Genomic DNA, 56,561 nt, shown 5'->3' with positions numbered 1-56,561 from the left:
AGCATCTGGCGGGTGTTGCAGGCTTTCTTCCTGGCCACGTTCCTTGGCGTGCCCGTGGGGCTGATGATGGGCTGGAAGAAGACCTTCAAGGACTACACCTTCCCGCTGCTGGAGACGTTGCGCCCCATCCCCATGCTGGCGTGGGTGCCGCTGTCCATCCTGATGTGGCCGGGGCGCGAGGCGTCCATCATCTTCCTGACCTTCCTGGGGTCGTTCTTCGCCACGGTGCTGAACACCCTGCTGGGCGTGGAATCCATCGACGAGGTGTACTTCCGCGCGGCCCACTCGTTGGGCGCGAAGCCCCGCCACGTGTTCCTCAAGGTCATCCTGCCGGGGGCGCTGCCGTTCATCTTCACGGGGCTTCAGATCAGCATGGGCTTTGCCTGGTTCTCGCTGGTGGCCGGAGAGATGCTGGCCGGGGAATACGGCCTAGGCTACCTGATCTGGAATTCGTTCATCATGGTGCAATACCCGGTCATCGTCATCGCCATGGTGACGCTGGGGGTCATCGGCTGGCTGAGCAGCGCGCTGATCCGCATGGTGGGCGACCGGCTGATGCAGTGGAAGGTCAGGGAGGAAATCCGATGAACACGGCAGAAGCGCTTCCCATGCCCGCGCCGCGCGGGCAGATCAGCATCCGCAATGTCTCCAAGGTGTACGACCCGGACGGGGCCAGGGTGCTGGCGGTGGACAACTGCTCCATGGAAATCGCGGCGGGCGAGTTTTGCGTGGTGGTGGGCCCCTCGGGCTGCGGCAAGACCACGCTGCTCAACGCCATCGCCGGGTTTCACGGCATCACCTCCGGCGAAATACTGCTGGACGGCAAGCTGCTGTGCGCTCCCGGCAAGACGCCCCCGCCCGGCTCCGACCGCATCGTGGTCTTCCAGAACGGGGCGCTGTTCCCCTGGTACAACGTGCTGGAAAACGTGACCTTCGGTCCGGTGGTGCAGGGCGTCATGCCCGAGCGCGAGGCGCGCGACAAGGCCCGCGAACTGCTGTCCCAGATGGGCTTGCAGGGCATAGAGGGCAACTACCCCAGCGAGATATCGTCGGGCATGCGCCGCCGGGTGGAAATAGCCCGGGCCATGATGACCGACCCCAGCGTGCTGCTGCTGGACGAGCCCTTCCGGGCCATGGACGCCCTGACCAAGACGGTGGTCCACCAGTTCCTGCTCGACGTGTACGACCGCAGCAACAAGACCATCTTCTTCATCACCCACGACCTGGAAGAGGCCATCTTCCTCGGCACCAAGGTGTACATCATGACCACGCGCCCGGCCCGCATCAAGACCGTGCTGGACGTGGACATCCCGAGGCCGCGCGACTTCCGCGTGCTGTCCTCGTCGAAGTACATCAAGCTGAAGAAGGAATGCATCGAGGCCGTGCACGAGGAAGCCCTGAAGGCGTTCAAGGCGGGCGAACGGGAAATGGCCTAGGAACTGCTAACGCCATGGTCTTTTTGCTCTCTGCCTGACCGACCCGAAGGGCGCAAAGCGTGCCCGTTGGGCGAGCTTGCGAGCCTTACGGGCATCGAGAGCAGAGCTGTCAGAATGGCTTTTTATTCCGGTCGAATACCATAAGAGCGCGCTGCGGTCCTCTACCGTAAGGCTCGCAAGCTCGCCTAACGGTAGAGGCATACTCCCTCCATAAAAAGTCATTCTTCCTTGGCAGAAAACAAAAATCCTCATGGCGTTAACAGCCCCTGGAACGCCTCGTACACCACGGACACCAGCGGAGACACATCATGACCACAGCCGTACTCGCGCAAGGGTTCAACTGGACCCGCTGCCGCAGGAAGATCGCCAACATATCCACGGCGCGCGGCATCGCCGCCATCGTCGTGTTCACCCTCGTCTGGGAACTGTGCACCTGGCTGCACGTGCCCATCATCGGCAACGTGCCCGCGCCCTCGTCGGTGCTGGCGGCGCTGGGCAAGCAACTGGTCAGCCAGGAATACTGGCTGTCGTGGCGCGACAGCTGCCTGCGCATCCTGTCCGGCTTCGTGCTGGCCCAGGTGCTGGGCATTCCGCTGGGGCTGCTGATGGGCATGAACCGCACCGCGCGCGAACTCATCTACCCGGTGTTCGAGATCATGCGCCCCATCCCGCCGCTGGCCTGGGTGCCCGCGTCGGTCATCTTCTGGCCCACGTCGGAAATGTCCATGATGTTCGTGGTGTTCCTGGGCGGGTTCTTCACCGTGGTGCTGAACATCGTGGGCGGCGCGCGCAGCATCGACATCCGGTACATCCGCGCGGCCCATTCGCTGGGCTCGTCGCGCTCGGACATCTTCTGGCGGGTGATGCTGCCCGCCACCCTGCCCAGCATCGTGGTGGGCATGACCGTGGGCATGGGCATCACCTGGGCGGTGGTGGTGGCGGCAGAGATGATCGCCAGCCGTTCCGGCCTGGGCTTTCTGACGTGGCGCGCCTACGTGGCGGGCGAGTACCCGCTGATCGTCATCGGCATGATGAGCATCGGCATCGCGGGCTACATGTCGTCCGCGCTGATCCGCTTCATCGGCAGCAGGCTGACGCCTTGGCTGCGGGTATTCTAGGAGGGGCCGAATGAATACCGTGACGCAACTCGCGCCCGGCATGGGCGCCGGTGAAATGGTGGTGGAGAGCGTGGCCAAGGGCTTCGGCGTGGGGCCGCTGCGCAAGCAGGTGCTGCGCAGTTGTTCCTTCGTGCTCGAAAAGGGCAGGCTCACCGTGCTCATCGGGCCTTCCGGCTGCGGCAAGAGCACCCTGGTCAACGCGCTGGCGGGTTACGAAACGCCCGATTCCGGCAAGGTGCTTATCGACGGCCAGCCCGTGACCGGGCCGGGGCCGGACAGGCTGGTGGTGTTTCAGGAAACCGCGCTGTTCCCGTGGATGACCACCTTCGAGAACGTCAGCTACGGCCCCCGCGTGCAGCGCAAGCTGCCGGAACGGGAATACGCCGAAGAAACCATGAAGCTGCTGGAACTGGTGGGCCTGAAGGAGTTCAAGGACAAGTATCCGGCCCAGCTTTCCGGCGGCATGCAGCGCCGCGCCGAACTGGTGCGGGCCATGATCAACCGGCCCAAGGTCATGCTGATGGACGAGCCCTTCCGGGGGCTGGACGCCATGACCCGCGCCCTGATGCAGGAATACTACGTCCGGCTGTTCGAGGAACACCGGGGCACCAACCTGTTCGTGACCTCGGAACTGGAAGAGGCCATCTTCCTGGCCGACAACCTGCTCATCCTCACCAACCGGCCCGCCTGCGTGAAGAAGGTGATCGAGGTGAACCTGCCCCGGCCGCGCACCTTCGACATGATGACCTCGGCCGAGTACCAGCGCTGCAAGTTCGAGGCGCTGGAACTGCTGCACGAGGAGGCCATGAAGTCGTTCGCCTCGGGCGCGGTGAACGCGGCCGACTTCCTTGAAGCCTGTTCCCAGATGGGGCAGGATCAGGCGCAGCCCACCTGCCTGGGACTGGACGACATGGCCCCTCCGGATGTACCAGCTGAACCGCGGGCCGACGGAGCGGTGTCCGGCCGGTAGTGGGCCGGTAGCCGGGCAGACGTATCCGGCCGCATCTGGCAATACGGGGCGGTATCGGGCAGTATGGGGGCGGTCCCTGGCCATTGCGGCGGGCCGCCCCGGCCTGTTTCGGGCGTTCGTGGCGAACCGCCCATATGGCCCGACGCCTGCCCCGACGCCTGCCCGCACGGGGGCTGGCGGCTTCAGCATCTTCAACCGGCGCACGCCCTGCGCCACGTGCGCTCCATGACCGAAGGACTGCTCATCGCCATGCTGGGCTGGTGGCTCGGCGGCTTCATCAACAACATCGTCGGCTTCGGCGCGGCGCTGGTGGCCCTGCCCGTGGTGGCCCTGGGCAACGACATGGCCGTGGCGGTGCCCAGTTCCGGGCTCATCGTGCTGGCCCTCAACGTGCAGATGGCCTGGAGCTACCGGCGCCACCTGAACGGTGACGCGGGCGTGTGGCCGCTTGCGGCGGGGGGGCTGCCGGGAGCATTGGCTGGCGTGCTGATGCTGCGCCACATTCCCGATGCCGGGCTGCGCCTGGGCCTCGGTGGGCTGCTCATGGCCTACGCCCTGTGGGGGCTGCTGTGTTCGCGGCCCAGTCGCCGGGCGCTCCATGGCGTATGGGCGGCCGTGGCCGGCTTCTTTTCCACCAGCCTGGGCACGGCCTACGGCATCAACGGGCCGTCGCTGGCCATCTACCTTTCCTTCCGGGGGGGCACCCCGCAGGAAACCAAGGCCGCGCTGGGCGTGTTCTTCATCGTCAGCGGGACCATCATCGTGGCGGCGCAGACCCTGGCCGGGGTGCAGTCGGCGGAAACGCTGCTGCAGTTCGCCGCCTCGCTGCCGTCGGTCATCCTGGGCGGATGGGCGGGCATCGCCCTGTCCAGGCGTCTGCCCGACGGCAACCTGCACGGCGCGCTGTTCGTGATGCTGCTGGTCATGGGCGCCAACCTCGTCCGGCAGGGGCTGGGGTTCTGAGGCGGCGCACTGTGCGCTGCCGTGCCCGGTCCCGGGTGTGAGATCCAAAAATTTTTTCCTGCGATGAAAGGAGTTATGAAAATCTAATTGCCCAGGCACGAGGGCAGGCGGATAACGGAAGTGGAACTCTCATTCTCCCCCGTGAAAAAGAGGAGAGCCCATGTCGCTGCCGCCCGCCCGCTCTCTCGTCAAGGGGACATGCGCCCCCGCCGCGCCTGACGTTTTCCGTTGCCTGCCGCTTCTGCTCCTACTTTCCATGCTGTTCGCCTGCGCCAGGGTGGGGCCCGACTTCAGCACGCCGGACACCGCCATGCCCGCCGGATGGCAGGACGCCGCCGCGCCGGGCGTCTCCGCCGGCCGCGAGGTGAGCGAGGAATGGTGGCGCACCTTCGGAGACCCCGCCCTGGATAGCTTGGTGGCCGAAGCCCGTGGCGGCAACCTGTCGCTCCAGGCGGCCGCCCTGCGGGTGCTGGAAGCCCGCGCCCGCCTAGGTGTTGCCGTGGGCAACCTGTACCCGCAGCGCCAGCAGGCCACCGGCGGCCTGACCTGGACCCATCCCAGCGACCGCGCGCCCACGGCCCCCCAGCCGGGCACGGGCAGGAACAACCCCGACTACGTGCAGACCAGCGTGGGGCTGGACGCCGCGTGGGAACTGGACTTCTGGGGCAAGTACCGGCGCGGGGTGGAGGCGGCCGACGCCGACCTGCGCGCCGCCGCGGCCGACTACGAGGCGGCCATGGTGGCCGTGACGGCCGAGGTGGCCCGCGCCTACGTCCTGTACCGCACGTTGCAGCAGCAACTGGCCATCGCGGACAACAACGTGGCCATCCAGCGCGAAAGCCTGCGCATCGCCACGGCCCGCTTCAACTACGGGGCCACCAGCGAGCGCGACATGCGCCAGGCCCTTTCGCTGCTGCGCGATACCGAAGCCTACATCCCCAGCCTGGCCCACTCGCTGCGCGAGGCCCGCAACGCCCTGTGCGTGCTGCTGGGCAAGCTGCCGCAGGACATCTCCGGCCAACTGGGGCTGGCTCCCATTCCCATGGCCCCGCCCGGCGTGGCGCTGGGCATTCCCGCCGACCTGCTGCGCCGCCGCCCCGACGTGCGGAAGGCCGAATACGCGGCTGCCGGGCAGTGCGCCCGGCTGGGCGTGGCCAAGGCCGATTTCTATCCGGCCATCTCGCTGGGCGGCTTCGTGGGGTTCAGCGCCAGCAACGTGGGGGCCTTCAGCACGGGCGACACCTTCTCGCACGGGTTCACGGCCTACGGCGGTCCCGGCCTTACCCTGCCGCTGTTCAACTACGGGCGCATCGTGAACAACGTGCGGGCCCAGGACGCCCGGTTCCAGCAGGCCCTGACGGCCTACCGCGAAACGGTGCTGGCCGCCCTGCGCGAAACAGAGGACGGCATCGACCGCTACCTCAACGCGCAGGGCAGGGCGGCCCTGCTGGCCGAAAGCGCCGCCGACGCCGCCCGGTCGCTGGAACTGGCCATGGTCCAGTATCAGGAAGGCTCCACCGACTTCACCACGGTGCTCACCGCCGCGCGCGACCTTTCCACCCGTCAGGACGCCCTGGCCCAGGCCGGGGGCGAGATCAGCCAGAGCCTGGTGGCCGTGTTCAAGGCGCTGGGCGGCGGCTGGCGCACCCTGCCCGAGGGCGGGCCCATCCCGCTGGAAACGCTGCGCGAGATGCGCGCACGCACCGACTGGGGAGCGCTGCCCGGCGAGCAGGGCGACGTGCCCGCGGGGGGCGATGTGCGCCCCCCCGATATCTAGAAGCCCACGGAACACACCCCGTTCGCATGGAGATTCCGATGACGCGCCATCCCCTCGTTTTTCAGGTTCTCCGCCCGGCGTTTCCGGCCCTGCTTTCCGTCCTCGCCATCATTTCCCTTGCCGGGTGCGATTCGCGCAACGCCTTCGTGCCGCCCCCGCCGCCCAAGGTGACGGTGGCGACGCCCACGGTGGGGCCGGTGATCGAGTACATGGAGTTCACCGGCACCATCGCCCCGGTGGAGTCGGTGGACATCACCGCCCGGGTCACCGGCGTACTGCGCACCGCGCAGTTCCGCGACGGGGCCATGGTCCGCAAGGGCGACCCGCTGTTCCTCATCGAGCCGGAACCGTTCCAGGCGGCCCTGCAACGGGCCGAGGCGGAACTGGAAGTGCAACGCGCCGCGCTGGACCGGGCCGAGACGGAACTGGCCCGCAGCCGCAAGCTGCTGTCCGAGAAGGCCGGGTCCGAGGCGGACGTGGTGCGCTGGCAGCAGCAGCGGGACAGTTCCAAGGCGGGCATCAGCCGGGCCGGCGCCCAGATCGAAACGGCCCGCATCGACCTTGGCTACACGCGCATCGCCGCCCCCTTCGACGGCCAGATGACCCGCCGCCTGGTGGACCCCGGCAACGTGGTGGGCCCCGGCGCGGTGACCCGGCTGGCCACCATCGTGCGCCGCGACCAGGTGCACGTGTACTTCAACATCAACGAACGCGACCTGCTGCGGCTGATGGGCCACACGTCCCAGGACAACAAGGCCGGCAAGGCCGGGGCGCCGCCGGAACTGCCCCTGGAACTGGCCCTGGCCGACGAGGAAACCTTTCCCCATGCGGGCAAGCTGGAATACGCCGACCCCACGGTGGACCCGTCCACCGGCACGCTGCTGCTGCGCGGCATCTTCCCCAACACCGGCGGGCGGCTGGTGCCCGGCCTGTACGCGCGCATCCGCGTGGCCATGGGCAGGCGCGACGCGGCGCTGCTGGTGCCGGAACGCGCCTTGGGGCAGGACCAGTCCGGCTCGTACGTCATGGTCGTCAACGCGCAGAACGTGGCCGAACAGCGCCCGCTGAAGCTGGGCGCGTTGCAGGACGGCTACCGGGTGGTGGAAAAGGGGCTGGAGGCGGGAGACCGCGTGGTGGTCAACGGCATGCAGCGCGCCCGGCCCGGCAGCACCGTGGACCCGGTGACGGCCGACGCGGCGGCCCCCGGCGCGGGTCAAGGCGGCAAGGGGGGCGGCAAGGGAGACGGCAAGGGAGACGGCAAACCCGCCGCCAGGCCCGCCGGATAGCGGCACCACACTCCCACCTGCGAGGCCCCCATGTTCGCCAAGTTCTTCATCGACCGGCCCATCCTTTCCAACATCATCGGCATCGTGCTGATCCTCATCGGCGTCGTGTCGCTGCTCATGCTGCCCATCTCGCAGTACCCGGACATCACCCCACCCACGGTGGAGGTGAAGGCCATCTACCCCGGCTCCAACTCGCTGGTGCTGGCCGACGTGGTGGGCGCGCCCATCGAGCAAGAGGTCAACGGCGTGGAGGACATGCTGTACATGTCGTCCAAGAGCGCCAACGACGGCACGTATTCCCTCACCATCACCTTCGCCCTGGGCACCGACATCGACATGGCCACGGTGCTGGTCCAGAACCGCGTCAACGTGGCCATGGCCCGCCTGCCCGACGAGGTGAAGCGCCAGGGCGTGACGGTGAAGAAGAAGTCCACCGCCATCCTCCAGGTGGTGACGCTGACCTCGCCCGACGGCAGCCACGACGACCTGTACCTGAGCAACTTCGCCTCTCTGCGGGTGCGCGACGAGGTGGCGCGCATCCCCGGCGTGGGCGAGGCCGTGGTGTTCGGCGCGGCCAGCTATTCCATGCGCGTGTGGCTGGACGCCCCGCGCCTGAAAAGCCTGGGCTTGACCACCAGGGACGTGGTCAACGCCATCAGCGAGCAGAACGTGCAGGTGGCCGCCGGGCAGATCGGCGCGCAGCCCGCGCCGGACACCCAGAACTTCCAGTTCACGGTGCAGACGCAGGGGCGGCTTTCCGAGGTTGCGGAGTTCGAGGACATCATCATCCGCACGGCCACGGGCGGCCCCACCGGCCGCACCGTCCGGGTGCGCGACGTGGCCCGCGTGGAACTGGGCGGCCAGACCTACGACCTGTACGCCGAAAAGAGCGGCAAGCCCGCCTCGCTGGTGATCATCTACCAGCTGCCCGGCGCCAACGCGCTGGACGTGGCCGGAAAGGTCACCGCCGCCATGGAGCGCCTGGGCAAGGAATTCCCGCCCGGCGTGGCCTGGGACATCCCCTACGACACCACCCGCTTCGTCGAGGCGGCCATCGAGCAGGTGTACCACACCCTGTTCGAGGCGGCCGTGCTGGTGCTGGCGGTGATCCTGGTCTTCCTGCAGGACTGGCGGGCCACGCTGGTGCCCGCCACGGTGGTGCCCATCACCATCCTGGGCGGGTTCATGGCCATGATGGCCCTGGGCTTCTCGGTGAACCTGGTGACCTTGTTCGGCATCATCCTGGCCATCGGCATCGTGGTGGACGACGCCATCATCGTGGTGGAAGGGGCGGCCCATCACATGGAGCACGGCGATTCGGCGCGCGACGCCACCGTGAAGGCCATGATGCAGCTGTTCGGCCCCATCATCGGCATCACCCTGGTGCTGTCGTGCGTGTTCCTGCCCGCGTCGTTCATGTCGGGCATCACCGGGCAGCTGTACCGCCAGTTCGCGCTGGTCATCGCCTCCACCGCGCTGGTCAGCGCGCTGCTGGCCGCCACCATGACCCCCGCCCAGTGCGCCCTGTTCCTGAAGCCCATCGTGCCGGGGCGCAACGCCTTCTACCGGGGCTTCAACAAGGCGTACGACGCGGTGGAACGGTTCTTCGTCGCGCTGCTGAAGACCATGGTGCGCCACGCCGGGATCACCATGCTGGTCTTCGTGGGGCTGATCTCGGCCACCTTCTGGTTCTTCTCGTCGCTGCCCACGGGCTTTCTGCCCGACGAGGACCAGGGCTACGCGCTGGTGGCGGTGCAGTTGCCGGGCGCGGCGTCGCAGTCGCGCACCCGCGAGGTGACCGCCAGGCTCGACGCCATCCTTGCCGAAACGCCGGGCGTGGCCAACTGGATCACCTTCGGCGGTATGTCCATCCTGAACAGCGCCAACACCCCCAACTCGGCCACGGTCTTCGTCATGTACAAGGACTGGGCCGAACGGGGCGACCTGACGCAGGACAAGCTGGTGGCCGAGCTGCGCCGCAAGACCGCCGCCATCCAGGAAGGCATGGTGCTGGTGGTCACCCCGCCGCCCATCCAGGGGCTGGGCAACGCGGGCGGCTTCGAGATGATGGTGCAGGACCGCGCCGCCACCGGGGCGCAGGCGCTGGAAAACGCGGCCTACGAGATGATGGGGGCGGGCCGGGGCCAGTCGGGCCTTTCCGGGGTGGCCACCACCTACACCGCCCGCACTCCGCAGCTGTACGTGGACGTGGACCGCACCAAGGTCAAGGACCACGGGGTGCAGCTGAGCGACGTGTTCAGCACCATGCAGGCATACCTGGGGTCGTCGTACGTCAACGACTTCAACAAGTTCGGCAAGGCGTACCAGGTGCGCGTGCAGGCCGACAGCCGCTACCGGCTGGAGGCCGGGGACATCGGGCGGCTGGAGGTGCGCAACGCCGACGGCCACATGGTGCCCCTGGGCGCCATGACCGGCGTGCGCGACGTGGTGGGGCCCGACGTGGTGACCCGCTACAACCTGTACCCGGCCGCCTCGCTGATCGGGTCCGCCGCGCCGGGCTTCAGTTCCGGCCAGGCGCTGTCCCTGATGGAGGACATGGCCAGGCGCACCCTGCCGTCCACCATGGGCTTCGAGTGGACCACCATGGCCTACCAGGAAAAGGCCACCGGCAACGAGGCCTTCGCGGTGTTCGGCCTGGCGGTGCTGCTGGTGTTCCTGGTGCTGGCCGCCCAGTACGAAAGCTGGTCGGCCCCGGCGGCCATCATCCTGGTGGTGCCGCTGGCGCTGCTGGGCACGTGCATCGCCGTGTCCGCGCGGGGCATGGACAACAACGTCTACACCCAGATCGGCATCGTGCTGCTCATCGCGCTGGCCAGCAAGAACGCCATCCTCATCGTGGAGTTCGCGCGCGAGTTGCGCATGCACAAGGGCATGTCCATCCCCGAGGCCGCCGTGGAGGGCGCGCGCGCCCGGCTGCGGCCCATCCTGATGACCTCGTTCGCGTTCATCCTGGGCGTGGTGCCGCTGCTCACCGCCTCGGGCGCGGGCTCGGCCAGCCAGCGGGCGCTGGGCACGGCGGTGTTCGGGGGCATGCTGGCCTCCACCTTCCTCGCCGTCATGTTCGTGCCGGTCTTCTTCACCGTCATCCAACGCCTGAGCGAGCGCGGCACGCCGCCGAGCGCCAAGGCGCAACCCGACAACGCCCACCAGAGGTAGCCATGACCATCACTTCCCGCATCACGTCGTGCATCGTACTGGCCTTGCTGCTCGCGGTCACCGGCTGCGCGGCGCACAAACTGGAGGCGCAGCCTTCCGGTTTCCTCAAGGACTACGGCAAGCTGAAGCAGGGGCGCGACGATCAGGCCGGGCTGATCTGGATCAAGTCCGGCGTCAACGCCAAGGACTACGACGCCGTGGTCATCGACCGGCCCAGGGCGTGGATAAAGCCCGACGCGCCGTTCAAGGGCGTGGATGCCAAGGAACTGGACGAAGTGCTGACCTTCTTCGGCGACGCCCTGGTGCGCGAGGCGGGCAAGAGCTACCGGGTGGTGGCGGAACCCGGCCCGCGCGTGCTGGTGCTGCGCACCGCCCTGACCGACCTTGTGCCCGGCAAGCCGGTCAGCGGCACGCTGACGTCCGTGATTCCCATCGGCATCGCCGTGTCCGGCGCCAGCCGCGCCGTGGGCGGCGAGCATATCGGCGTGGGCGAGGCGGCGGTGGAGATGGAAATGCTGGATGGCGGCGCCGGCACCCAGCTTGCCGCGGCGGTGGACCGCCGCAGCGGCACCAAGGCCCCCCTGCGCGGCTCCATGCAGGACGTCAAGGACGCCTGCGAGTACTGGGCCAGGCTGCTGGGCAAGCGGCTGGCGGAATTCAAGGCGGGCAACCTGCGTCCGTAGGCCCCGTGCGGGGGAGGGGGTTGACCCTTCCCCCGCACGGGCGCATGACTGTAACAGGTTGCCATATGCCACACCCCGCCACACTCACCGTCACCAGTTCCGGCACGCCGGAGGGCGCCAGCCTGCGCCTTGCCGTGGGCGGGGCCTGGAACCTGGCCGCCCCGCCGCAGGCCGCCGCCCGCACGGCGGCGCTGGCCCGGCTGCGCGAGCCGGGCGTCGCGTCCGTGGTGCTGGCGGCAGAAGACCTGGGCGACTGGGACAGCAGCCTGGCCATTTTCGTGGCCGGGGTCATCCGCACCTGCCGCGAACGAGGCCTTTCCGTGGACACCAGCGGCCTGCCCGCCGGGCTGACCCGGCTGGTGGACCTGTCCTTCGCCGTGCCCGAGCGCGCCGGGGCCGCCCGCGGCGACGCCCGGCCGGGCCTGCTGGAGCGCATCGGCGGGGCGGTGCTGGCCCTGCCCAGGCCCGTGGGATCGGCCCTGGACTTCATCGGCGAGGTGGCCTCCGCCCTGTCCCGGCTGGCACGCGGCCGGGCGGACATGCGGCGGCGCGACCTCTTGCAGTTCATGTCCGAAAGCGGCTCCGCCGCGCTGCCCATCGTCTCGCTGATCAGTCTGCTGGTGGGGCTCATCCTGGCCTTCGTGGGGGCGGTGCAACTGCGGGTGTTCGGCGCGCAGATCTACGTGGCCAGTCTGGTGGCCATCGCCATGGTGCGGGTGATGGGGGCCATCATGACCGGCATCACCATGGCCGGGCGCACCGGGGCGTCCTATGCGGCCATCCTGGGCACCATGCAGGTCAACGAAGAGGTGGACGCCCTGGCCACCATGGGCCTGCGCCCGGTGGAACAGCTGGTGCTGCCGCGCCTGCTGGCCCTGGTGGTGATGCTGCCGCTGCTGACCATCTACGCGGACGTCATGGGCATGCTGGGCGGGTTCATCGTGGGGGTGTTCATGCTGGGCCTGAGCCCCATGGAATACCTGAACGCCACGCGCGAGGCCATGACCATGGCCAACGTGTGGATAGGCATCACCCACGGGACGGTGTTCGGCGTGGTGGTGGCGCTGTGCGGCTGCTACCACGGCATGCGCTGCGGCCGCAGCGCCTCGGCCGTGGGGGCGGCCACCACGGCGGCGGTGGTCAGCGGCATCGTGTCCATCATCGTGTGCACCGCGTTCATCACCGTGGCCTGCGAGGTGCTGGGCATATGAGCCGGACCACGCAATTTTCGGACACCCGGCCCCCCGCGCCGCACATCCGGGTGCGCGACCTGACCGTGGCCTACGGCCCGTTCGTGCTCATGCGCGGGCTGAACTTCGACATCGGGCGCGGCGACATCTTCATCATCATGGGCGGCAGCGGCTGCGGCAAGTCCACCCTGCTCAAGGTGCTGGTGGGGCTGAAGCAGCCCGCCGCCGGTACCGTGCACTACGGCGCCACCGATTTCTGGGGCGGCTCTCCGGCCGTCCGCGACGGGGTGATGCGCCGCGCGGGCATCCTGTACCAGAGCGGCGCGCTGTGGAGCTCCATGACCCTGGCCGAGAACGTGGCCCTGCCGCTGGAACAGTACACGAAGCTGTCCCGCGCCGAGATAGCCGACGTGGTGGCCTTCAAGCTGGCCCTGGTGGGGCTGGCGGGCTTCGAGCGGTTCTATCCTTCGGAGATCAGCGGTGGCATGCGCAAGCGGGCCGGGCTGGCGCGGGCTCTTGCGCTGGACCCGGAGATCGTCTTCTTCGACGAGCCGTCGGCCGGGCTGGACCCGGTGAGCGCCCGGCTGCTGGACGACCTGATCCTGGAACTGCGCGAAAGTCTGGGCACCACCATCGTGGTGGTCACCCACGAACTGGCGTCCATTTTCGCCATCGGCACCAATTCGGTGTTCCTGGACGTGGAAACCCGCACCATGACCGCCAGCGGCGACCCCAACGACATCCTGCGCGAGGCGCGCGATCCCAAGGCCGTGCGCTTCCTGACCCGGGGCGAATCGTCCATGGGCGCGGCGCGCAGGCCCGGACCGCGCGCCGCGACATCGGCGGACGCCGGGCCGGATGCACCATCCCGAGGCAAGGAGGAACGGTAATGGCGCGCGAAGCCAACAAGGCCATGCTCGGCGCGTTCGTGGTGGGGGCGCTGGCTCTGCTGGCGGCGGCGGTGCTGCTGTTCGGCTCCGGCAGGTTCATGAAAGACCGGCCGCAACTGGTGCTCTACTTCAAGGGGTCGGTGCGCGGTCTGAACATCGGCGCGCCCGTGGTCTTCCGGGGGGTGCCCGTCGGCAGCGTGACGGAGATCCGACTGATCCACGACCCCGACACCCTGACATTCTTCATCCCGGTGTTCATCGAGTTCGAGCCGGAGCGCATCCTGAATATGAAGGACGGCGCCGTGGTGGCGTACAAGGCCGACGGCAGGGTGCTCGAGCAACTCGTCGACAAGGGGTTGCGGGCACGGCTGGCGTTGCAGAGCTTCGTCACCGGGCAACTGATGATCGAACTGGATTTCGAACCGGGCAGCCAGTTGGTGCTGCGCGGCGACGGCAAGACACCCGAACTGCCCACGCTGCCCTCGCCCATGGAAGAACTGACCCGCACCCTCCAGAACCTGCCCATCGAAAGCATCATGGCCCAGTTGAACGAGGCCGTGGCCGGGCTGAACAGGATGGTCAACTCGCCCGTGGTGGCCGACACCGCCGCCAGCCTCAACGAAACCTTGCAGGAAGTGCGCCGGCTGATGGCCTCGGTGAACACGCAGGTGGGCCCCGTGGGCCAGTCGCTGGCCGGGGCGGCGCAACGCTACGGCGCGCTGGCGGACAAGCTGGACCGGCAGTTGCCGGACACCCTGTCCCAGGCCACCCGGACGCTGGAATCGCTGTCGGCCGCGTCCGCGCGGGCGGAGGCGGCGCTGGCCGCCGCCCACTCCACCATCCGCGACGATTCGCGCACCATGACCGAGGTGCAGCAGGCCCTGCGCGAGATGAGCGGGGCCGCCCGGTCGCTGCGGGCCCTGGCCGAATACCTGGAACGCCACCCCGAGTCATTGCTGCGGGGCAAAGGAGAGTACCGCTGATGAACGCCGCCGTGCATCGCCGGGGCCCCGCGTCCCGTTCCGGGCCGTTGCCCGCCCCTGTCCCCGTCCTGTTGGCCGTCCTGCTGCTGGCGTGCCTGTTGCTGTCCGGCTGCGCGGGCAGCAGCGCCGCCACGCGGTTCTACCTGCTCTCGTCCCCGGCGGGTGACGCCGCTGGCGGTGTGCCCGATGTGCCCGGTGTGCCCGATGTGCCCGGTGCGTCTAATGAATCGGGTGCTCGGGTGGCGGTGGGGCCTGTCAGCATGGCCTCGTACCTGGACCGCCCGCAGATCGTCACCCGCGAGGGCGACGGAGTGCGCCTCGGGCTGGCGGAATTCGACCGCTGGGCCGAACCGCTGGCCGAAAGCCTGCCCCGCGTGCTGGCGGAGGACATCTCCCGCGCGCTGGGCGGCGGGCGGGTGCTGGTGTTCCCCGGCACCAGGGCCGAGGACGCCGACATCCGCGTGGCCGTGGACGTGAACCGGCTGGACGGCAGCCTTGGCGGCACGGTGGTGCTGGACGCCTGGTGGGCGCTGCTGGACCGTTCCGGCGCCACGCTGCGCCGGGGCAGGGTGGTCGAGCGCCGTGCCGCCGGTGGCGACTATGCCGCCATGGTCACGGCGCAGGGGGCGCTGGCGGCCACCCTGGCCGATACCGTGGCGGCCGCCGTGCGCGAAGTGCTGCCCAGGCCCTGACCGTACTCCGGGCGCGCGGGGTCACCGGTCCGCCGGGGTTTTCACCGGCGGACCGTTGTTGCCGCTGGCGTCACCGGCGGCATCGCTGTTGCCGAAGTCTCTTCCTCCCTTGCCGATGAAGGTCAGAAAGCGTTCCGCGTCGGCGTGGCCGGGCAGCGGCGTTATGCTCATGCGGCCATCCACGGACTGGGCCAGCATGGGCGCGTCGTGCCCCGCCACGTCCACCACGCCCTTGATGCGGAAATAGCGCCTCGATTCCCATTCCAGCAGGGATTCCAACTGGGACAGGGCCATGGGGGCATGCACCCGCACGGTCTCGGCCGCATAGCCGTCGTCGGCGTGGGTGGCCGGGCCGCCGGGGAACGCGGCGTCCCTGAACCGGGGCAGGCCGTGCGGCCGCCTTTCCGGCCGAGGGGCGTCCGCCTCCGTCAGCAGGCCGAAGGGGATGGCTCCTCCCGTGGCTTCGTGCAGCATGGCTCCGGGGTTGATGCGGGCCGCCATGGCGTGGGCGGCCTCGATGTGTTCCGGCCCGGCGATGTCGATCTTGTTGAGCACCAGGATGTCCGCCGCGGCCACCTGGTCCCTGGCCACCCTGCTTTCACGCAGGGCGTTGGCGAACGAGACGGTATCCACCACGGTGATCACCGCGCCCCGGTCCACCAGGTCGGACACCTCGTGCAACTCGTCGAGCAGGTTCAGCGGGTTGGCCAGCCCGCTGGTTTCCAGCACCACCACGTCCGGGGTGAACCGGTCCAGCACCTGGGCCAGGCCGTGCCGCAACCGTCCGGACAGGGAGCAGCACACGCAGCCCTCGTCAGCCTCCACCACGCGGCAGCCGTCTTCCAGCAGCTTGCCGTCAAGCCCCACGGCCCCGATCTCGTTCTGGATGACCGCCACGAAGCGGTCGCGTTGCAGGTTGTATTCGATGAAATGGCGCAGCAGCGTGGTCTTGCCGGACCCCAGAAACCCCGTGAGCACCAGCAGCGGCGGGCGCGGCCCCCCGCCGCCCGCCGTGTCCGCGCCTGCCGCGCCGCCCATCCAGCCGGGGCGGTGCGCGGCCATCCACGGCTGGGCGTGCAGCGGACCCGTGTCCGCAGGCCGCCACGGCGCGGCCCGATCCGGCCGCGGCGTCTTGCCGTAGGCCAGGGCCATGGAGATGCGCCGGACGCCGGGAGCGGGCACGTTGCGGTATTCCCCGGCGCGGGTGAACCAGCCCTGCCAGCCGGGCCGCACGGCGTAGCGGCAGGCCACGGGCGCTTCGCCCAGCACGAAGCTGGCGCTGGCCGCCAGGCAGCGGAACAGGCGCAGGGCCATGCCGAAGGACGGGATGTCGCTTTCCGCGTCTCCGGGATGCACCACGTAGGGGTCGGCTGTGCCCGTGCCGCGTGCCGTTCCTTCGGACTGGCCCGTGACGTCTTCCGGCATGCCGTCGGGCTGGCCCATGACGTCCTCCGGCAAACCTTCGGACTGGCGCATGACGTCCTCCGGCAACCCTTCGGACTGGCGAATGCCGTCGGCGGCGATGACGCGGGTGCGCGACAGGCCGGACAGTTCCAGCCGCAGCGTTTCGCCCTGCCTGTCCGCCACCACGCGCAGCGTGCCCACCCGGAACAGGGTGCGCATGGCGGGTGCGGACGGAAATTCGCGGACGTTGTCCCAGTAGTCGGAAAGCAGGGTGGCCACCCCGGCGGCCAGGGAAAAGCGTTCCGCGCGCGGCTCGTCGGGGTGGGGGAAATAGTGCAGCGAAAAGGTGCCCGTCAGCGTGTCGCCGGACATGCGCTCGCCTTCGAACAGTATGCCGAACACGCCGGGGCTGCCGTGCAGCTTGCAGGTCCAGCCTTCGCCGTGGGCGACGGTGGGGCGGATGCCCCGCCACCCCAGGGCGCGGGCCTCGGGCCGGTGGAACTGGGTGCGCAGCAGCAGGGCGCGCAGCATGCCCGCCGTCCAGCAGCCATGCCCCTGGTCCACGGGAACGGGAGTGATCGTGCGCAGGTCCATCGGGCCTCCTTGCCGGCGGCGTGCCGCCGTGGCCTGTCCGGTGGTTGCGGCCCGGCGTGCCCCTGCCCGCCCACGCGGGCGGGCAGGGGCGTCCGCTCATCCGTCTTCCGGCCGCCGGGCTAGGGGCTGTTTCCAAATTAGGATTTTCGTTCGTTGGCGAGGAAAACGAGCCTGCCATGAGGGAGTGCGGCAGCCGTTATGCGAGTCTTCGAGCATTACGGATGGCGACCGCAGAGCGTACTCTTATTGTATTCGACCGAGCCTCAGCCGTTAGACGAGCTTGCGAGTCTTACGGATGAGGACAGCAAAGCCATGGCAGGCGAAGTTTGACGTAGCCAACGGGCGAAAGGACAATTTAGAAACAGCCCCTACACCTTGGCGAACCGGATGGTGTCCCCGTTGCCGAGATAGGCCTTGTCCTTGGTGCGGAAGCGGGCGGTGCCCTCCACCACCGGGTAGCCCGCGTCGATGAACTTCTTGGCGGTGACGATGCCGGTGCAGTGGTTGCAGCCCACCTTTTCCAGGTTCCACTTGCGCAGTCCGATGACCAGGTCGTCGTACTTGGGGTCCCAGTCCTCGAAGGGCGAGATGTGCAGTCCGCCGTACAGGCCGTGGAACCGGTCGTGTTCGTAGGCCAGTTCGCGGTAGGCGGTGTCCGCGAACAGGATGATGCCCTGGTGGCAGCACCCGGTGATGCTGACCAGCCCCAGGTCCGCCACGTTGAAGTACAGCGACTGTTCGCCGAACACCCGGCAGATGATGGGCACGTCGAACATGTAGCTGGCCATGCCCGGCTCGATGGGGTGCAGCCCCTTCTTTACCTTGACCAGTTCTCCCTTGTGCCCGGCGTCCTTGATGTACTGCAACCCTTCCGCATAGAACGAGTCGGGGATGTAGATCTTGATGCCCGGCGCGTACTTGAGGGTTACCGGCAGGCCCCAGAAGTGGTCGAAGTGCTCGTGCGAGACGATGAGCGCCTCGATTTCGCCGTTGGCGAGCATCTTGTCGATGCCCTCGCGCCGGAAGCATTCGTCCGTCCAGGCGAACGACCAGCCGGAGTCCAGCAGGTACTTGCGCACCTTGCCGTCCATGTCCTCCACTTCCACCAGGGCGGCGAACCCCCCGGCGTTCATGGGGTTGACGCTCTTGGCCTTGGTGATTTCCCACGCTTCCTCGAGCCGGTTGGGCAGCAGGTCGCGGATCTGGGCGATGCCCTTCTGGTACGACCCCTTGCCGAGCCCGGTGCCGTCGCCGAACGGCGGCCAGTTGTAGGTGTACTGGTCCACCAGCAGGCCCCCGGCGCTCTTGATGTCGGCCATCAGCTTGCCGTTGTCGAACCAGCTGGTTTCCGAAACGACCTTGGCCTTCACGCTGCGGCAGGTGCCGAAGGACTGCATCTTGCGCTGCACCTTGGGCAGGTCTTCGAACCGGCGGGACGAGTACGAATACGCGCCCATGGCCCCCAGGGTTCCCAGCCCCACGCCCAGTGCCGCGCCCTTTATGAAGTCTCGCCTGCTGAATGACGTCTTGTTGTCCGACATGGCGGCCTCCTTGGGCTACTTGGGAATGAGGGTGACGGATTCGGAAACCACGGGCACCATGCGCACGATGACGAAGTACAGCGCGACGCCCACGGCGGTGCCCACGGCAAGGCCGGGCAGCATCCTGGGGCTCCAGGTGTGCTCCGCCTCGCGCGCGGCGGCCTCTGCCGCCAGTTCGTCGGCGGTCTTCATGCGCATGGTCCAGCCGGGCCAGTTGTCCATGAACCAGTAGTTGATCAGCCAGATGTTGATCAGCCAGATGGTGGGAATCATGGGGAACTGCTGCGGGTGCGAGAAGCCCTTCTGCGTGCCCAGGAACAGGTGCGAGGTGCGGTAGTACACGGCGTACACCGCAAGGCCCGCCGCCACCACGATGGCGGTGCGCACCAGCATGTTCACCGGGGTGGAGAACTTGCGGGGCCAGTTGTCGCAGTACATGTACAGGAACAGCGCGGGCAGCAGGAAGAAGATGGCCGTCTCGCCCACGTGCAGCCAGCGCCAGTCGGGCGCGGCGTCGCGCTTGTGGCCCCGGATGGCTTCACCCCAGGCCAGTTCCTGCGCGAAGTAGAAGAAGAAAGTCAGGGCCAGCGAAATGGCGATGATGGCGAAGAAGATGGACAGCCGCCTGCCCCACGGGTTGCGGATGGCCGAGAACGGGTAGCGTTCCCAGATGGTTTCCATCAGCCACACCACCACGGTGCAGCACATGATCCACGCGATGTGGAAGTTGCCCGACACCGTGTTGGCGAAGGCCTCCCAGTAGGGCGGGGTGATGGAGGTGAACTCCTGCCACGGGTAGTACAGGATGCCCATGTGCGGGTGCATGGTCATCAGGTAGATGAGCGTGCTGAGAAAGAAGGTGACGATCCAGATGCTCATGCCCTTCACCGGCTGCTTCAGGTCCTGCCAGGGGGCTTCCTCCATGGCCACCACCCAGGCCGGGCTCAGCCACGAGGCGATGGCCGCGAACATCAGGCACGCCGTGGCCGCGTATTCCGCCGCGAAGAATTCGGTGATGCCCTTCAGCTTGGTCAGCTGGTCGGGGTTGAAGTAGGCCATGGCGTAGTTGCCCAGCAGCCCTTCGAAGAAGCCCTTGATCAGGGCCAGCATCAGGGCCACCGAAAGCAGGGTGAGAATGGCGCCCTTCACCAGCGGGTGGGCCTTTTCCATCCATTCCCGGCGGAAGGGCCAGAAGTCGAAGATGTAGGCGACCCAGATCAGGATGATCAGCAGCCAGCGGGTGTACATGTAGCCCACGTAGGGGGTGTACAGCCGCATCACCCCGCGCGGATCCTGGAAAATCCACCACGTGGCGTAGAAGATGACCAGCGTGAACAGCAGGTTGACGATGGCGGGCAGGGGCCCCTTCCACCGCTTTTCCAGCTTTCGCGCTTCAAGGAAACTGACGGATCCGTGAGACATGACGGTTCCTCCTCTGTTGGGGTGCGACCCTTGGAATCCCCAGCCGGTTATGCGCTGCGCGGGGGGCGAGCCCGCGCGGTGACGGTTCAGTGGGGGTGCCCGGCGTCCGTTGCGTCCGTTGTGTCTGGCGCGGCGTTGATGCCGGGGGCGGCCTCGCCGGTTTCTTCGGTGGCGCCGGAGGCCCGGACGCCGGGCGGGGCCATGTCCAGCATGGCCCGGTGCAGGTGGTGCAACAGGTCGCCGGGGTCGGCGTCGGCGGGCAGGCCCATCCGCTCGGCCTCCAGGCGCAGCAGTTCGGGCGTGAAGTCGCCGCCGGGGCCGCACAGGGGCGTACCGCCGGAAAATGGGGCGGGGGGCGCTGCGGCCGCCGGATGCCCGCCGCTTTCGGCGGCAGCGGCGGTGACGCCCGCCGCGCCGCTCACAAGGTCCGCCCCCAGCGAGAACAATCCCCGCAGGAATCCGGCGCGCGTGGTGGTCATGCGTCCATCCCCCGCTGGTCCAGTTGCGCGCGGATGAACGGGGTGCATTCGGTGCCCGCGTACTTCTCCATGCAGCGGCACATGCGCAGCACGCGCTCCTCCATGCGCAGCCGGGCCTCTTCCGGATCGTGCCGCTTCAGGGCTTGCAGCACCTTGACCAAGTCGGCGAAGAACTGGTCGCGCTCGTAGTCTTCCATGGCGAACAGCAGGTCGATGGCCGAGGCTCCCGCCGGGCACAGCTGTTCGACGGTGGCCACCAGCGCGGGATTGCCCGTGGCCTCGGCCAGGGCGTGCATGAAGGCCACGGTCTGTTCCCGCGCAAGGCCGGGGTTGCCGCCGAGAATGGCGCGGCTGAGGGAGGTCATGGTTCCTTCGAGGCGGGAAAGGCCGGAGGGGGAAACGGTGACGGCGCACAGGGCCGCCAGGGGGGGCAGGATGATGTAGGCGGCTTCCAGCCGGGCCATGCCGGACTGGGGACCCACGGCGTCGGTGTAACCGCCGCGCTCGCGGCGGGACCGCAGGTAGCATCCGCTGCCCCGGCGCACCTCGACCATGCCGCGCGCCTGCAACACGCGCAGCGCTCCGCGCACCGTGGGGCGGCTGGTGCCCAGCATGCCCGCCAGCTGGCGTTCGGGGGGCAGCCTGCCGCCCACCTCCCATTCGCCGCAGCGGATCCTGCCCAGCAGGTCCGTGAGAATGGCGGATTCCTTTTCCATGCACGCCTCCGTGGGGCGGAGCGCCGGGCGCCGCCTGCGGGTGTTGCCGGAAGGGGGGCGGGGTATCGTGCCGTCGGCTTGCGATGCCGCCCCATTGGTATGACCGATAGTGATGTATGTGAGCGCTTGCAAGCTGTATGTCCGCAGAAAATCACTCATCGTGCAATGTGCGGGTTTTCATGTGCTTTTTCGTGCGTGATTGGTAAGACCACTTGGGTCGCATTCGACTGGCGCTCGCCGGAAAGCAGCACGGAGCCCGCGGGCAATGCCGCCAACGCGAAGCGCCCGCCGGGCGTGCCGACGGGCGCTGTACATGCGGGGGAAGGAGGGGAGGGAACGAAAGGGAAACGCCTCAGGACCCCTGGTGGCGCTGGCGGGTCCGCCATGCCTGAATGGCCTTGTCGAACGGATCGAACAGGATCGAGTATTCCGGCAGGCCCGTGGTGGGGAACGCCGCCGGACGCCTCGAGCACAGTATGAGCACCGCGCGCAGTACGCCGCGCCGGTAGAAGGGCTTGGCGAAGTACGAGCGGATGCCCCTGGGGATGAACAGCGCCCAGTCGATGGCCTTGATGCTGTCCAGGGTGTCGTCCACGATGAGCGAGTCGAGCTTGTAGCTCACGATGTCCTGCGCGATGGTGCCGTCGAAGGGGAACATTTCGCCCTGCGGCATGCCGGTGAACGGCTCCCCGGCCCAGTGCACGAAGACCTTGTTGCGGCGCTGGTGGATGTCCGAGAACAGCAGTCCGTCGCAGTCGTAGCTGGGCAGCCGGAAGGCGTGCAGGGTCGCGAGGATTTCGGCGATGTCCGACAGGGGTTCCAGCCGGGCGTGGAGGTCCTTTTCCAGCCGGGCGAATTGCCGGTCCGGGGGCGGCGCGGTGCGCTCCTCCACATCCTCGTCGCCGGAGGCCGAGCGCAGGTCGGTCAGCGAGACGCGCAGCAGCCTGCGCCCCTTCAGGGTCAGCAGGCGCACCGAGGTGCGGGCCGAAAAGGTGGCGTGGCTGCGCCGCACGTACTCCAGCTTGCCCTCCCACTTGCGGGCGAACACGATTTCCTCGAACAGGCGGTGCACCCGGTTGGTCATGCCGGGGTGGTGCAGCATGCCGAAATCGAGATGGGTCATGCCGTTGCCGGGGTACATGAAGGCAGAGGCGGCGGCGGAGTTCAGGGAAAGCACCTGGCGGGTGTCGAAGTCCACGATGAGGGTGGGGTTTTCGGCAAGGTCGATGAGCATTTGCTGCTCGGCATCCTTTTCAAGAATGCCGCGAATGCCTTCGGCCCGGTCGGAAACGTCCATCAGGTAGCCCATGTAGTAGCGCGGGTCGCGCGGGCTGGACCATCCGGCCACCTTGAGCCAGCACAGCTGTTCCTCTTCCTGCCCGGATGCGCAGACCCGCACGATGGTCTCGGCCGCGTCGCCCCGCTTCATGGCCTCCATGAAGGCCTCGATGAAGTGCAGGTCTTCGGGCAGCACCACCCTGCGGCGGAAGTCCGGGCTCTTCATGAACAGTCCGGACCTGTCCTCGAGCACGGGCAGCTTGCGCGCGTTCAAAAGCTCGATGCGCGACCTGGCGATTTCGATGCGCCACAGCAGCGCGGGAAAGGTGAGCAGGTAGTCGCTCATCTCGTCCCGCGAAATCTCGCGGGTGGCCACCACGTCCTGGGTTTCGATGCGGTCGATGTAGATCATCCGTCCTGCTCTCGCTGCTGTCGGCAACCCTTGGCGGGAATCCTGCCCTTCATGGAGACGACCCTACCTTACCGGAGGGGCGTCGAAAAGTATTCACTCACTCCGTCCGCGCGGGGGCGAAGAGGAGGGAGAGGCCGGGGCAGGCCGGGAAGGGCGGGCCAGGAGGGGCAGACCGGACAGGCGGCAACGTACCGAATGGTACCATTTCGTGCCCAAAGTGTACGTAACGACCATCTTCGGCGGGTCCGGGGTACGGACCGGGGGCGGCCCGGACCGTCGCCACGGGCCGGTATGCGGCGCCTTTGCTGGCGAGGCCGGGCCGCGCCGTTGCTGGCACATGCTTTGCTGTCGTGCCTCCACAAGCATGAAGGAGGCCGGCATGAGCGCAGCCAGCGTGTCACCCGCCGGGGCCGCCCCGGCGGTCCATGAGACCCGTAAGACCCGTCAGGTCATCATCAACGACACCACCCTGCGCGACGGCGAGCAGACGGCGGGCGTGGCCTTCACGCTCGACGAACGCCTGGCCGTGGCCCGTGCGCTGGACGCCGCGGGCGTGCCGGAGATGGAAGTGGGCATCCCGGCCATGGGCCCGCACGAGGTGGACGAGATACGCGCCATCGCGGCCCTGGGCCTTGCGGCGCGGCCCATCGTGTGGTGCCGCATGCACGAGGCGGATCTGGCCGCCGCGCGCGGCACGGGCGTCGCCACGGTGAACCTGTCCATTCCCGTCTCCGACCAGCAGATCACCCGCAAGATCGGGCGCGACCGGGCCTGGGTGCTGCGGCGCATCGAGGCCATGACCGGCGCCGCGCTGGACATGGGCTTTGCGGTGTGCGTGGGCGGCGAGGACAGCAGCCGGGCCGACCCGGACTTCCTGGCTCTGGTGCTGGAGGTGGCGGAACGCTGCGGCGCGCGCCGCTTCCGCTTCGCGGACACCATGGGCGTGCTGGACCCCTTCGCCACCCATGCGCGGTTTCTGTCCATGCGGGCGCGCAGCGGCCTGGAGCTTGAAATCCACGCCCACGACGACCTGGGGCTGGCCACGGCCAATACCCTGGCCGCCGTGCGCGGCGGGGCCACCCACGCCAACACCACGGTCAACGGGCTGGGCGAGCGGGCGGGCAACGCCCCCCTGGAAGAGGTGATCATGGCCCTGCACCTGCTGCACGGCATGCCCACCGGGGTGCGTCCCGCGCTGCTGCCGGGGGTATCGGCGCTGGTGGCGGCCGCCTCGGGCCGCCCGGTGCCGCCGGGCAAGCCCATCGTGGGCGAGAACGTGTTCACCCACGAGTCGGGCATCCACGTCAGCGGCCTGCTGCGCGACCCGGCCAACTACCAGCACATCGACCCACGCGAATTGGGCCGCGACCACCGGCTGGTGCTGGGCAAGCATTCTGGCGCTGCGGCCGTGCGCTGGGCCTACGGACGGCTGGGCATCCGGCTGGACGAGGAGGGCGCGCGGGCCGTGCTGCCCCTGCTGCGCGAGCATGCCGCGCGCACCAAGCGCCCGCCGGAACAGGCCGACCTGCTGCGCTTTCTGGATGCGGCGCGGGGAGCCGGAACGCCGGAAGATGTCGGCGATGGCGTGCCCGGTGACCCGCACGGCAAGCGGCCGGGTATGCGTTGCGCCAGCCCGTCCGCTCACCCCCATGCCGTCTGCCCCCATGAATGACGGACGGAACGACGGAGGCACCCATGCGGCCATTCCTGTTTCCGGAGCCCCCGGCGGGCGCGTCGGGCGTCCCATCCCATTCCCGTGTCCTTCAACGTTTCGCGCCGGTGAGGGCCATGACCTGCGAAAAGAAACACAGCGACGAGGCGCGCACCTGCGGCGGCGGGGTGTGCCGGGGGGGCATCGTGCCCCTGCTGCACGAAATCGGGCGCATGCTCTCCGGGCCGGAGGACTTCTGCGCCGCGCTGGACCGCATCCTGGGCTACATGCACGCCGAAATGGGCGTGCGGCGCGGCATGATCAGCCTGCACCACCGCGAGTCGGGGCGCATCTTCGTGCACCGCAGCATCGGCCTGACGCCGGAGGAGCAGGAACGCGGCGTGTACCACCTGGGCGAGGGCATCACCGGCCGGGTGGTGGAGACGGCGCGGCCCATCATCGTGCGGCGCATCGGTGACGAGCCCGCCTTCCTCAACCGCACCCGCAGTCTTTCCGGCGGCCCGGACCTGGAACTGTCGTTCATGTGCGTGCCCATCCTGCGCGGCAGCAAGGTGCTGGGCACCATCAGCGCGGAACGCCTCTACGAGGACCGGCGCTTTCTGGACCGCCACGTGGACGTGCTGATGGTGATGTCCCACATGCTGGCCCACGCGGTGGAGCTGTACCTGGTCGAGAAGGTGGACCTGGCCCGCTGGGAACAGCGCACCCGGCTGCTGGTGGACCGGCTGAAGGAGCGCTTCCACCCCGCCAGCATCATCGGCGCGTCCGCGCCCATGCGCGAGGTGTACGCCCTGATGCGCAAGGTGTCCCAGACCCGCACCACCGTGCTGCTGCTGGGCGAAAGCGGCGTGGGCAAGGAGATGATCGCCAACGCCCTGCACTACGACGGCTCCAACCCGGAAGGGCCGCTGGTGAAGTTCAACTGCGCGGCGTTGCCGGAAAACCTGGTGGAAAGCGAACTGTTCGGCCACGAGAAGGGCGCGTTCACCGGCGCGGTGCAGACCCGCAAGGGGCGCTTCGAGGAGGCCGACGGCGGCACCATCTTCCTGGACGAGGTGGGCGAACTCTCCCCGGCCATGCAGGCCAAGCTGCTGCGGGTGTTGCAGGAACGGCGCTTCGAACGGGTGGGCGGCAACCAGAGCATACCCGTGAACATCCGCATCATCGCCGCCACCAACCGCAATCTCCAGGAGATGGTGGCCCAGGGCGCCTTCCGCGAGGATTTGTACTACCGGCTCAACGTGTTTCCCATCATGGTGCCGCCGTTGCGCGAGCGCGGCAGCGACATCGTGACCCTGGCCGAGCACTTCATGGCCCGCTACTCCCGCGAGACGGAAAAGAACGTGTCCACCATCGCCACGTCCGCCCTGAACATGCTGGTGCAGCACGACTGGCCGGGCAACGTGCGCGAACTGGAAAACGTCGTCCACCGCGCGGTGATCCTGACCGAGGACGACACCATCCACGCCCACGACCTGCCGCTGTCGCTGCAATCGGCCATGGCGCCGGACGCGGGCGCGCCCGGCGGGCTGGAGGCGCGCCTGGCCTGCGTGGAGTACGAGATGCTGGTGGAAGCCCTGCGCGCCCACCGGGGCAACACCACCGAGGCGGCGCGGGCACTGGGCCTGACCCGGCGCATCATGGGCCTGCGCATGAAGCGTTTCAATCTGACCTACCGGCAGTTTCGCAGGGGGGAGGGGGCGCCTGCCAGCTAGTCCCGCATGTCGGGCCATCCCCATGGTTTCCACATGCCCGCAGCCTTTCCCCTCTGTTTACTCCAACCGTCCAGCGCACCGTGAGAAAGGAGCCGCCATGAACGCCACCGAACCTGCCGCCACCCCGCGCGACGCCTCGAAGCATCCCTGCTTCAACAAGGCCGCGTCCGGCACCTGCGGCCGTGTACACCTGCCGGTGGCCCCCGGCTGCAACATCCAGTGCAACTACTGCGACCGGCAGTACGATTGCGCCAACGAATCGCGCCCCGGCGTGACCAGCGCGGTGCTGAAACCCCGCCAGGCCCTGGAATACATGCACCGGGTGCTGGAGGCGGAACCGCGCATCACCGTGGCGGGCATCGCCGGGCCGGGCGACCCCATGGCCAACCCGGAAGCCACGCTGGAAACCATGCGCCTGCTGCGCGAAGCCTACCCGCACCTGCTGTTCTGCCTGTCGTCCAACGGCCTTGCCATGCCCGCCCACCTGGACGACCTGGCCGCCTTCGGCGTCACCCATGCCACGGTCACCTGCAACGCGGCGGACCCGGCCATCGGCGCGTCCATCTACGCGTGGGTGCGCGACGGCCGGACCACGTATCGCGGACAGGACGCGGCGGAACTGCTGCTGCACCGCCAGAAGCAGTCCATCGCCGGGCTGAAGGCGCGTGGCATCGCCGTGAAGGTGAACACCATCGTCATTCCCGGCATCAACGACACCCACGTGACCGCCGTGGCCGAAATGGCCCGTGCCCTGGGCGCCGACCTGCACAACCTGATGCCCCTGCACCCCAACCCCGGCACCCCGTTCGCCGACGTGACCGAACCGTCGCCCGCGCTCATGGAAAACCTGCGCCTGGCCGGGGCGGCCCTGCTGCCCCAGATGACCCACTGTCGCCGCTGCCGGGCCGATGCCGTGGGCCTGCTGCGCGAGGACCGCTCCAGCGAACTGGCCCCGGTGCTGGCCACCTGCGGGGGCCTGACCCCGGCCGGACCGGGCAGGGTGGGCGAGCCCGCGCGGCGCAAGCGGTGCGGCGGCGGTGACGGCAGCGGCGGGGGATGTGGTGGAGGCGGAGGGTGCGGTGGCGGCGGCATGCTGCGGCGCACCACCGGCGCGGCGCACCCGGAACCGCTGCGCGCAACCGCCCTTGACGGTGCTGCGCGGCCCTACGTAGCCGTGGCCTCGCGTGGGGGGCTGCGGGTGAACCTGCACCTCGGCAAGGCCGAAACGCTGCACATATGGGAACCGCTGGAAGGCGGCGGCTTCCGGATTGTGGAGGAACGCATCCTGCCCGCGCCGGACAGCCCCGGCCGCTGGGAACATCTGGCGCGCGGCCTGCACGACTGCCGCGCCCTGCTGGTGGCCGCCCTGGGCGACGTGCCGCGCACGGTGTTGACCTCGCACGGGGTCAACGCCGTGGCCTGCTCCGGCATGGTGCTGGACATGCTGCGCGCCGTGTACGGCGAGGAAGCCACTTGCGTGGACGGACTGCCCGTAGAAGAACTGGGCACGGTGCGAGACCAACTGATGGTGTGATGGGAAGCTAGAGAAAGGCCGTGGTTAGATAAAAATACGGCGGCATGGTGTTGCACCATGCCGCCGTGGATAACGTTGTCGTCATGTTGTGGACTATCCTTTGGGTGGATACGGATCCTTTCCATGGCTATCAGATTCGCGGATTTGCCCATTTCTGCGGTGAATCTGTAGCTCGGTCTCTTGGTTCCGGCTTATTTCTCTCGCGATTCCGATAGCCTCTGCCTGCGTGTTTGTCCGATGCGAAGCGCGTTCATTACCATCACGCTTTACCTGCCACCCCCCGTCCGGGTGTGGCATTACTCGATGAGTATCCCTGCTCATAGTCTTTTCCACCTCCTTTTTCCCGTAGATTAGACATGCTCTAACCATGTCTTTGGGGTTTGTTTGAATATAGCAGGCAGTTTTTTATCTGTCATCCTCTCTAGAATAATTCAAGAAATCGCAAGTTAGGATTTCATCGTATTGATTTTGTTATCTGTTGATGGATAGGCGCGGAGTGTTAGTGGGGATAGCTAGCTTTTCCCGCCGCAACTGTCGCACGAGACATCCGCCAGCAACCCCCGGTCGAAGCGGGGGTGCCGGGGTGCCGGGTACGACGCCGGGCGGCTGTGCATGGCGCGCAGCCGGGCAAGGTAGGTGGCGGGCAGACCGCACTTTTCGCCGCCTCGCGCGATGAATTCGAGATATTCGCGGCTGGGGGGCACGGGGGTGCCCAGCACGTCCTTCTTGTACAGCAGCACGTGGTGGGGGCCGCCTTGCGCGTCGGTCACCGTGGCCGGGTAGTGGAAGTAGCTGCCCGCTCCGTCCAGCCGGGCGTCCTGCCAGGCATCCAGCCTCCCCATGTCGGTGAAGGTCAGTTCCAGCACCACGCCCCACACCTCTTGGCCGGGCGCGGCGGTCACCGTTTCCAGCCCGCCGTCCCAGATGCGGGTGTGCCCGTGGAAGGACAGCCAGTGGTCGGCCAGCCGGGCCACGGTCACCACGCGGGGCAGGGCGGAGCAGCGGGCGCGCAGTTGGGCCGGATTCATGTTGGATCCGTAGGCGAACAGGTAGGCCCGGTCCGGCCTGCCGTAGGTCATGACCGCCTGGGCCGGGTCGCGCGCGGCCTGCCGTGCGTCCGGTGCGGCGTCCGGATTGGTGATGCCGGGCATGGTGCCTCCCGCAGGTTGCCGGTGGATGAAACGGCGGAACCGCCCCGCCCCGCGTGATGTCCGGGTGCGGCGGCGGCTCCGTGGGCGGGCCGTCCGGACGGCATCACCACATGTTGAGGACCCATTCCTTGTTCTTCTTGTATTCCATGTCCGAGAACAGGGTGTTGGCCATCTGCTCAGCCAGCCAGGTGGCCCCGGCGTAGCCCACCACGGGGTGGCGGTGCATGCCCGCCCGGTCGTAGGTGGGAAAGCCCACCCGGAACATGGGGATGTTGTAGTCGATGGAGATGAACCGGCCCTTGGAGTGGCCCAGGATCAGGTCCAGTTCCAGCCCCTTGTTCTTGATGCGGTCTTCCAGTTCCCAGAAGTCCGCGTTAGTCACGATCTCCATGTCGTGGTCCACGTTCTCCTGCAGGGCCTTGATGCGCGGGTCGGTCTTGTAGTTGGGGTTGTCGTCGCCCAGAAGCAGCAGCATGGGCTTCATTTCCAGGTCCAGACAGAACTCGGCCAGGCCGATGACCAGGTCGGGGTTGCCGTAGATGGCCACCCGCTTGTCCGCGAAGAACATGTGCGTCAGGTCGGTGATGGCGTCCAGGGCGATGCCGCGTTCGCGCACCAGCGATTCCGGAATGGGCTTGCCGGTCAGCGCCTTGAGGTTGCGCAGGAAGGTGTCGGTGTTGCGAATGCCGATGGGCGTGGGCCCGATGATGGTCGGGATGTCGAATTCCTGTTGCAGGTACTTGGCCGCCCTGCCTCCCTCGTAGGGGTTGAGGGCGATGGTGCCCATGGCGTTGGCCGTGCCCCGCAGGTCGTCCATGGTGGTGTTGCCGTGGGCCACGTGGTTGCCGTGGGGCATCAGCGGCGCATCGAAGCTCTCGATCTCGAACAGCACCGTGGCGTCGATGCCCATGGCCGAAACCAGGTGCTTCAGTTCGGTCACGTCGCCGGGGTTCACCCAGCCGGTGAGCAGGTTCAGCTTGCCGTTGGGTTCGGTCTTTTGGGCGAAGTGGCTGACGAAGTCCTTCACCGCCACGTCGTAGCCGCTGACCATGCTGCCCACGAAGCTGGGGGTGTGGATGGGGATCAGGTGCACCTCGCGGCCGGGATATTTTTCCTGCAAGAGCCCGGCGTTCAGCTTGGTGACCACGCCGTCGATGTCGTCGCCGATGACTTCCGTGGAGCAGGTGGAGATGATGGGCACCACCTTCACGTCGGGGTAGCGCATCAGCAGCACGTCCACGGCTTCCTCGACGCGGCCGCACGCGCCGAACACCGCGCCGTCCTCGTGCACAGAAGAGGAGGCGATTTCGAAGCTCTCCTTGAAGTGCTGCGAGAAGATCAGGCGCACGAACATCACGCAGCCCTGGCCGCCATGAACGATGCCGATGCAGTCCTTGATGCCGATGCTGGCGAACTGCGCCCCCGCCGGCTGGCAGGTGAAGATGGGGTTGATACACCCCGGGCGTTCCTTTTCCTTTATTTCGCAGGCCATGGCGGTCTTCCTTCTAGTATTTCTGGTCCGTCAGTTCGAGGTTCAGCGAGCCGGTGACGGTCAGGAACTCGATGCGTTCATGCAGCCCCTGCATGAGTTCGGCGATTTCGTCCCTGCTCATGTCCGCCAGCCACGCGTAGCGGGCGCGAAAGGCGTCGGCCATGCACACGGCGTCCACCCAGTAGCAGCGGGCCTCCGGGGTGGAGATGTCCACCGGCTCGCCGCACAGAAGCTGCCTGGTCCTGGTCAGGATGCCTTCGTTCTGGCGGGTGCGGTCCCAGGCGCGGGAATGGAACTGCCACAGGCATTTCTTCATGATGTAGTCGACAAGCTGTTCGGTGCGGTCCTTCATGACGTCGTCCTTCATTGCGTCGCCCATGGTGGTCGTCTCCCTGTCACACCGCGTCACACCGCGACGGGCTGCGGCTCGAAGGCGGGATAGGTCTTGCCCCGCAGGTCCACAAGGCTGTCGTACTTGCCGGTGTAGGGCCGCATGTTCGGGGCGTTGCGCACCTCGTCGGGCAGGTTGGCGTCCGACAGCATGCGCCGGGTGACGAAGCCCTTGTCGGTGGGGATTTCGTCCTTGCTGATGTCCAGCTTGGACAGCTCGTGGATGGGCGAGTAGATGGCGTTGTAGATGTCGCGCGCAAAGCGCACCCAGCCCTCGAAGCCCTTCCACGGCCCGTTGTGGTAGGCGTGAGCGTTCAGGTAGGGCACGCGCACCTTCTTGGCCACCTCGCCGGGGCGCTTGCCGGTGAAGATGATGTCGGGCTGCAACATGTCCATGGCTTCCAGCCCTTCCAGTTCGTTGGGGTCGTCGATGGCAAGGGCGCCTTCCTCGCAGCGGGCGATGCCCTTTTCCATGTCCCCTTGGTGGCCGAACTTGGTGTACACCGACACCACGTCCACGCCCATTTCGTCGTGGATGACGTGAGCCCAGTGCCACAGCTTGGAACCGCCGGGCCACAGGCACACCTTCTTGCCGGTCAGGCGGGCCCTGTACCAGTCCAGTTCCGGCTTCCAGCGGGCGGTTTCCTCTTCGATGATGGCCTGGGCGCGGTCCTCGATGCCGAAGAACAGCCCGATCTTGCGCAGCGAGGTGCCCAGCGGTTCGAAGCCGAAGCCGTCGATGTCCAGGCGCGGCGTGCCGTAGCGCTGGCGCAGTTCGTTGCAGATGTATTCCGCCGACCGGGCGCACTCCAGCACGTTCAGGTGGGCCAGGTGCATGCCGCGCAGGCCGTCGTACGAACCGTTGCCGGTGAAGGTGGACAGGACCTGGATGCCCATGCGCTTGAAGTAGTCCTGCATGACCTCCTGGTCGCCCTGGATGTTGTATTCGCCCACGTAGTTGATCACGTAGTCGCTGGTGATCTCCGGCTCGAAGGTGCCCACCTTCTGGTTGATCCAGGCGATGTTGATCTTGTGATGCCCGCCCGACTGGCTGGGGCCGCCGAAGCCCGGCGAGTTGCACACGAAGATGTCTACATCGGGCATTTCTTCCATCACTTCCTGCGCGATGGCGTTGATGTCGTCGCCGATGAGGGCGGACGCGCAGGTCTGGTAGATGGTCATGTGCTTGATGTGCGGCACGGCCTTGAAGCTGTCGATGATGGTCTGCTTCAGCAGCTTTTCCGCCCCGAACACGATGTGCTTTTCCTTCATGTCGGTGGCGAAGGTGTACTTGAGCTGGAAGTTGTCGTTGTCGCTGATGTAGCGCTTGGTCTGCCACGTGTCGTAGGTGCAGCCCACGGGGCCGTGGCTGAGGTGGATGACGTCCTTCATGGGCGTGCCGATGACGTGCTTGGCGCCGCAGTAGGCGCAGCCGCGCTCGGATATGGTGCCCGGAATGGTGTTCAGGTAACCGAGGGGCAGCGCGTCGGCCAGCGTTTCGCCGGGGCCCTTGATGACGGCGTGCTTCTCGCGCTCGGGAATGCATTCGCTGCATTTGAAAAGATGGTACGGCATGTCTCGTTCCTTTCTGTCTCTGCGGGCGATGCGGACGCGCTACAGGATGGCGCTTTCGCCGTGTTCGTCGGTGCGGACGCGCAGGGCGTCATCCACGGGGCAGATGAATATCCTGCCGTCGCCGACCTGCTCGGTGCGGTTCACCGCCACGATGGCGTCGATGACGGCATCGACGCTGGCGCTGGGCACCACCAGCGAGATCATGCGCTTGGGCACGTACTTCATCTTGCGGAACTTGCCTTGCTCCAGAACCTTGGGGTTGATCTCCGTGCCGATCTCGCCAGCCAGGCCCTGTTGCTTGCCCCGGCCCAGCACCGGCACGGCGGTCAGGCAGGGGAAGCCCAGCCTGTCCAGCGCTTCCTTGGTGGCGCCCATCTTCTTGGGGCGGATGATGGCGATGATCTCCTTCATGGCGCCACCTACAGGCCCTTCACGCCGGTGCGCACGGTAAGCGCGTCCTCGACGGGCGAGACGAACACCTTGCCGTCGCCGAAATTGCCCGTGTACGCCTTGCACTTGATGAGCGTGAGGATTTCCTCGACGTTGGCATCCTCCACCACCATGACCAGCATGGTGCGGGGCAGTTCGTCGTAGTGCACGCTGCCCACGGTGATGCCCTTCTGCTTGCCGCGCCCGAAGGCGTGGATCATGGTCATGGAGGCGAAACCCGCCTCGGCGAGGCCGTCGGCCACGGTGTCCGCGGCTTCCGGCCGCACGATCGCCTTGATCATCTTGAGAGCCATGGAATCGCTCCTTGCGGTCTGGGTGGGGCGGGTTGCACCGTTACGGGTTGGGGAGGTGCGGCGGTCTAGTCGGTGATGCCGTACTTGATGACCATGGCCTCAAGCTCGTCCATGGTGAGGGGCTTGGGGATGACGAAGTCGGTGTTCTCGATGATCTTCTGGCCGAGCATGCTGTATTCCAGCGCCTGGTTTTCGGCGGCGTCGAACTCCGTCACGGTCTTCTTGTTGAATTCCGCCTTCTGCACGATGTTGTCGCGCGGCACGAAGTGGATCATCCGGGTGCCGATGGCGGCGGTGAATTCTTCCAGGAACTCGCGCTCGCGGTCCACCTTGCGGCTGTTGCAGATGACGCCGCCAAGGCGCACGCCGCTCTGCTTGGCGTACTTCAGCAGGCCCTTGCAGATGTTGTTGGCGGCGTAGATGGCCATCATTTCGCCGGATGCCACGATGTAGACTTCCTGCGCCTTGCCGTCGCGGATGGGCATGGCGAAACCGCCGCACACCACGTCGCCGAGGACGTCGAAGAACACGTAGTCGAGGTCTTCGGTGTAGGCGCCAAGGCTTTCCATGAGGTCGATGGCGGTGATGACGCCGCGTCCCGCACAGCCCACGCCCGGTTCCGGACCGCCCGATTCCACGCAGCGGATGTCCTTGAACCCGGTCTTCACCACCTTGTCGATGGTCACCTTTTCAGCGCCCTGCTCGCGCAGCACGTCCATCAGGGTTTCCTGCGGCTTGCCGCCCAGGATGAGCCGGGTGGAGTCGGCCTTGGGGTCGCAGCCGTGGATAAACACCTTCTTGTCGTGGAAGTGGGCCATGGCGGCTGCGGTGTTCTGGGTGGTGGTGGACTTGCCGATGCCGCCCTTGCCGTAGATGGCGATCTTTCTGGTCATGATGGGCCTCCGTTTTTGGAATGCGCTGCGGTGGCGATGCGTGGGGATTGCGCATCGGGTACGCCGTCCACACTGCATGGGGTGTGCCATGCATGGGTAATGCGCTCGTAACGGGGTTTTTCATGCAGATGATGCGGGGGGATGGGCGGGTATGGTCCGGAGATGTACGTTATGCGAGGGCAAGAAGCGGGGAACGTACGTTTGTGTACGAAGCGGGCGGAGTGGGGTGGGGATGCGTGCTGCGGCTGAAGTGTACGGGAATGTACGTTCGGGGGCGCGGGTGTTCGCGGTGGTGCGGAAGGGTGGGGCGCAGCCATGTCGGGGCATGCCGGTCCGGTGCCGCGTGCGCTGGTGGCCGATACAGGTCCGTTCGTGCTATCCGTTGCGTGGCGCACGGGCCGGGACCACCGTCAATCCTGTTCATACCGTACCGCATGGGGGCCGCATGCCGCATGTTTCTTCGCTGCGTTTCTGGGGCAAGACCAACGACCGGGGCGGCTGGCATCCGCTGCCGTACCATTGCCTGGACGTGGCGGCGGTGGTGCATGCGCTGCTGCGCGCCGATCATCGCCTGTCCGCACTGGTGGACCGCCTCTCCCCGTTGCCGCCCGACGTGACCCGCAAGCTCTTGCTGTTTTTTGCCGCCGTGCACGATGCGGGCAAGTTCGCGGCCACCTTTCAGCACAAGGTGCCGGAACTGGCCACGGCCAACGGCGTTCCGCGCGGGCGGGGCAGGGACGACCATACCTGGCTGGGCTTCCGGTTTTGGAGCGATTGGGCATACGAAGCCCACGATGTCGTGCCGTTCGACGAACGGGCTCTGAGTGCCTTGACGCCGCTGGCGATCTGCGCGTTCGCCCATCATGGCGAACCGGTGGAGCGGGTGCTCGACGGGACGGTGCGCCCCGCCTTCGGTGCCGGGTGGGATGTGGCGGTTGAGCACGTGACATCGTGTGCGGCCTTGTTCCTTGACGGGGTGACCCTGCCGGAACTGGAGCAGACCAGCCTTGCGCCGTTGTCCTGGTTGGCGGCGGGGCTGTTCATCGTGGCGGACTGGCTGGGCTCCAACGAACGCTGGTTTCCCCATGCCGTGCCGGGGCCGCAGGGACCGCCCCCGCAGGGTGCCGGAGCCGACCTGTGTGCATGGTTCGAGCAGGCGTGCACGCGGGCTGATTCGGCCATTGCCGAGTGCGGTCTGCTGCCGCCCGCGCCGCTGGACGCCCCGGCCTTTTCCGCCCTGTTTCCCGCGCTGGCCGCCCACGCCCCGCACCCCATGCAGCAGGAAGCCCTGCGCACCAGCCTGGGAGAAGGTCCACAACTGTTCATCATCGAAGACCTGACCGGCGGCGGCAAGACCGAGGCGGCCCTGCTGCTGGCGGCGCGCCTGCTGGCGGCAGGAAGGGGCGGCGGGGTGTTCGTGGGGTTGCCCACGCAGGCCACGGCCAATGCCATGTACGGACGGCTTGCCGAGTGCGTGGGGCGGCTCTTTCCCGATGCCGCCGCCTCGCTGTTGCTGGCCCACGGCGGCAGGGCATTGCACGACGACTTTCTGGCCTCCATTACGACGGGCGGCCATGCCCACCGGCGGGACGACACCGACGGGCGCGCGGTGTGCACCCCCTGGCTTGCGGACAGCCGCAAGAAGGCGCTGCTGGCGCCGTGCGGGGTGGGCACCGTGGACCAGGCCCTGCTGGGGGTATTGCCCTCGCGCCATCAGGCCCTGCGTTTGCTGGGGCTTGCCCGGTCGGTCTTCATCGCGGACGAGGTGCACGCTTATGATGAATATACATGAAAACTTATACATGTATTACTATTATTTCAGGCCGCGCTGGGCGGCAGCGCGATCCTGCTGTCGGCCACCTTGCCGCGCCGCCTGCGCGATGCCTTCGTGGCGGCGTACCAGCATGGCCTGAAGCTGGGAACCGGGCAGCATGACGATGCGGCCGGCATGGGATGGGGGGCCTGGCCGGGCATGTGGCAGCGTGGGCGTGACGACGAGGAGGAGGGTGTGGGCCACGCCCCGTTTCCCCTGCTGGTCAGGGTCGGAGCCGGGGCTGGGGTTGGGGCCGACGGCGTGCACGAGACGACCGTACCGCCCTCGGCGCGCAGGCTCGACGTGCAGGTAACCCTGCACGACCACGTGGTCCCGTTGCTGGACGCCCTGCGGCGGGTGCACCGGGCGGGCGGCTGCGGCGCATGGGTGCGCAATACCGTGGATGACGCGCGCGAGGCGCGCCGCCTGCTGGTCGAGGAATGCGGCCTGCCCGCCGAGGACGTGCTGCTGTTCCATGCCCGCTTTGCCGGGTGCGACCGGCAGCGGATAGAGGCGCGCGTGCTGGAATTGTTCGGCAAGGATTCCACGCCCGAAATGCGGCGGGGAAAGATTCTGATTGCGAGCCAAGTGATTGAACAATCAATCGACGTCGATTTTGATATTTTGTCCACCGACCTTGCCCCCATGGACCTGATGATCCAACGCGCCGGGCGGTGCCAGCGCCACGGCGGACGCCCGCGCCCGGCCGGATACGAGTCCGCCCGCATGCTGGTGTTCGCGCCGGACCCCGTGGAGGACGCCGATGCCACTTGGTACGCGGCGCTGTTTCCCTTGGCCCGCCACGTCTACCCGGACGTGCCCACCCTGTGGCGCACGGCCCGGCTGCTGCGTGAGCAGGGCGGATTGCACCTGCCGGAACAGGCCCGACCACTGGTGGAAGGGGCCTACGCGGGCAAAGTGCCGCCCGGCGTCGAGCAGGCGGGGGTAGCGGCAGAGGCGGAGGCCATGTCCCGGCGGCAGATGGGGGCGTACAACGTGCTGCATTTCCCGTTCGGGTACGAGCGCACCGCCACGAACAATAAATGGGATGCCGACGTGCGTACGCCCACGCGTCTGGGGGAACCCACCGTCTGCGTGCGCCTGCTGCGCGTGGAGGAGGGGCGCGTGCGTCTGTGGGCGGATGGCGAAGGGGATGAGGACACCGCGCACGTTGTGGGGCAGCCCCTGACCATGGCCCGATGCCTGCGTTCCGAAGTCAAGGTGGCGGCATGGAGGGTGGCAACCGCCGTGTACCCGCCGGAACTGGAACCGGCCGTGCAGGAGCTTGCGGAATGCATGCCGGACAAGGGAAAGTGGGCTGTGCTGTTGCCGCTACGGCCGGATGGAGATGGATGTTGGGTGGGGGAGGTCATTGGCGGGGATGACAGGTGGCGGGAGGCGCGATATACGCCGGAGGACGGATTATTTATTTCATAAAATAGTCCGGAATGTATAGTGTGTTATGTTCCCGGCCGTGGAGCGGGGATGGCCCGGTAGTGTGGCTTTGATAGAGGGCATTACCAGTGAGTTCCCCGCACAGCGGGGATTGTATCTTGCTGAAGAACCAGGGCAGGCGGAAACCGGCTGCCCTGGTTTCTTTTTGTGTACATCGTTTTTTAAATATTTATTGCGCCAGTTGCAAGGCCATGTTAGCAAAATATAAAAGGTAGTATGGCTGCAAGAGATACCGTCAGCATCCTGTCCTGCTGCGACAGCGGCTGGCCATTGTGCATACCCGGCCCGTGAAGCGCCGCTTCCTTGAACACCACCAGCCACACGTGTATCCAATTGTAACTATTGGTGGCAAAACCCTCAACCAAGGACCACGCCATGCCCCTCAATCTCTTGACGGACCGGTGGATTCCGGTGCGCAGGATTGATGGCAGCACGGACGTCATCGGCCCGTGGGAGATCGTCCCGCCCGACGGCGGGGCCATTCCCCCGCCTGTCGACCTGCTGCCGCCGCGCCCGGACTTTCGGGCGGCCCTGCACGAATTCCTCATCGGTCTGCTGCAACTGGCCATGCCCCCGCGCGATGATGCGGCCTGGGGGCAACTGCTGGACGCCCCTCCCTCTCAGGAAGCGCTGCTGGCGGCCCTTGCCCCCTTTACCTCGTGGTTCCGCTTGGATGGCGACCGCCCCCGGTTCATGCAGGATCTGACCCTGCCCGAGCCTGGCCCCAAAGACGAACTGCTGCCCGTGGCGTCGCTGCTCATCGACGCGCCGGGTGCCAAGACCGTCCGTGACAACACCGACCATTTCATCAAGCGCGACCGGGTGGACGCACTCTGCCTGCCCTGCGCGGCCATGGCCCTGTATACCCTCCAGACCTTCGCCCCGGCGGGCGGGGCGGGCATCCGGACATCACTGCGCGGCGGCGGTCCCATGTCCACCCTGGCCGTGCCGGATGACGACCCGCAACGCCCGGCTCGGCTGTGGCGCACCCTGTGGGCCAACGTGCTGTCCGCGCCGCGTTGCAGGTACGGCATGCCGTCGCCAGACCAGTACCCCGGCGGGGTGTTTCCGTGGGGTGCGCCCACCCGCACCAGCGAAAAGGGCGAAACCACCTCGCCGCAGGATGTGCATCCCCTGCACGCCTATTGGGGCATGCCCCGGCGCATCCTGCTGCTGCCGCGCATCGAATCCACCCCGTGTGCATGCTCCGTGTGCGGCAATGGCACAACGGAAGTGGTGCGCCAGTTCGTCCAGCGTCCGTCCGGCTACAACTACGGTCCCACCTGGAAGCACAACCTGACGCCCTATCGCTTCCAGAAAGGGGATGCGCCCGCGCTGCCCCTCAAGGGCAACCCCGGCGTGACCGGCTACACCCACTGGCTGGGTGTGGTCTGCGGCGAAGGGGAGGGCGACGGCAACATCGACCGGGCGGCCTGCGTGAGCTTTGCCCTGTCGCAGCGCCGCCTGCGCGGGCAGGTGCGGGTGCGCGCCAGCGGGTACGACATGGAGAACATGAAGGCCCGGCAATGGTGCGAGGGCGAATACCCCGTCCTGACCGCGGAACACGTGGACCTGGCCGAATTCCGCGCCCAAGTGAAGGAAATGGTTGCGGATGCCAATACCGCGCGCCAGCAACTGCTGTGGTCGCTGCGCCGGGCCATGTTCGGCGACAAGGCCCAGGCCAAAAGCGACGCCGCGCCGTTTCAGGGCTACGCCGGCATGTTCTGGAGCGAGACGGAAGCGCCGTTCTATGAAATGGTCGCGCGGCTGGCCGAACCGGATCGCGCGGCTGGGGAGGAAGAGGCTGACAGCCCCGGCGAGCTGGGCGGGCAGGATATTTCCAATGCGGAAACGGTGCGTCGCCAGTGGGCGCAGGTGCTACTGCGGACGGCGCTGCGCATCTACGACACTGCGCTGGAAGGCATGTTGCTGGCCGGAGACGGCAAGCTCTGGCAGCGCGATGCGCAAGCCAGGGGCGGCCTGAAGGCAACCCTGTACAAACGTCTCAACATCACCCTGCAACCCGTTGCGTGAGGTTTTTCCTATGAACTGCACGGACTATGCGGCCCCCCTCGCCAGATGGTGGGGAACGCTGGACGGCAACCGGGGCATGCGGGCGCGGTTGCGCCGGGCCCGAACGCCCGACGATGTGTATTCCCTGTCCGAATTCCACCGGGGGGTCATCGGCTACCTTCAGAGCGGCGACAACGGCCAGCCGGTGCTGGAACTGCCCGGCGGTCTTGTGCCGGAGGGCGACAAGCCCGCCTTGGCCTTCGTGGCGGGGTTGCTGGCCCAGGCCCCGGAACTGGACCGCCTGCACTTCGCCGCCCGCCTTGCCATGGTCGAACAGGATCGCGGCGGATCGGGCGACTTTCGCTTCCGTCGGCTTATCGTCGTGGGCGATGCGGAAACGGACGCCCTGTTCGCCAAGCTGCGCCGACTCATCATCTATACCCGCACCGCCAACGTCGAAAGCCTGCTCTACGCCGCCTTCCACTGGAACAACGACACCCGCCGCAAGTGGGCGGAAAAGTACTACAACCCCGCCCCCCGCAAAGGAGATGCGTCATGACCACGCCCCGTTTCGTCCAGTTGCACATCCTTACCAGCTATGCCGCCGCCAACCTGAACCGCGACGATACCGGCCGCCCCAAAACCGTGGTCATGGGCAATTCGCAGCGGCTGCGGGTATCGTCGCAAAGCCTCAAGCGCGCCTGGCGTACCTCCGATGTGTTCAAGGCGGCCCTTGCCGGGCACATCGGCACCCGCACCAAGGAACTGGGGACGGCCGTCTTCAACGCGCTGACCAAGGGATGCACCCTTGACCAGGCCCTGCATGACGCCTCGTCCACCGGCAGTCTGCTCGTGCTCAAGGACAAGCCCGCGCGCGAGATCGCCCAGGCCATTGCAGGCACCTTCGGCGCGCTCAAGAAGGACAAGGGCAAAGGCAAGCCTGATAAAGACAAGCAGGATGCGAACGGGGGGGAAGGCGCCGCCAACGCCGATGAATCCCTGCACATCGAACAACTGGCCCACCTCACCCCGCAGGAACTCAAGGCCGTGGCCGCGCTGACCGAAGCGTGCCGCGCCTCCGGCAAGGCTCCGGGTGCGGAGGAATTGGATCTCTTGCGGCGCGAGCACATGGCCGTGGACGTGGCCCTGTTCGGACGCATGCTGGCCGCCAGCAAGTCCCACAGCGTGGAGGCCGCCGCGCAGGTGGCCCACGCCCTGACCGTGCACAAGGCGGAAGTGGAGGACGACTTCTTCACCGCCGTGGACGACCTGAACCGCGACAGCACCGGAGCGGGGCACATGGGCGTCATCGAGTTCGGCGCCGGGCTGTTCTACCTGTATGCCTGCATCGACACCCACCTGCTGCGCGAAACCCTGGGCGACGATGCGTTGGCCGCCAGGGCTTTGGCCGCGCTGTGCCAATGCGCCTGCACCGTCAGCCCCACCGGCAAGCAGAACAGCTTCGCCAGCCGCGCCCACGCCTCTTTCTGCCTGGCCGAGCGCGGCGATGCTCAGCCCAGATCGCTGGCCGTGGCCTACCTGAAGGGGCTGGAGGGCGAAGCCGACATGCTGCCCGCAGCCATCGCCGCGCTGACCACGACGCGCGACAATTTCGCCAAGGTCTATGACGACACCACCGAGTCGCGCCACTTCAATCCGCTGACGGGCGAAGGCAGCTTGGCCGAGGTCTGCGCCTTCATCGCGGGGTAGGCCATGCGCGACTACCTTCTGTTCACGCTGTATGGCCCCATGCAGTCATGGGGTACGTCGGCGGCCGTGGGCGAGGTGCGCCCCACGGCGGGGCACCCCACGCGGTCCGGCGTCATGGGCCTGATCGCGGCGGCGTTGGGCATCCGGCGTCACGAAGAGGACCGCCTGGCGGCGCTCTCCGGGGGGTATGGCCTTGCCGTGGCGACGCATGCCTCCGGCGGCCGCCTGGTGGACTATCACACCGTGCAGGTGGGTGGGGCGGCGCGCGGCCGCGTCTACCGCACCCGCAGCGACGAGGTGGGCGGCATGCTGCCGCATGGCGAAGAGCCCAACACCATTCTCTCCGATCGCGAGTACCTGACCGACGCCTGCTTCGTGGCCTGCCTGTGGGCTGCGGACGACGCCCCCCCGCATGCGCTGGACGACATCCGGCAGGCCCTGCTGACACCGTGCTTCACTCCTTCGCTGGGGCGCAAGTCGTGCCCGGCGGGATTCCCTTTCGACCCCGTCATGGTCCGGGCTGCGGATGCGGGAGAAGCGCTGCTGGGCTACTCTCCGTGCCGGGGGGCTTCGGTTGCGGCGCGTCGCCTGCTCTGCCCCGGCGGGGTCGGGGAATTGCCGGTGTGGGCCGATGCAGGGCACGGGATCACCGAGGGCAAGGCCATGCTGCGCGCCACCGTGCGCGATCGGGTGTCGCACCATGGGCGACGGCAGTTCGTGCTGCGCGAAGAGGAACACCTGTCCCTGCCGCTCAGGAGGAAAACGTCATGATCATCAGCAAGATGCTGCTGAACCCGCAAGAGGCGGTACACGGTGGATCGTACCGCAGCGCCCCGGCGTTGTCGGGCCGTTCCGTGTACGATGGCCATCAGGCGCTGTGGGCGGCGTTTTCCGATGGTCCGGACCGGCGGCGCGACTTTCTGTACCGGGAAATCGCACCCAATGCCTTCCTTGCGGTATCTGTCCGTCCGCCCGTAAGTGCCCCCCCCCTCTGGAAGGTGCAGAGCAAGGTCTATGACCCGCAACTGCGGGTTGGCGAACGGTTGCACTTCTCGTTGCGGGTCAACCCCGTCCGCAAGACGCGCGACGGCGACGGCAGGCAGGTGCGCCACGACGTGGTGCAGCATGCCCGGACGGAGTGGAAAAAGGCGCACGGCAAGGACAGCCGGGACATGCCCTCGCGCATGGACTTTGCCCGACAAACCGGATGGGACTGGCTGGCTGCACGGGCGGCTGCGCTGGGCCTGGCCCTGGGGGCGGACGACGAAGCGCTGTTCGCCGTGGAGCGGTACGAACCGTGCGTGTTCTACAAAAAGGGCGCAGGCAAGGTCACCGTGACCCAGTTGGACATGACCGGCTTTGCCACGGTGGCCGACCCGGATGCCCTGAAGGTTGCATTGTTCCAAGGCGTTGGCTGCGCCAAGGGGTTCGGCTGCGGCTTGTTGCTCATTCAACGCGCGCGATGACCGGACGCACCCGGCGGTGGAATGCCGCCGGGCGCGTTGTCGTTTTGCGCAGGGGAGGAGAGAGAATGAGTACGGAACCATTGCCCCGCCTGCGTCCGCTGGCCATCAAGGAACGGACCTCGCTGGTCTTTCTGGAAAAGGGTCAGTTGGACGTACTGGACGGCGCCTTCGTGCTGGTGGACGCCACGGGCGTGCGTACGCACATTCCGGTGGGCAGTGTGGCGTGTATCCTGCTGGAGCCGGGCACCCGTGTTTCCCATGCCGCCGTGGTGCTGGCGGCGCGGGCGGGCACGCTGCTGGTCTGGGTGGGCGAGGCGGGGGTGCGCCTGTACGCTGCCGGTCAGCCCGGCGGTGCACGTAGCGACAGGCTGCTGTACCAGGCGGCCCTGGCGCTGGACCCGCAGACCCGGCTCAAGGTGGTGCGGGCCATGTATTCCATGCGGTTCGGTGAGGAGGCCCCCGCCAAACGCAGCGTGGAGCAGTTGCGCGGCATGGAGGGGGCACGTGTGCGGGCCATGTACGGGCTGATGGCAAAGCAGTACGGGGTGCGCTGGGATGCCCGGCGCTACGACCCGAAGGACTGGGACAAGGGGGATTTGCCCAACCGCTGCCTGAGCGCCGCCACCGCCTGCCTGTACGGGGTGAGCGAGGCGGCGGTGCTGGCGGCAGGCTATGCCCCGGCCATCGGGTTCATCCACACGGGAAAGCCCTTGTCGTTCGTCTACGACGTGGCGGACCTGTTCAAGTTCGAGACGGTGGTGCCCGTGGCGTTCCGCATCGCGTCGCGCAAGCCTGCGAACGACGTGGAAGGGCAAGTGCGACGGGCCTGTCGCGATGCATTTCGCGAGACGAAGTTGCTGCGGCGCATCATCCCGACCATCGAAACCATGTTGTCCGCCGGTGGGCTGCCCGTGCCGGAAGCCCCGGACGAGGCCGTTGGTCCGGCGTTCCCGGCGCCGAAGGGGGTGGGGGATGACGGTCATCGTACTTGAGAACGCACCGGCCCGGCTGCGGGGACGCCTTGCGGTGTGGATGCTGGAAATCCGGGCGGGGGTGTATGTCGGCCGTGTTTCGCCCAAGGTGCGCGAAATGCTGTGGGAAAATGTGCTTGCAGGCATAGAGGACGGAAACGCCGTCATGGTGTGGGATACACCGACGGATTCCGGCTTCTCGTTCCGTACGCACGGGCCAAACCGCCGCATGCCTGCGGATTTCGACGGCATGACGCTGGTGTCGTTTCTGCCGGTGGAGGGGAGTGATGAGAACTCGGTGTAGGCGGATGGAAGTGGGATGAAATCGGTAACTTTTTGACTGGTATTTTTGTTCTGTGATATCATCACTGTATGGGAAGAGTGTTCCCCGCGTCCGCGGGGATGAACCGGAACTGTTCGGCTCCTTCAAGTCCTACTGCTCGTGTTCCCCGCGTCCGCGGGGATGAACCGGCGCGGCGCCGCCCCCATCCCCCAGGGCTGCAGTGTTCCCCGCGTCCGCGGGGATGAACCGCCCGAGGTGGCGGCGTTGGCCCCGAAGCCCGAGTGTTCCCCGCGTCCGCGGGGATGAACCGTGGTTTTTTGAGGCGCTGGTGTCACCGTGCCCGTGTTCCCCGCGTCCGCGGGGATGAACCGGTGCCGCAGCAATGGCGCTTTCTGGTGGATGCGTGTTCCCCGCGTCCGCGGGGATGAACCGGTCAACGTGTTCCCCGCGTTAGCGGGGATGGAGTGTTCCCCGCGTCCGCGGGGATGAACCGATACACGAGGAGATACAGCGATGAGCGATGAAGTGTTCCCCGCGTCCGCGGGGATGAACCGACCATTGGGCGAATCATTTGGTGTAAGGACTGGTGTTCCCCGCGTCCGCGGGGATGAACCGGTGCGCATGTACGTCGCCACCTGCTGGTACGGGTGTTCCCCGCGTCCGCGGGGATGAACCGGCTGGGTGATGCCGCTGACAAACGGAGGCACGGTGTTCCCCGCGTCCGCGGGGATGAACCGTACGGTCGCGGGACACATAGGGCCACGCCTCCGTGTTCCCCGCGTCCGCGGGGATGAACCGGTTGGCCTTGATGCCCTGATTGATGAAGCAACGTGTTCCCCGCGTCCGCGGGGATGAACCGGCGCATTGAATCAAGGGATCGCGCTCGCGCAGGTGTTCCCCGCGTCCGCGGGGATGAACCGCCTGCACATGTTGATCGGAATGGACCTGATTCGTGTTCCCCGCGTCCGCGGGGATGAACCGTTGACTCTCCAGGCGCTGGTGCAGGTGTTGCTGTGTTCCCCGCGTCCGCGGGGATGAACCGGCCCGTGTACGATTTCTTTGCGGATGGGGTGGGTGTTCCCCGCGTCCGCGGGGATGAACCGGTCATTCCCTACACCACCGCCGTTCAGGGCGGGTGTTCCCCGCGTCCGCGGGGATGAACCTTCATTTGCGGCTCGGAAAGAGATTTCCGCGCGGTGTTCCCCGCGTCCGCGGGGATGAACCGAAACAGGAAACGGAACATGGTGCGCCTCCAAAGTGTTCCCCGCGTCCGCGGGGATGAACCGGCCGCCGAACCGTACGCGGACCCGGCGGCAACGTGTTCCCCGCGTCCGCGGGGATGAACCGCGGACCATGCCCTCGCCGATGCCCTTAGCCCAGTGTTCCCCGCGTCCGCGGGGATGAACCGGAGCTTGCCGTATGAGTCTGCGCGACCGCGTAGTGTTCCCCGCGTCCGCGGGGATGAACCGTTGTTCAGGGTGCCCCCGGCCGCCTTGTCCAGGTGTTCCCCGCGTCCGCGGGGATGAACCGCTCGGGCAGGGCACGGCCAATGACGCGGACTAGTGTTCCCCGCGGACGCGGGGATGAACCAGCTGCGCGGCCTCTTCCATGGTCAGGCGCGGGGTGTTCCCCGCGTCCGCGGGGATGAACCGCCCGGTGGCATGGTGCCGCTCAACAGGACGGCGTGTTCCCCGCGTCCGCGGGGATGAACCGTCTGAATTTCGTGCGCGGCTTTGGCTGGGACAGTGTTCCCCGCGTCCGCGGGGATGAACCGATGGCCGCCGTCTGGGTGGCCGCATCGCTGCCGTGTTCCCCGCGTCCGCGGGGATGAACCGACCACGGCCTTCAACTCGTCCCAGGTCTGGCAGTGTTCCCCGCGTCCGCGGGGATGAACCGGACATTCAACAAGCCCTTCATGGGGTCCAAGCGTGTTCCCCGCGTCCGCGGGGATGAACCGAACTCGAACACGACCGTGTTGATCGCGCTCGAGTGTTCCCCGCGTCCGCGGGGATGAACCGAACTCGAACACGACCGTGTTGATCGCGCTCGAGTGTTCCCCGCGTCCGCGGGGATGAACCGAAACCAACTCGCGGCTAATTCGTGGTGACGACGTGTTCCCCGCGTCCGCGGGGATGAACCGGATTTGAGCAACGTCACGGCCGGGGTGACCGCGTGTTCCCCGCGTCCGCGGGGATGAACCGGCGATGACAGGTGCGCAGCTTGGGAGCGTTGAGTGTTCCCCGCGTCCGCGGGGATGAACCGCGACCGCACTTGTTGAAGCAGGCCACGAGGAAGTGTTCCCCGCGTCCGCGGGGATGAACCGACCCTGCCGAAACCGGCGCAGCATAGGGGGCAGTGTTCCCCGCGTCCGCGGGGATGAACCGGCTATCTGGCCGAGGTCGCCCATCCCGTCCAGGTGTTCCCCGCGTCCGCGGGGATGAACCGCGCAAAGGCTTCACGACCATTCAGGTTTCGACGTGTTCCCCGCGTCCGCGGGGATGAACCGTACGACGGCGACCGCGAGGCCGGGCCCGTGTCGTGTTCCCCGCGTCCGCGGGGATGAACCGCCGTGGTCCCTGATGCGTCGACCGTGAAAGCAGTGTTCCCCGCGTCCGCGGGGATGAACCGGCGAGGCGGACTACCTTGTCCGGTGGCTAGACGTGTTCCCCGCGTCCGCGGGGATGAACCAGAACTTTCCGCGCCTGCGTCCCACCTTGCGGCGTGTTCCCCGCGTCCGCGGGGATGAACCGCGCCAACGCCAAGGCCGAGGTCAAGCAGACGCGTGTTCCCCGCGTCCGCGGGGATGAACCGAACATGAACATCATGGGCAGCGCGGCGAAGTTGTGTTCCCCGCGTCCGCGGGGATGAACCGGCGGAGGATACGAACCTGCGCCCCTCGTTATTGTGTTCCCCGCGTCCGCGGGGATGAACCGGCCATCGTAGACCGCGACGCAGCGGTGTCCACGTGTTCCCCGCGTCCGCGGGGATGAACCGAACACGAGCGGGCCATGGGCCAGCAGGCCACCGTGTTCCCCGCGTCCGCGGGGATGAACCGCACTTGGTGGGCACGCCTGCGATGTCGAGATAGTGTTCCCCGCGTCCGCGGGGATGAACCGGTAGAGGCGGACCTTTGCCGTGGCCCAATCGGGTGTTCCCCGCGTCCGCGGGGATGAACCGCTAACTACCTGCTGTCAAAGGAGCTTGCCGTAGTGTTCCCCGCGTCCGCGGGGATGAACCGTGCCTTCAATACGCTGGACTTGGATATAGCCGGTGTTCCCCGCGTCCGCGGGGATGAACCGGGACAAGTTTGCCAAGGTCCGTCTGCATTGCCGTGTTCCCCGCGTCCGCAGGGATGAACCGCCGGTAAATCGCGGAAAGTCAACGGCATAACCGTGTTCCCCGCGTCCGCGGGGATGAACCGGTATCGCCGCCGGACTCCACCATGACGATGGCGTGTTCCCCGCGCCCGCGGGGATGAACCGGCAGGAGCCATGTCCGGGTCGGTCTGGCCACCGTGTTCCCCGCGCCCGCGGGGATGAACCGGTCCACCACGGATGTGAAGCGCAGACGTCCTTGTGTTCCCCGCGCCTGCGGGGATGAACCGGCGAAACCGTCGGACAGGTCGTGCATCCGCTTGTGTTCCCCGCGCCTGCGGGGATGAATCATTCCCCGACGTGGGCGACCGCTGTTCCGGCTGGTGTTTCCCTTTGTAGTCGGTTCATGCAGGAGATGGGGAATTTTTTGTGCCCAAGGCGATGCTTTGAAAATTTCATCAGATGGGCACACATCCCAAAAGCAGAAGGGGTCAGACTTTCGTCTAACCCCTTGCTTTCATTATGGAGCCAGCATGGAGACTTGAACTCCAGACCTGCTGATTACGAATCAGCTGCTCTACCAACTGAGCTATGCTGGCTTGCGGGCTGCTGGCGGATGCTCCGCCGGAAGCGAGAAATGCTTGATATGGAAGTTGGCAGGTGAAGTCAAGCGGGTTGTGGGACGGCGGCGGGTGGTGCATGCCGGGCAGGGCCGGGAGATGGTGGGGATTGCGCCTGTCTTCCTGGTGTCCGCCGATGGGGCATCATTCACTGTCCGCCATCCCCAGCCCGGTCCCGTCACATCCGGAACAGTCGCGGCCTCTCCGTTCGCATTCCGCCCCATCCAACCCCATCCCGTTGTCCACGGTTGCTGGTCAATTTTCTAGAGAATATTTTTATGCGGATTTCTTGACAAAATGCTCCTGGTCGCGCAACTGTGCAACAACAAGAACTGGAGCACCCCCTCATGATCCGCGAAATGCTGACCCTCCGCGAAATCGCCCGCCGCCTCGACGTGCCCCCCTCCAGTATCGCCTACTACAAGGACAGGTTCGCGCGCTTCCTGCCCGCCGGAGAAGGGCGGGGCAGGCGGCTGCGCTATCCCGTGCATGTGCTGGACATCTTCAGGGAGATCAGGAGCATGTACACGCGCAACGTGGCGGCGGAACAGATCGAGGAACGGCTGGAGGAACTGGTGGCTGCGCTGTCCGCTTCCGTGGGGCAGTCCGGCCAGCCGTCGGGCCAACCGGGCACGAGGTCGGGCGCGCGTCCGTCCGGCACCGGGGCGGAACCACACCTCCGGGACCGGTTCCGCGCCTCCGACGGAGTGCCGGGCATGGACCGCCCTCTGGACGCCGCCCCGCGCATGGCGGATGGCCCTGCCCCAGACCCGGCCGTGGAAGGGCTGCCGGGCATGCTCGACCGCATGGCCACGCTGCTTCAGGTGCAGGGGCACATGCTGGCGGAACTTTCCAGCCTGCGCCGCCAGGTGGAGGAATTGAGCGCCGACCGCGACACGCTGCTGGCCGCCTTTGACGAGCGCGCGGCCCGGCTGGACGAAGCGCTGGAACTGCTGCGCCGCGAACGCACGGAGGCCGTCACCCGCCTTGTGGACGACTACTATACGGTGGTGTCGGGGACTGCGGGAGCCGGGCCAGGCGGGAAAGAGGGCGCGGCTGGGGATGGCGTGCGCTCAGATGGTGTCGGGGACGGACAATCGGCATCCGGTCAGGACGCATCCGGTGCCGAGGCGCCCGAAGATGGCACATCGGGCGCCAATGCTTCAGACTCCACCTCAAAAACAAAACCCGGCGATGCGCGGGCCGCGTCCGGCCAGGATTCCGTTACCACGCCGCCCGCAACCCTGTTCGACCTGCCGCTGGTCATCCGGCGCAACAGCGAATACCTGGGCGTGTCCGGCCGCGACAAGGCGTTCACCCTGCGCAAACTGTTGGCGCTGGTGGACCGTCACGCCGCCCGGCGGCACCGCGTGGGCATGGATTGGGGACGCTCCGGCTCCGCGTGGGTGCTGCGCCTGACCACGGACGAGCCCGCCAGCGGCAGGCAGGGCGGCAGCCGCACCCATGAACTGACCCTGCAACTGGTCACCACGCCCAGCGGCAACCACGTCACCCGGCTCTCGCGCCTCGCCATCAACGGTGATACGGTTCCGGACCGCTTCCTGCTGGAATTGTTTCGGAATATCAAGGAAAGTTACGAGTCCCGCTAGGTGTGCCCGCGGCACGGACAGTCTCGCGTCCGGGTTGTACGGTTCGCGCGGGCTTCGCGTGCCTGCGGTTAGGGGCTGTTTCTAAATTGTCCTTTCGTTCGTTGGCAAGGAAAACGAGCCTGCCATGAGGGAGTGCGGCAGCCGTTAGGTGAGCGAAGCGAACCTTACGGATGGCGACCGCAGAGCGTACTCTTACCGTATTCGACCGAGCCTTAGCCGTTAGGCGAGCGCACAGCGCGAGTCTTACGGATAAGGACAGCAAAGCCATGGCAGACGAAGTTTGACGTAGCCAACGAACGAAAGGACAATTTAGAAACAGCCCCTACGCCACGGCAAGCTCCATGTTCCCCCAGATGCCCACGCGCCCGCCGCACTGGGCGTACACGCCCTCTATGCCCAGGTGCGCCATGGCCGCCGCGCGTTCGGTCACGCGGGCCACGTCGTCCGGCCCTTGCAACATGTTGCCGAACAGGGTGGCCGCCGCGTCGGCCAGGCTAGCGTCGCGCGCCCGCACCGCCGCGATGTCGCCGACGCCCAGGCTCAGCGAATGGCCGATGGTGGCCGATGACGAGCACAGCGACACCGGGCAGTCCGCCGCCTTCACCACCACGCCGATCATCTCGCCGCTGGACGGGTCGGGCAGCAGGCCCACCACCCGGTCGCGCCGCGAGCAGATGTAGATGTCCCCGCCGTTCTCCACGATGATGTCCGGCGACACCGGGGCAAAGCGTTCCGCCACCATCTGGGCCACGGTGCCCGCCACCGCCGCGAAGGGGCCAACCCCGGCGATGTCGGCCCCGTGCGCCATGCGCCGGGCCACTTCCGGGGCGCTGGCGGGCGTGGGCACGGGCACGAGGCTGGTGCGAAAGTCCGGCGCAAGCAGCATCCACGCCTTGATCTGCCCGCGCAGTTCGGTGACGTAGGCGGCGATCCGGTCCGGCAGGTCGGGCAGTACGGGCAGACCGGGCTGCCCCGCGCTGGCGGTCACCCACAGGTCGGTTTCCTCCACCACGACCTGAAAGACCACCTCGTCCTGGTGGCGGGCGGTGCGCTTGCGATAGCCGCGCACGTGGTCGGTATGCACGGTGATGGCTTCCGGGGCGGGGGACGCCGGGCGTTTGCCGGTGTTGTTGCGTCTGGTGCTCATGGGGCGGTTTCACCACAGGGGCGGGCGGGCGTCAATTCCCGCCGTGCTCGCCGCAGACCCGCGCCCCCGCCGTTCCCGCCGTTCCCGGCGTCCATCCTTTCCGGGACGGGCCGCATTCTTTACAAGCGGCGGGCTTTGAGGCTAGGAAACCCTTTTCCGCATCACGTTTCGCAGTGCCGCAACACAAGGATGGAGCCATGCCCAGACATTTCAAGCGAATCAGGGACCTCGGCTACGAGGGCGCCTGGAAGCTGCTGCAACGCGCCAAGGAAATGAAGGACACCGCCCACCGGGGCAAGATCATGGACGGCAAGACCGCCATCCTCATCTTTGAGAAGGCGTCCACCCGTACGCGCGTGTCCTTCGAGATGGCGGTGCGCCACCTTGGCGGCTCCACCATTTTCATGACCCCGGCGGAAAGCCAGTTGGGCCGCTCCGAACCCCTGCGCGACACCGCCCGCGTGCTCTCGCGCTACGCCGACTGCCTGGTGGTGCGCACCTTCGGCCAGTCGAAGATCGAGGAACTGGCCGAATACGGCTCCATCCCCGTGGTCAACGCCCTGACCGACGAAGGGCACCCCTGCCAGGTCATGGGCGACGTGCTGACCATGTACGAGCGCACCCCCGACCTGTCCAAGGTGCGCGTGGCCTGGGTGGGCGACGGCAACAACATGGCCAATTCGTGGATCGAGGCGGCCATCTACTTCCCGTTCGAGCTGTTCATGGCCTTCCCCGAAGGCTACGAGCCCGACCGCGACCTGCTGGGCTACGCCATGCAGGCCGGGGCCAAGATATTCCTGACGCACGACCCGCGCATGGCCGTGGACGGCGCGCACTACGTGAACACCGACGTGTGGGCTTCCATGGGCCAGGAAGAGGAACAGAAGAAGCGCGAGGCCGCCTTCAAGGGTTACCGCATCGACGATGCGCTGATGGCCCTTGCCGCGCCCGACGCCAAGTTCATGCACTGCCTGCCCGCCCACCGGGGCGAGGAAGTGACCGACGAGGTGATGGAAGGCCCGGCCTCCATCATCTTCGACCAGGCGGAAAACCGCCTGCACATCCAGAAGGCCATTCTGGAATGGGTCTTCTCGGAATAGCACCGCGCCACGGCGCGCGCCGCGCGGCGCATGCCGCGCAACATACCGCACAACATACCGTACAACGGGGCTGAAACGACATGGCCAAGGATATCAGGAAGGTCGTGCTCGCCTATTCCGGCGGGCTGGATACGTCGGTGATCCTGAAGTGGATCGCCGTCACCTACGGCTGCGAGGTGGTGACCCTTACCGCCGACCTCGGGCAGGAAGAGGACCTGGACGGCGTGGACGCCAAGGCCCTGCGCACCGGCGCCAGCCGCGCCTACGTGGAAGACCTGCGCGAGGAGTTCGCGCGCGACTTCATCTTCCCCATGATGCGCTCCGGCGCGGTGTACGAAGGGCGTTACCTGCTGGGCACCTCCATCGCGCGTCCGCTCATCGCCAAGCGCCTGGTGGACATCGCCCGCGCCGAGGGCGCGCAGGCCGTGGCCCACGGCGCCACCGGCAAGGGCAACGACCAGGTGCGCTTCGAGCTTGCGGTCAACGCCCTGGCCCCCGACCTGGACGTGATCGCCCCGTGGCGCATCTGGGACCTGCGCTCGCGCACCGACCTCACCGCCTTCGCCGAAAAGCACGGCATTCCGCTGTCCACATCGTCCAAGCAGTACAGCATGGACCGCAACATGCTGCATTGCAGCTTCGAGGGCGGCGAACTGGAAGACCCGTGGTGCGAGCCCGGCCCCAACAGCCACGTCATGGCCGTGCCCGTGGAACAGGCCCCGGACACGCCGGAATACATCACCATCGACTTCGTGAAGGGCGACGCGGTGGCCGTCAACGGCGAGGCCATGAGCCCGGCCACCATCATCCGCACCCTGAACGCCATAGCGGGCAGGCACGGCATCGGCCGCCTGGACATGGTGGAAAACCGCTTCGTGGGCATCAAGTCGCGCGGGGTGTACGAAACCCCCGGCGGCACCGTGCTGCACATCGCCCACCGCGACCTGGAAGGCATCTGCCTGGACCGTGAATCCATGCACCTGCGCGACCAGATGATCCCGCGCTACGCCGAGGCCGTATACAACGGCTTCTGGTTCGCGCCGGAACGCGAGGCCATGCAGGCGTTCATCGACAAGACGCAGGAAACCGTCAACGGCGCCGTGCGCCTCAAGCTGTACAAGGGCAACGCCTTCCCGGTGGGCCGCACCTCGCCCAACACCTTGTACTGCCACGACCTGGCTACCTTCGAGGATTGCGCCACCTACGACCACGCCGACGCCGCGGGCTTCATCAAGCTGCAAGGGCTGCGCGTGCGCGGGTATGCGCAGCGGGTGAAGAAGGGCTAGGCGTTCCGGCCGGAGGGGCAGCCTCCCTCCGGCGGTCAATATGTTCAGCATGTTCCGTGGGGCCTCCCGTATGGGGGGCCTTGCGCGTACCAAGCCGCCGCAACGGCAGGGACCAGCAATGGCCGAAAAGAAGATGTGGGGGGGGCGGTTCCGTCAGGCCACCGCCGCCCTGGTCGAGGAATACACCCAGTCCGTATCGTTCGACCGGGCTTTGTACGCGCAGGACATCGCGGGCTCCAAGGCGCACGCGCGCATGCTGGCCAAGCAGGGCGTGCTGACCGCCGACGAGGCCGCGCGCATCGTGGAAGGGCTGGACATGGTGCTGGCCGAGATAGAGGGCGGCGCCTTCGTCTGGCGGCGCGAGCTGGAAGACGTGCACATGAACATCGAGAGCCGTCTCACCGAACTGGTGGGCGACGTGGGCAAGAAGCTGCACACCGGGCGCAGCCGCAACGACCAGGTGGCGCTGGACTTCCGCCTGTTCGTGTCCGACCGCATCCGCGCCTGGCGCGGCCTTGCGCGCGACCTGGTGGCCGTGCTGGCAGAGCGCGCGGGCGAGCACGCGGACACGCTGCTGCCCGGCTGCACCCACATGCAGCCCGCCCAGCCGGTGAGCCTTGGGCACCACCTGCTGGCCTATGCGTGGATGCTGCGCCGCGACGCTGAACGCCTGGCCGACTGCGACCGCCGGGCGCGCGTGTGCCCGCTGGGCGCGGCCGCGCTGGCTGGCACCACCTACCCGCTGGACCCGGCCTTCGTGGCCGCCGAACTGGACATGTACGGCACCTTCCGCAACAGCATGGACGCCGTGTCCGACCGCGACTTCGTGCTCGAATCGCTGTTCTGCGGGGCGACGATCATGGCCCACCTGTCGCGCCTGTGCGAGGAAATCATCATCTGGGCCAACCCGGCCTTCGGCTTCGTGCGGCTGCCCGATGCCTACGCCACGGGGTCGTCCATCATGCCGCAGAAGAAGAACCCCGACGTGGCCGAGATCATGCGCGGCAAGACGGGGCGCGTGTACGGCGCGCTGACCGCCATGCTGACCACGGTGAAGGGCCTGCCCATGACCTACAACCGCGACATGCAGGAGGACAAGGAACCGTTCCTCGACTGCGACCGCACCGTGTCGGCGTCGCTGGAGATCATGGCGGGCATGCTGCGCGAACTGGGCTTCAACGAAGCCCGCATGCGCGCCGCCCTGCGCGCGGGCTTCCTGAACGCCACCGAGCTTGCCGACTACCTGGTGGGCAAGGGCATTCCCTTCCGCGAGGCGCACCACCTGACCGGGGCCGCCGTGGCCCTGGCGGAAGAACGCAACGTCACGCTGGAGGAATTGCCCCTGGCCGATCTGCGGGCCATCTGCGACCGCATCGGCGACGATGTCTACGCCGTGCTGGACCCGGCGGCCGCCGTGGCCCGGCGCGAGATGCCCGGCGGCACCGGCCCCGCGTCGGTGGCGGCGCAGCTGGCCGAGCTGGCCGACTGGCTGGAAGGGTAAGGTCTGTTTACGCCATGGTCCTTTTGTCCCCTGCCGTCGTCAGAATGATTTTTTATTCCGGTCAAATACAGCAAGAGTATATTCCCTCCACAAAAAATCATTCTTCCTTGGCAGTGAACAAAAATCCTCATGGCGTAAACAGACCCTAAGACCGCCCTGGCCAGATTGCCGATAAACTGCCTGAAAACGGGCCGCCTTCCGGCAGGGGGCGGCCCGGCGCAAACATGGCCCGCCGCTTTGCCGCGCGGGCCACGCAAGGATGCCATGCAACGCAACAAGAAGCTCATTCCCGCCCTGCTGCTGGCCGTGCTGTTCAGCTGGGCTCTGTACAACCTGCTGGCCGTCTCCGGGATGCTGCCCGGCAGCGGCCAGGTGGTGGAGCAGGGCGACGACGGCTCGGCGCTGCTGCCCGCCGAACTCAAGGCCGAGGTGACCGCCCTGAACACGGCGGACGAGACGGCCTCGGACAACGAATGGATGGCCATGGTCACCCAGGCCGCCAGCGGCAGGTACTACAAGGACGCGCGCGACCGCTCGCTGACCCTGGCCGCCTCGCGCGCTCTGGAGGCGGGCAAGTTCGCCGTGGCCATCACCGCCGCCGAGGTCATGTACCGCCCCGAACCGCGCGAGGACGTGCTCCAGGCCGTGGTGCGGGAGGCGGCCAAGACGCGCGCCACCATCAAGTATTCCGTGCGCGCGGCGCGCAACCTGTCGAAGCTCGACCAGCGGCGCGACGCGTACGCCCACATTATCGACGCCTGGGCGCAACTGGCGACGGGTGGGCAGTCGCAGTCCGGCGAAGCCGCAACCGCCGGAAATGACGGCATACCGGCGGCTCCGGGGGCAGCCGGACTGACCGTGGGACCCGCGGGAGTGGGGCAGTAGGCGGGCCGCGCGATGGGGGCGCGGATATAGGAACGCGGTAGCCGGGCGTCCGTTCTGCCGTTTTCAGGCGGAATTGCGACAGATTCTACTTGACCGCCGGAAAAAGTCCGACTAATTCTCCAATCGTGTCGGTCGATGCTCCGGGTGTGCCGTGCGTCGGGATCGGCACGGGCTTGTGGCAAGAGTTTCGGCGAGTCGATAGGCATCCCACCTACAGAGTTTCTGCCCGATCTTTCGCACGAGCGAACCCCCCCATTTTCCCTGCAAGGAGTTTTCCTGATGTCCAAGTCTCTGTATGTGGGCAACCTGCCTTTCTCCGCCTCCGAAGACGAAATCCGCGACCTGTTCTCCCAGCACGGCCAGGTGCTCAGCGTGAAGCTGATCTCCGACCGTGAAACCGGCCGTCCCCGCGGTTTCGGCTTCGTCGAAATGGAAGCCGCCGACGCCAGCAGCGCCGTGGAAGCCCTGAACGGCTACTCCTTCGGCGGCCGCGCCCTGAAGGTCAACGAAGCCCAGCCCCGCGCTCCCCGTCCGCCCCGCTGGTAGTACCGGCGCGGCCGCACCGCTTCGGGCGTCATGCGCGCCATGAGCCGGTGACCACGCGGATACGCAGCAATCACAAGGCCCGCCTGCCGGAGTACCGGTCAGGCGGGCCTTTTCGCTTGCGGGCGGCCGGTCAGCGCGGTTGGGTCCGCTCCGGCGAAAGAATGCTCGCCAGGGTGCCGTCGGCCCGCATCCGCTCGATTTCCGCGTTGATCTCGGGCAGGCGGCCGGACAGCGGGGAGTGGCGCGAAAAGGCCATGTACAGCGGATAGCTGCGTACCGGGCGTTCCGCCCTTCCCACGGCGGCCCGGATGTCGGGCCGGGCGTTCAGGTAGGCCTCGGCCACCAGGTCGTTGCTCAGGCACAGGTCCACCCGGCCGCTGCGCAGCTTGGCGAAGTTGCTGTCGTCCGACGGCGCATACTCCACGAACAGCCCCAGCCGGTCCACCGCCGCCAGGAATTCCGGCGAGTAGGTGTAGCCCTGCACCAGGCCGATGCGGTAGGGGCGCAGGTCTTCGAAGCGCTGCCAGGCGAAGCCGTCATGGCCGGGCCGGGAGTAGTAGAGCGACTGGCGCGCCTCGGCCACCGGCACCGAAAAAGCCAGGGACGCCTCGCGCTCGGCGGAATGGGCCAGCATGCTCACCCCGTCGGCGCTGCCGTCCTCCACC

48 protein-coding genes, 1 tRNA gene and 1 CRISPR repeat array (2 of these 50 cut by a window edge) are annotated in these 56,561 nt (G+C 67.3%); of the genes, 31 read left to right on the top strand and 18 right to left on the bottom strand.

Annotation, left to right across the window (positions count from 1 at the left end; all coding sequences use genetic code 11):
- The 13 genes from ACR4XJ_RS12195 to ACR4XJ_RS12135 form a co-directional block, all read left to right on the top strand.
- Positions 1-588: the 3' portion of an ABC transporter permease gene (locus ACR4XJ_RS12195; protein ID WP_434755451.1), read on the top strand. Its footprint begins 288 nt before the window's first position; only the last 588 of its 876 coding nucleotides appear in the window; its start codon lies beyond the left edge, outside the window; its stop codon occupies positions 586-588.
- Positions 585-1,436 carry an ABC transporter ATP-binding protein gene (locus ACR4XJ_RS12190; protein ID WP_434755450.1) on the top strand — a complete coding sequence of 284 codons (852 nt, stop codon included), beginning with the start codon at positions 585-587 and terminating at the stop codon, positions 1,434-1,436. The genes ACR4XJ_RS12195 and ACR4XJ_RS12190 overlap by 4 nt, the downstream gene beginning before the upstream one ends.
- Positions 1,437-1,744: 308 nt before the next feature.
- Positions 1,745-2,554 (top strand): ABC transporter permease, encoded by an 810-nt coding sequence (locus ACR4XJ_RS12185; protein ID WP_434755449.1) that lies wholly within the window; start codon positions 1,745-1,747, stop codon positions 2,552-2,554.
- A gap of 10 nt (positions 2,555-2,564) precedes the next feature.
- The gene (locus ACR4XJ_RS12180; protein ID WP_434755448.1) at positions 2,565-3,524 is read left to right on the top strand and encodes an ABC transporter ATP-binding protein; all 960 of its coding nucleotides are present in this window, start codon (positions 2,565-2,567) and stop codon (positions 3,522-3,524) included.
- Positions 3,525-3,749: 225 nt separating this feature from the next.
- Positions 3,750-4,487 carry a sulfite exporter TauE/SafE family protein gene (locus ACR4XJ_RS12175; RefSeq protein ID WP_434755447.1) on the top strand — a complete coding sequence of 246 codons (738 nt, stop codon included), beginning with the start codon at positions 3,750-3,752 and terminating at the stop codon, positions 4,485-4,487.
- A 160-nt stretch (positions 4,488-4,647) separates the two neighbouring features.
- The gene (locus ACR4XJ_RS12170; RefSeq protein WP_434755446.1) at positions 4,648-6,264 is read left to right on the top strand and encodes an efflux transporter outer membrane subunit; all 1,617 of its coding nucleotides are present in this window, start codon (positions 4,648-4,650) and stop codon (positions 6,262-6,264) included.
- 38 nt (positions 6,265-6,302) lie between these two features.
- Positions 6,303-7,550: an efflux RND transporter periplasmic adaptor subunit gene (locus tag ACR4XJ_RS12165; RefSeq protein WP_434755445.1), complete on the top strand. Its 1,248-nt coding sequence runs from the start codon at positions 6,303-6,305 to the stop codon at positions 7,548-7,550.
- Between the two features lie 30 nt (positions 7,551-7,580).
- Positions 7,581-10,727, top strand: a complete 3,147-nt coding sequence (locus ACR4XJ_RS12160; RefSeq protein WP_434755444.1) for an efflux RND transporter permease subunit — start codon at positions 7,581-7,583, stop codon at positions 10,725-10,727.
- A 2-nt stretch (positions 10,728-10,729) separates the two neighbouring features.
- Positions 10,730-11,410 (top strand): DUF3313 domain-containing protein, encoded by a 681-nt coding sequence (locus ACR4XJ_RS12155; protein ID WP_434755443.1) that lies wholly within the window; start codon positions 10,730-10,732, stop codon positions 11,408-11,410.
- 65 nt (positions 11,411-11,475) lie between these two features.
- Positions 11,476-12,621 carry an MlaE family ABC transporter permease gene (locus ACR4XJ_RS12150; protein WP_434755442.1) on the top strand — a complete coding sequence of 382 codons (1,146 nt, stop codon included), beginning with the start codon at positions 11,476-11,478 and terminating at the stop codon, positions 12,619-12,621.
- Positions 12,618-13,490, top strand: a complete 873-nt coding sequence (locus tag ACR4XJ_RS12145) for an ABC transporter ATP-binding protein (RefSeq protein WP_434755441.1) — start codon at positions 12,618-12,620, stop codon at positions 13,488-13,490. The genes ACR4XJ_RS12150 and ACR4XJ_RS12145 overlap by 4 nt, the downstream gene beginning before the upstream one ends.
- Positions 13,490-14,473 carry an MlaD family protein gene (locus ACR4XJ_RS12140; RefSeq protein WP_434755440.1) on the top strand — a complete coding sequence of 328 codons (984 nt, stop codon included), beginning with the start codon at positions 13,490-13,492 and terminating at the stop codon, positions 14,471-14,473. The genes ACR4XJ_RS12145 and ACR4XJ_RS12140 overlap by 1 nt, the downstream gene beginning before the upstream one ends.
- A complete protein-coding gene (locus tag ACR4XJ_RS12135) occupies positions 14,473-15,165 on the top strand; it encodes a PqiC family protein (protein ID WP_434755439.1) in 693 nt (230 codons plus the stop codon). Before ACR4XJ_RS12140 ends, ACR4XJ_RS12135 begins: the two co-directional genes overlap by 1 nt.
- 21 nt (positions 15,166-15,186) lie before the next feature.
- On the opposite strand, the gene ACR4XJ_RS12130 is transcribed toward ACR4XJ_RS12135, so the two are convergent.
- The 6 genes from ACR4XJ_RS12130 to ACR4XJ_RS12105 form a co-directional block, all read right to left on the bottom strand.
- Positions 15,187-17,163, bottom strand: coding sequence for a CobW family GTP-binding protein (locus ACR4XJ_RS12130; protein WP_434755438.1), 1,977 nt, complete (start codon positions 17,161-17,163; stop codon positions 15,187-15,189).
- Between the two features lie 368 nt (positions 17,164-17,531).
- Positions 17,532-18,704 carry a twin-arginine translocation signal domain-containing protein gene (locus ACR4XJ_RS12125; RefSeq protein WP_434755437.1) on the bottom strand — a complete coding sequence of 391 codons (1,173 nt, stop codon included), beginning with the start codon at positions 18,702-18,704 and terminating at the stop codon, positions 17,532-17,534.
- A 15-nt stretch (positions 18,705-18,719) separates the two neighbouring features.
- Positions 18,720-20,126: a hypothetical protein gene (locus ACR4XJ_RS12120; RefSeq protein ID WP_434755436.1), complete on the bottom strand. Its 1,407-nt coding sequence runs from the start codon at positions 20,124-20,126 to the stop codon at positions 18,720-18,722.
- Between the two features lie 86 nt (positions 20,127-20,212).
- A complete protein-coding gene (locus ACR4XJ_RS12115; RefSeq protein WP_434755435.1) occupies positions 20,213-20,605 on the bottom strand; it encodes a hypothetical protein in 393 nt (130 codons plus the stop codon).
- Positions 20,602-21,321 (bottom strand): FadR/GntR family transcriptional regulator, encoded by a 720-nt coding sequence (locus ACR4XJ_RS12110; RefSeq protein ID WP_434755434.1) that lies wholly within the window; start codon positions 21,319-21,321, stop codon positions 20,602-20,604. The genes ACR4XJ_RS12115 and ACR4XJ_RS12110 overlap by 4 nt, the downstream gene beginning before the upstream one ends.
- A 352-nt stretch (positions 21,322-21,673) precedes the next feature.
- Positions 21,674-23,011, bottom strand: coding sequence for a hypothetical protein (locus ACR4XJ_RS12105; RefSeq protein WP_434755433.1), 1,338 nt, complete (start codon positions 23,009-23,011; stop codon positions 21,674-21,676).
- Positions 23,012-23,390: 379 nt separating this feature from the next.
- Here ACR4XJ_RS12105 and nifV point away from each other — a divergent pair, with 379 nt between their 5' ends.
- From nifV to ACR4XJ_RS12090, 3 genes are all read left to right on the top strand, one after another.
- Positions 23,391-24,683 carry a homocitrate synthase gene (gene nifV, locus ACR4XJ_RS12100; RefSeq protein WP_434755432.1) on the top strand — a complete coding sequence of 431 codons (1,293 nt, stop codon included), beginning with the start codon at positions 23,391-23,393 and terminating at the stop codon, positions 24,681-24,683.
- A gap of 116 nt (positions 24,684-24,799) precedes the next feature.
- Entirely contained in the window at positions 24,800-26,398 is a 1,599-nt protein-coding gene (locus ACR4XJ_RS12095) for a sigma-54-dependent Fis family transcriptional regulator (RefSeq protein ID WP_434755431.1), read from the top strand.
- A gap of 97 nt (positions 26,399-26,495) precedes the next feature.
- On the top strand, positions 26,496-27,932 hold the full coding sequence (locus tag ACR4XJ_RS12090) for a radical SAM protein (RefSeq protein ID WP_434755430.1): 1,437 nt from the start codon (positions 26,496-26,498) through the stop codon (positions 27,930-27,932).
- Positions 27,933-28,025: 93 nt separating this feature from the next.
- Here ACR4XJ_RS12090 and ACR4XJ_RS12085 read toward each other — a convergent pair whose 3' ends face one another.
- The 8 genes from ACR4XJ_RS12085 to nifH all read right to left on the bottom strand — a co-directional run bounded on the left by ACR4XJ_RS12085 (position 28,026) and on the right by nifH (position 34,176).
- Positions 28,026-28,229, bottom strand: coding sequence for a DUF2188 domain-containing protein (locus ACR4XJ_RS12085; RefSeq protein ID WP_434755592.1), 204 nt, complete (start codon positions 28,227-28,229; stop codon positions 28,026-28,028).
- A 215-nt stretch (positions 28,230-28,444) separates the two neighbouring features.
- Positions 28,445-29,083, bottom strand: a complete 639-nt coding sequence (locus ACR4XJ_RS12080) for a gamma-glutamylcyclotransferase family protein (protein ID WP_434755429.1) — start codon at positions 29,081-29,083, stop codon at positions 28,445-28,447.
- 103 nt (positions 29,084-29,186) lie between these two features.
- Entirely contained in the window at positions 29,187-30,575 is a 1,389-nt protein-coding gene (anfK, locus tag ACR4XJ_RS12075; RefSeq protein WP_434755428.1) for a Fe-only nitrogenase subunit beta, read from the bottom strand.
- Between the two features lie 13 nt (positions 30,576-30,588).
- Positions 30,589-30,954, bottom strand: coding sequence for a Fe-only nitrogenase subunit delta (anfG, locus tag ACR4XJ_RS12070; protein ID WP_434755427.1), 366 nt, complete (start codon positions 30,952-30,954; stop codon positions 30,589-30,591).
- 26 nt (positions 30,955-30,980) lie between these two features.
- The gene (gene anfD / locus ACR4XJ_RS12065) at positions 30,981-32,540 is read right to left on the bottom strand and encodes a nitrogenase iron-iron protein, alpha chain (protein WP_434755426.1); all 1,560 of its coding nucleotides are present in this window, start codon (positions 32,538-32,540) and stop codon (positions 30,981-30,983) included.
- Positions 32,541-32,579: 39 nt separating this feature from the next.
- Entirely contained in the window at positions 32,580-32,951 is a 372-nt protein-coding gene (locus ACR4XJ_RS12060; protein WP_434755425.1) for a P-II family nitrogen regulator, read from the bottom strand.
- 8 nt (positions 32,952-32,959) lie between these two features.
- Positions 32,960-33,283 carry a P-II family nitrogen regulator gene (locus ACR4XJ_RS12055; RefSeq protein ID WP_434755424.1) on the bottom strand — a complete coding sequence of 108 codons (324 nt, stop codon included), beginning with the start codon at positions 33,281-33,283 and terminating at the stop codon, positions 32,960-32,962.
- A 65-nt stretch (positions 33,284-33,348) separates the two neighbouring features.
- On the bottom strand, positions 33,349-34,176 hold the full coding sequence (gene nifH / locus ACR4XJ_RS12050) for a nitrogenase iron protein (protein WP_434755423.1): 828 nt from the start codon (positions 34,174-34,176) through the stop codon (positions 33,349-33,351).
- Between the two features lie 445 nt (positions 34,177-34,621).
- On the opposite strand from nifH, the gene ACR4XJ_RS12045 reads away from it, so the two are divergent.
- The gene (locus tag ACR4XJ_RS12045; RefSeq protein ID WP_434755422.1) at positions 34,622-35,968 is read left to right on the top strand and encodes a CRISPR-associated endonuclease Cas3''; all 1,347 of its coding nucleotides are present in this window, start codon (positions 34,622-34,624) and stop codon (positions 35,966-35,968) included.
- A 21-nt stretch (positions 35,969-35,989) separates the two neighbouring features.
- Here ACR4XJ_RS12045 and ACR4XJ_RS12040 read toward each other — a convergent pair whose 3' ends face one another.
- A complete protein-coding gene (locus ACR4XJ_RS12040; RefSeq protein WP_434755421.1) occupies positions 35,990-36,193 on the bottom strand; it encodes a hypothetical protein in 204 nt (67 codons plus the stop codon).
- Between ACR4XJ_RS12040 and ACR4XJ_RS12035 the strand changes: the two genes are divergently transcribed.
- From ACR4XJ_RS12035 to cas2e, 8 genes are all read left to right on the top strand, one after another.
- Positions 36,185-37,426, top strand: a complete 1,242-nt coding sequence (locus ACR4XJ_RS12035) for a hypothetical protein (RefSeq protein ID WP_434755420.1) — start codon at positions 36,185-36,187, stop codon at positions 37,424-37,426. The genes ACR4XJ_RS12040 and ACR4XJ_RS12035 overlap by 9 nt on opposite strands.
- Positions 37,427-37,819: 393 nt before the next feature.
- Positions 37,820-39,478, top strand: a complete 1,659-nt coding sequence (gene casA, locus ACR4XJ_RS12030; protein ID WP_434755419.1) for a type I-E CRISPR-associated protein Cse1/CasA — start codon at positions 37,820-37,822, stop codon at positions 39,476-39,478.
- Positions 39,479-39,488: 10 nt separating this feature from the next.
- Positions 39,489-40,016 (top strand): type I-E CRISPR-associated protein Cse2/CasB, encoded by a 528-nt coding sequence (casB, locus tag ACR4XJ_RS12025; RefSeq protein ID WP_434755418.1) that lies wholly within the window; start codon positions 39,489-39,491, stop codon positions 40,014-40,016.
- A complete protein-coding gene (gene cas7e, locus ACR4XJ_RS12020) occupies positions 40,013-41,167 on the top strand; it encodes a type I-E CRISPR-associated protein Cas7/Cse4/CasC (RefSeq protein WP_434755417.1) in 1,155 nt (384 codons plus the stop codon). The genes casB and cas7e overlap by 4 nt, the downstream gene beginning before the upstream one ends.
- Positions 41,168-41,170: 3 nt before the next feature.
- Complete coding sequence (gene cas5e / locus ACR4XJ_RS12015) at positions 41,171-41,938, top strand: type I-E CRISPR-associated protein Cas5/CasD (protein ID WP_434755416.1); 768 nt, start codon at positions 41,171-41,173, stop codon at positions 41,936-41,938.
- Complete coding sequence (gene cas6e / locus ACR4XJ_RS12010) at positions 41,935-42,633, top strand: type I-E CRISPR-associated protein Cas6/Cse3/CasE (RefSeq protein WP_434755415.1); 699 nt, start codon at positions 41,935-41,937, stop codon at positions 42,631-42,633. Before cas5e ends, cas6e begins: the two co-directional genes overlap by 4 nt.
- 65 nt (positions 42,634-42,698) lie before the next feature.
- A complete protein-coding gene (gene cas1e / locus ACR4XJ_RS12005; protein WP_434755414.1) occupies positions 42,699-43,625 on the top strand; it encodes a type I-E CRISPR-associated endonuclease Cas1e in 927 nt (308 codons plus the stop codon).
- Complete coding sequence (gene cas2e / locus ACR4XJ_RS12000) at positions 43,606-43,908, top strand: type I-E CRISPR-associated endoribonuclease Cas2e (protein WP_434755413.1); 303 nt, start codon at positions 43,606-43,608, stop codon at positions 43,906-43,908. Before cas1e ends, cas2e begins: the two co-directional genes overlap by 20 nt.
- A gap of 77 nt (positions 43,909-43,985) precedes the next feature.
- Positions 43,986-47,552: a CRISPR direct-repeat array (repeat unit 29 nt; unit sequence GTGTTCCCCGCGTCCGCGGGGATGAACCG).
- A 172-nt stretch (positions 47,553-47,724) separates the two neighbouring features.
- On the opposite strand, the gene ACR4XJ_RS11995 is transcribed toward cas2e, so the two are convergent.
- Positions 47,725-47,800, bottom strand: a tRNA-Thr gene (locus tag ACR4XJ_RS11995).
- Positions 47,801-48,168: 368 nt separating this feature from the next.
- Between ACR4XJ_RS11995 and ACR4XJ_RS11990 the strand changes: the two genes are divergently transcribed.
- Positions 48,169-49,431 carry a MerR family transcriptional regulator gene (locus ACR4XJ_RS11990; RefSeq protein WP_434755412.1) on the top strand — a complete coding sequence of 421 codons (1,263 nt, stop codon included), beginning with the start codon at positions 48,169-48,171 and terminating at the stop codon, positions 49,429-49,431.
- 322 nt (positions 49,432-49,753) lie between these two features.
- On the opposite strand, the gene ACR4XJ_RS11985 is transcribed toward ACR4XJ_RS11990, so the two are convergent.
- A complete protein-coding gene (locus ACR4XJ_RS11985) occupies positions 49,754-50,578 on the bottom strand; it encodes a UPF0280 family protein (RefSeq protein ID WP_434755411.1) in 825 nt (274 codons plus the stop codon).
- Between the two features lie 197 nt (positions 50,579-50,775).
- Here ACR4XJ_RS11985 and argF point away from each other — a divergent pair, with 197 nt between their 5' ends.
- The 5 genes from argF (at position 50,776) to ACR4XJ_RS11960 (ending at position 55,896) form a co-directional block, all read left to right on the top strand.
- The gene (gene argF, locus ACR4XJ_RS11980; protein ID WP_434755410.1) at positions 50,776-51,678 is read left to right on the top strand and encodes an ornithine carbamoyltransferase; all 903 of its coding nucleotides are present in this window, start codon (positions 50,776-50,778) and stop codon (positions 51,676-51,678) included.
- 80 nt (positions 51,679-51,758) lie between these two features.
- Entirely contained in the window at positions 51,759-52,964 is a 1,206-nt protein-coding gene (locus ACR4XJ_RS11975; RefSeq protein WP_434755409.1) for an argininosuccinate synthase, read from the top strand.
- 118 nt (positions 52,965-53,082) lie between these two features.
- Positions 53,083-54,465: an argininosuccinate lyase gene (gene argH, locus ACR4XJ_RS11970; RefSeq protein WP_434755408.1), complete on the top strand. Its 1,383-nt coding sequence runs from the start codon at positions 53,083-53,085 to the stop codon at positions 54,463-54,465.
- Positions 54,466-54,729: 264 nt separating this feature from the next.
- Entirely contained in the window at positions 54,730-55,350 is a 621-nt protein-coding gene (locus tag ACR4XJ_RS11965; RefSeq protein ID WP_434755407.1) for a hypothetical protein, read from the top strand.
- Positions 55,351-55,629: 279 nt separating this feature from the next.
- The gene (locus tag ACR4XJ_RS11960; RefSeq protein ID WP_007528059.1) at positions 55,630-55,896 is read left to right on the top strand and encodes an RNA recognition motif domain-containing protein; all 267 of its coding nucleotides are present in this window, start codon (positions 55,630-55,632) and stop codon (positions 55,894-55,896) included.
- Positions 55,897-56,026: 130 nt separating this feature from the next.
- Here ACR4XJ_RS11960 and ACR4XJ_RS11955 read toward each other — a convergent pair whose 3' ends face one another.
- Positions 56,027-56,561 carry the 3' portion of a substrate-binding periplasmic protein gene (locus ACR4XJ_RS11955; protein ID WP_434755406.1) on the bottom strand. Its footprint extends 320 nt past the window's final position, so 535 of the gene's 855 nt are visible here — the last part of the coding sequence; its start codon lies beyond the right edge, outside the window; it ends in the stop codon at positions 56,027-56,029.

The sequence above is a fragment of the Nitratidesulfovibrio sp. D1 genome, from assembly GCF_051133415.1.
Lineage (GTDB): Bacteria > Desulfobacterota > Desulfovibrionia > Desulfovibrionales > Desulfovibrionaceae > Cupidesulfovibrio.
The sequence above is the reverse complement of the archived record's forward strand: the minus strand, read 5'-3'. Positions and strand labels throughout refer to the sequence as shown.

What these genes read in the sequence shown, in the direction of transcription:
- ACR4XJ_RS12190 (WP_434755450.1), top strand. Translation starts at nt 585, where the DNA reads ATGAACACGGCAGAAGCGCTTCCCATGCCCGCGCCGCGCGGGCAGATC.
- ACR4XJ_RS12185 (WP_434755449.1), top strand. Translation starts at nt 1,745, where the DNA reads ATGACCACAGCCGTACTCGCGCAAGGGTTCAACTGGACCCGCTGCCGC.
- ACR4XJ_RS12180 (WP_434755448.1), top strand. Translation starts at nt 2,565, where the DNA reads ATGAATACCGTGACGCAACTCGCGCCCGGCATGGGCGCCGGTGAAATG.
- ACR4XJ_RS12175 (WP_434755447.1), top strand. Translation starts at nt 3,750, where the DNA reads ATGACCGAAGGACTGCTCATCGCCATGCTGGGCTGGTGGCTCGGCGGC.
- ACR4XJ_RS12170 (WP_434755446.1), top strand. Translation starts at nt 4,648, where the DNA reads ATGTCGCTGCCGCCCGCCCGCTCTCTCGTCAAGGGGACATGCGCCCCC.
- ACR4XJ_RS12165 (WP_434755445.1), top strand. Translation starts at nt 6,303, where the DNA reads ATGACGCGCCATCCCCTCGTTTTTCAGGTTCTCCGCCCGGCGTTTCCG.
- ACR4XJ_RS12160 (WP_434755444.1), top strand. Translation starts at nt 7,581, where the DNA reads ATGTTCGCCAAGTTCTTCATCGACCGGCCCATCCTTTCCAACATCATC.
- ACR4XJ_RS12155 (WP_434755443.1), top strand. Translation starts at nt 10,730, where the DNA reads ATGACCATCACTTCCCGCATCACGTCGTGCATCGTACTGGCCTTGCTG.
- ACR4XJ_RS12150 (WP_434755442.1), top strand. Translation starts at nt 11,476, where the DNA reads ATGCCACACCCCGCCACACTCACCGTCACCAGTTCCGGCACGCCGGAG.
- ACR4XJ_RS12145 (WP_434755441.1), top strand. Translation starts at nt 12,618, where the DNA reads ATGAGCCGGACCACGCAATTTTCGGACACCCGGCCCCCCGCGCCGCAC.
- ACR4XJ_RS12140 (WP_434755440.1), top strand. Translation starts at nt 13,490, where the DNA reads ATGGCGCGCGAAGCCAACAAGGCCATGCTCGGCGCGTTCGTGGTGGGG.
- ACR4XJ_RS12135 (WP_434755439.1), top strand. Translation starts at nt 14,473, where the DNA reads ATGAACGCCGCCGTGCATCGCCGGGGCCCCGCGTCCCGTTCCGGGCCG.
- ACR4XJ_RS12130 (WP_434755438.1), bottom strand. Translation starts at nt 17,163, where the DNA reads ATGGACCTGCGCACGATCACTCCCGTTCCCGTGGACCAGGGGCATGGC.
- ACR4XJ_RS12125 (WP_434755437.1), bottom strand. Translation starts at nt 18,704, where the DNA reads ATGTCGGACAACAAGACGTCATTCAGCAGGCGAGACTTCATAAAGGGC.
- ACR4XJ_RS12120 (WP_434755436.1), bottom strand. Translation starts at nt 20,126, where the DNA reads ATGTCTCACGGATCCGTCAGTTTCCTTGAAGCGCGAAAGCTGGAAAAG.
- ACR4XJ_RS12115 (WP_434755435.1), bottom strand. Translation starts at nt 20,605, where the DNA reads ATGACCACCACGCGCGCCGGATTCCTGCGGGGATTGTTCTCGCTGGGG.
- ACR4XJ_RS12110 (WP_434755434.1), bottom strand. Translation starts at nt 21,321, where the DNA reads ATGGAAAAGGAATCCGCCATTCTCACGGACCTGCTGGGCAGGATCCGC.
- ACR4XJ_RS12105 (WP_434755433.1), bottom strand. Translation starts at nt 23,011, where the DNA reads ATGATCTACATCGACCGCATCGAAACCCAGGACGTGGTGGCCACCCGC.
- nifV (WP_434755432.1), top strand. Translation starts at nt 23,391, where the DNA reads ATGAGCGCAGCCAGCGTGTCACCCGCCGGGGCCGCCCCGGCGGTCCAT.
- ACR4XJ_RS12095 (WP_434755431.1), top strand. Translation starts at nt 24,800, where the DNA reads ATGACCTGCGAAAAGAAACACAGCGACGAGGCGCGCACCTGCGGCGGC.
- ACR4XJ_RS12090 (WP_434755430.1), top strand. Translation starts at nt 26,496, where the DNA reads ATGAACGCCACCGAACCTGCCGCCACCCCGCGCGACGCCTCGAAGCAT.
- ACR4XJ_RS12085 (WP_434755592.1), bottom strand. Translation starts at nt 28,229, where the DNA reads ATGCCACACCCGGACGGGGGGTGGCAGGTAAAGCGTGATGGTAATGAA.
- ACR4XJ_RS12080 (WP_434755429.1), bottom strand. Translation starts at nt 29,083, where the DNA reads ATGCCCGGCATCACCAATCCGGACGCCGCACCGGACGCACGGCAGGCC.
- anfK (WP_434755428.1), bottom strand. Translation starts at nt 30,575, where the DNA reads ATGGCCTGCGAAATAAAGGAAAAGGAACGCCCGGGGTGTATCAACCCC.
- anfG (WP_434755427.1), bottom strand. Translation starts at nt 30,954, where the DNA reads ATGGGCGACGCAATGAAGGACGACGTCATGAAGGACCGCACCGAACAG.
- anfD (WP_434755426.1), bottom strand. Translation starts at nt 32,540, where the DNA reads ATGCCGTACCATCTTTTCAAATGCAGCGAATGCATTCCCGAGCGCGAG.
- ACR4XJ_RS12060 (WP_434755425.1), bottom strand. Translation starts at nt 32,951, where the DNA reads ATGAAGGAGATCATCGCCATCATCCGCCCCAAGAAGATGGGCGCCACC.
- ACR4XJ_RS12055 (WP_434755424.1), bottom strand. Translation starts at nt 33,283, where the DNA reads ATGGCTCTCAAGATGATCAAGGCGATCGTGCGGCCGGAAGCCGCGGAC.
- nifH (WP_434755423.1), bottom strand. Translation starts at nt 34,176, where the DNA reads ATGACCAGAAAGATCGCCATCTACGGCAAGGGCGGCATCGGCAAGTCC.
- ACR4XJ_RS12045 (WP_434755422.1), top strand. Translation starts at nt 34,622, where the DNA reads ATGCCGCATGTTTCTTCGCTGCGTTTCTGGGGCAAGACCAACGACCGG.
- casA (WP_434755419.1), top strand. Translation starts at nt 37,820, where the DNA reads ATGCCCCTCAATCTCTTGACGGACCGGTGGATTCCGGTGCGCAGGATT.
- casB (WP_434755418.1), top strand. Translation starts at nt 39,489, where the DNA reads ATGAACTGCACGGACTATGCGGCCCCCCTCGCCAGATGGTGGGGAACG.
- cas7e (WP_434755417.1), top strand. Translation starts at nt 40,013, where the DNA reads ATGACCACGCCCCGTTTCGTCCAGTTGCACATCCTTACCAGCTATGCC.
- cas5e (WP_434755416.1), top strand. Translation starts at nt 41,171, where the DNA reads ATGCGCGACTACCTTCTGTTCACGCTGTATGGCCCCATGCAGTCATGG.
- cas6e (WP_434755415.1), top strand. Translation starts at nt 41,935, where the DNA reads ATGATCATCAGCAAGATGCTGCTGAACCCGCAAGAGGCGGTACACGGT.
- cas1e (WP_434755414.1), top strand. Translation starts at nt 42,699, where the DNA reads ATGAGTACGGAACCATTGCCCCGCCTGCGTCCGCTGGCCATCAAGGAA.
- cas2e (WP_434755413.1), top strand. Translation starts at nt 43,606, where the DNA reads ATGACGGTCATCGTACTTGAGAACGCACCGGCCCGGCTGCGGGGACGC.
- ACR4XJ_RS11990 (WP_434755412.1), top strand. Translation starts at nt 48,169, where the DNA reads ATGATCCGCGAAATGCTGACCCTCCGCGAAATCGCCCGCCGCCTCGAC.
- ACR4XJ_RS11985 (WP_434755411.1), bottom strand. Translation starts at nt 50,578, where the DNA reads ATGAGCACCAGACGCAACAACACCGGCAAACGCCCGGCGTCCCCCGCC.
- argF (WP_434755410.1), top strand. Translation starts at nt 50,776, where the DNA reads ATGCCCAGACATTTCAAGCGAATCAGGGACCTCGGCTACGAGGGCGCC.
- ACR4XJ_RS11975 (WP_434755409.1), top strand. Translation starts at nt 51,759, where the DNA reads ATGGCCAAGGATATCAGGAAGGTCGTGCTCGCCTATTCCGGCGGGCTG.
- argH (WP_434755408.1), top strand. Translation starts at nt 53,083, where the DNA reads ATGGCCGAAAAGAAGATGTGGGGGGGGCGGTTCCGTCAGGCCACCGCC.
- ACR4XJ_RS11965 (WP_434755407.1), top strand. Translation starts at nt 54,730, where the DNA reads ATGCAACGCAACAAGAAGCTCATTCCCGCCCTGCTGCTGGCCGTGCTG.
- ACR4XJ_RS11960 (WP_007528059.1), top strand. Translation starts at nt 55,630, where the DNA reads ATGTCCAAGTCTCTGTATGTGGGCAACCTGCCTTTCTCCGCCTCCGAA.